Source organism: Leptolyngbya sp. PCC 6406, from assembly GCF_000332095.2.
Taxonomy (GTDB): domain Bacteria; phylum Cyanobacteriota; class Cyanobacteriia; order Phormidesmidales; family Phormidesmidaceae; genus PCC-6406.
In genome coordinates this window covers 2,208,752-2,266,422 of the sequence record NZ_KI913949.1, presented here as the reverse complement: position 1 = coordinate 2,266,422, position 57,671 = coordinate 2,208,752, and the positions used below count along the sequence as shown (strand labels likewise).

Annotated in this window: 49 protein-coding genes and 1 tRNA gene (1 of these 50 cut by a window edge); 28 read left to right on the top strand and 22 right to left on the bottom strand. The window is 57.2% G+C overall.

What is annotated here, in order from left to right; translation table 11 throughout:
• The 3 genes from LEP6406_RS30185 to LEP6406_RS0210175 form a co-directional block, all read left to right on the top strand.
• Window positions 1-5,901: the 3' portion of a type I polyketide synthase gene (locus tag LEP6406_RS30185; RefSeq protein ID WP_008319224.1), read on the top strand. Its footprint begins 972 nt before the window's first position; only the last 5,901 of its 6,873 coding nucleotides appear in the window; its start codon lies beyond the left edge, outside the window; the stop codon is at window positions 5,899-5,901.
• Window positions 5,902-6,009: 108 nt separating this feature from the next.
• Complete coding sequence (locus LEP6406_RS0210180; RefSeq protein ID WP_008319222.1) at window positions 6,010-6,357, top strand: DUF760 domain-containing protein; 348 nt, start codon at window positions 6,010-6,012, stop codon at window positions 6,355-6,357.
• Window positions 6,358-6,372: 15 nt separating this feature from the next.
• Complete coding sequence (locus tag LEP6406_RS0210175; protein ID WP_036030003.1) at window positions 6,373-7,866, top strand: phenylalanine--tRNA ligase subunit alpha; 1,494 nt, start codon at window positions 6,373-6,375, stop codon at window positions 7,864-7,866.
• 481 nt (window positions 7,867-8,347) lie between these two features.
• Here the strand turns inward: LEP6406_RS0210175 and LEP6406_RS0210170 are convergent, their stop codons facing one another.
• The 5 genes from LEP6406_RS0210170 to LEP6406_RS0210150 all read right to left on the bottom strand — a co-directional run bounded on the left by LEP6406_RS0210170 (window position 8,348) and on the right by LEP6406_RS0210150 (window position 15,939).
• Window positions 8,348-10,702, bottom strand: coding sequence for a WD40 repeat domain-containing protein (locus tag LEP6406_RS0210170; RefSeq protein WP_008319218.1), 2,355 nt, complete (start codon window positions 10,700-10,702; stop codon window positions 8,348-8,350).
• Entirely contained in the window at window positions 10,699-12,180 is a 1,482-nt protein-coding gene (locus tag LEP6406_RS0210165; RefSeq protein ID WP_027269021.1) for a hypothetical protein, read from the bottom strand. Before LEP6406_RS0210165 ends, LEP6406_RS0210170 begins: the two co-directional genes overlap by 4 nt.
• A gap of 8 nt (window positions 12,181-12,188) precedes the next feature.
• A complete protein-coding gene (locus LEP6406_RS27405; RefSeq protein ID WP_008319214.1) occupies window positions 12,189-13,223 on the bottom strand; it encodes a phage tail protein in 1,035 nt (344 codons plus the stop codon).
• Window positions 13,224-13,312: 89 nt separating this feature from the next.
• Entirely contained in the window at window positions 13,313-15,508 is a 2,196-nt protein-coding gene (locus LEP6406_RS0210155; protein WP_008319212.1) for a putative baseplate assembly protein, read from the bottom strand.
• A 2-nt stretch (window positions 15,509-15,510) separates the two neighbouring features.
• Complete coding sequence (locus tag LEP6406_RS0210150) at window positions 15,511-15,939, bottom strand: GPW/gp25 family protein (protein WP_008319210.1); 429 nt, start codon at window positions 15,937-15,939, stop codon at window positions 15,511-15,513.
• A gap of 148 nt (window positions 15,940-16,087) precedes the next feature.
• Here LEP6406_RS0210150 and LEP6406_RS0210145 point away from each other — a divergent pair, with 148 nt between their 5' ends.
• Window positions 16,088-16,402: a PAAR domain-containing protein gene (locus tag LEP6406_RS0210145; protein WP_263971161.1), complete on the top strand. Its 315-nt coding sequence runs from the start codon at window positions 16,088-16,090 to the stop codon at window positions 16,400-16,402.
• A 40-nt stretch (window positions 16,403-16,442) separates the two neighbouring features.
• Here the strand turns inward: LEP6406_RS0210145 and LEP6406_RS0210140 are convergent, their stop codons facing one another.
• The gene (locus LEP6406_RS0210140) at window positions 16,443-16,970 is read right to left on the bottom strand and encodes a LabA-like NYN domain-containing protein (RefSeq protein ID WP_027269020.1); all 528 of its coding nucleotides are present in this window, start codon (window positions 16,968-16,970) and stop codon (window positions 16,443-16,445) included.
• A gap of 998 nt (window positions 16,971-17,968) precedes the next feature.
• Between LEP6406_RS0210140 and LEP6406_RS0210135 the strand changes: the two genes are divergently transcribed.
• Window positions 17,969-19,003, top strand: a complete 1,035-nt coding sequence (locus tag LEP6406_RS0210135; protein ID WP_008319205.1) for a hypothetical protein — start codon at window positions 17,969-17,971, stop codon at window positions 19,001-19,003.
• 107 nt (window positions 19,004-19,110) lie between these two features.
• Here the strand turns inward: LEP6406_RS0210135 and LEP6406_RS0210130 are convergent, their stop codons facing one another.
• The gene (locus LEP6406_RS0210130) at window positions 19,111-20,040 is read right to left on the bottom strand and encodes an isoaspartyl peptidase/L-asparaginase family protein (RefSeq protein WP_008319203.1); all 930 of its coding nucleotides are present in this window, start codon (window positions 20,038-20,040) and stop codon (window positions 19,111-19,113) included.
• A 112-nt stretch (window positions 20,041-20,152) separates the two neighbouring features.
• On the opposite strand from LEP6406_RS0210130, the gene LEP6406_RS0210125 reads away from it, so the two are divergent.
• Entirely contained in the window at window positions 20,153-20,446 is a 294-nt protein-coding gene (locus LEP6406_RS0210125; RefSeq protein WP_008319200.1) for a helix-turn-helix domain-containing protein, read from the top strand.
• 75 nt (window positions 20,447-20,521) lie between these two features.
• On the opposite strand, the gene LEP6406_RS0210120 is transcribed toward LEP6406_RS0210125, so the two are convergent.
• Window positions 20,522-21,151 carry an Npun_F5749 family FMN-dependent PPOX-type flavoprotein gene (locus tag LEP6406_RS0210120; RefSeq protein ID WP_008319198.1) on the bottom strand — a complete coding sequence of 210 codons (630 nt, stop codon included), beginning with the start codon at window positions 21,149-21,151 and terminating at the stop codon, window positions 20,522-20,524.
• A 170-nt stretch (window positions 21,152-21,321) separates the two neighbouring features.
• Here LEP6406_RS0210120 and LEP6406_RS0210115 point away from each other — a divergent pair, with 170 nt between their 5' ends.
• Window positions 21,322-22,419, top strand: coding sequence for a calcium/sodium antiporter (locus LEP6406_RS0210115; protein ID WP_008319196.1), 1,098 nt, complete (start codon window positions 21,322-21,324; stop codon window positions 22,417-22,419).
• Here LEP6406_RS0210115 and LEP6406_RS0210110 read toward each other — a convergent pair.
• Window positions 22,406-23,884 (bottom strand): glycoside hydrolase family 13 protein, encoded by a 1,479-nt coding sequence (locus LEP6406_RS0210110; protein WP_008319194.1) that lies wholly within the window; start codon window positions 23,882-23,884, stop codon window positions 22,406-22,408. The genes LEP6406_RS0210115 and LEP6406_RS0210110 overlap by 14 nt on opposite strands.
• 114 nt (window positions 23,885-23,998) lie before the next feature.
• Window positions 23,999-26,455, bottom strand: coding sequence for an ammonium transporter (gene amt, locus LEP6406_RS34215; RefSeq protein WP_008319192.1), 2,457 nt, complete (start codon window positions 26,453-26,455; stop codon window positions 23,999-24,001).
• Window positions 26,456-26,749: 294 nt separating this feature from the next.
• Between amt and LEP6406_RS0210100 the strand changes: the two genes are divergently transcribed.
• The 10 genes from LEP6406_RS0210100 to LEP6406_RS0210055 all read left to right on the top strand — a co-directional run bounded on the left by LEP6406_RS0210100 (window position 26,750) and on the right by LEP6406_RS0210055 (window position 35,009).
• On the top strand, window positions 26,750-28,228 hold the full coding sequence (locus LEP6406_RS0210100) for a tetratricopeptide repeat protein (protein ID WP_008319191.1): 1,479 nt from the start codon (window positions 26,750-26,752) through the stop codon (window positions 28,226-28,228).
• Window positions 28,229-28,310: 82 nt separating this feature from the next.
• Window positions 28,311-29,099, top strand: coding sequence for a TIGR04255 family protein (locus LEP6406_RS0210095; protein ID WP_008319189.1), 789 nt, complete (start codon window positions 28,311-28,313; stop codon window positions 29,097-29,099).
• Window positions 29,096-29,560, top strand: a complete 465-nt coding sequence (locus LEP6406_RS0210090; RefSeq protein ID WP_008319186.1) for a hypothetical protein — start codon at window positions 29,096-29,098, stop codon at window positions 29,558-29,560. Before LEP6406_RS0210095 ends, LEP6406_RS0210090 begins: the two co-directional genes overlap by 4 nt.
• A 6-nt stretch (window positions 29,561-29,566) precedes the next feature.
• A complete protein-coding gene (locus LEP6406_RS0210085; protein ID WP_008319184.1) occupies window positions 29,567-29,860 on the top strand; it encodes a hypothetical protein in 294 nt (97 codons plus the stop codon).
• A gap of 391 nt (window positions 29,861-30,251) precedes the next feature.
• Window positions 30,252-31,223 carry a M48 family metallopeptidase gene (locus LEP6406_RS0210080; protein WP_008319183.1) on the top strand — a complete coding sequence of 324 codons (972 nt, stop codon included), beginning with the start codon at window positions 30,252-30,254 and terminating at the stop codon, window positions 31,221-31,223.
• A 138-nt stretch (window positions 31,224-31,361) separates the two neighbouring features.
• Entirely contained in the window at window positions 31,362-31,703 is a 342-nt protein-coding gene (locus tag LEP6406_RS0210075) for a nucleotidyltransferase domain-containing protein (protein WP_008319181.1), read from the top strand.
• Entirely contained in the window at window positions 31,687-32,016 is a 330-nt protein-coding gene (locus LEP6406_RS30180; protein ID WP_008319179.1) for a HEPN domain-containing protein, read from the top strand. The genes LEP6406_RS0210075 and LEP6406_RS30180 overlap by 17 nt, the downstream gene beginning before the upstream one ends.
• A gap of 328 nt (window positions 32,017-32,344) precedes the next feature.
• Window positions 32,345-33,220: a S1 RNA-binding domain-containing protein gene (locus LEP6406_RS0210065; protein WP_008319177.1), complete on the top strand. Its 876-nt coding sequence runs from the start codon at window positions 32,345-32,347 to the stop codon at window positions 33,218-33,220.
• Window positions 33,221-33,275: 55 nt separating this feature from the next.
• Complete coding sequence (locus LEP6406_RS0210060; RefSeq protein ID WP_008319174.1) at window positions 33,276-34,139, top strand: Tab2/Atab2 family RNA-binding protein; 864 nt, start codon at window positions 33,276-33,278, stop codon at window positions 34,137-34,139.
• A 3-nt stretch (window positions 34,140-34,142) separates the two neighbouring features.
• Window positions 34,143-35,009, top strand: a complete 867-nt coding sequence (locus tag LEP6406_RS0210055; RefSeq protein ID WP_008319172.1) for a carbohydrate ABC transporter permease — start codon at window positions 34,143-34,145, stop codon at window positions 35,007-35,009.
• Between the two features lie 3 nt (window positions 35,010-35,012).
• Here LEP6406_RS0210055 and LEP6406_RS0210050 read toward each other — a convergent pair whose 3' ends face one another.
• From LEP6406_RS0210050 to LEP6406_RS0210035, 4 genes are all read right to left on the bottom strand, one after another.
• Window positions 35,013-35,276, bottom strand: coding sequence for a MoaD/ThiS family protein (locus tag LEP6406_RS0210050; RefSeq protein ID WP_008319171.1), 264 nt, complete (start codon window positions 35,274-35,276; stop codon window positions 35,013-35,015).
• 40 nt (window positions 35,277-35,316) lie between these two features.
• Window positions 35,317-35,389 (bottom strand) — tRNA-Phe (locus LEP6406_RS0210045).
• Window positions 35,390-35,560: 171 nt separating this feature from the next.
• Complete coding sequence (locus tag LEP6406_RS0210040) at window positions 35,561-36,010, bottom strand: PPC domain-containing protein (RefSeq protein ID WP_008319170.1); 450 nt, start codon at window positions 36,008-36,010, stop codon at window positions 35,561-35,563.
• A 157-nt stretch (window positions 36,011-36,167) separates the two neighbouring features.
• Window positions 36,168-37,883, bottom strand: a complete 1,716-nt coding sequence (locus tag LEP6406_RS0210035) for an ABC transporter substrate-binding protein (RefSeq protein ID WP_081748150.1) — start codon at window positions 37,881-37,883, stop codon at window positions 36,168-36,170.
• Window positions 37,884-38,157: 274 nt separating this feature from the next.
• Here LEP6406_RS0210035 and LEP6406_RS0210030 point away from each other — a divergent pair, with 274 nt between their 5' ends.
• The 6 genes from LEP6406_RS0210030 (at window position 38,158) to LEP6406_RS0210005 (ending at window position 43,606) form a co-directional block, all read left to right on the top strand.
• Window positions 38,158-39,384: a DUF1995 family protein gene (locus LEP6406_RS0210030; protein WP_263971160.1), complete on the top strand. Its 1,227-nt coding sequence runs from the start codon at window positions 38,158-38,160 to the stop codon at window positions 39,382-39,384.
• Between the two features lie 44 nt (window positions 39,385-39,428).
• Window positions 39,429-40,709 (top strand): GNAT family N-acetyltransferase, encoded by a 1,281-nt coding sequence (locus tag LEP6406_RS27395; RefSeq protein ID WP_008319165.1) that lies wholly within the window; start codon window positions 39,429-39,431, stop codon window positions 40,707-40,709.
• Between the two features lie 93 nt (window positions 40,710-40,802).
• Window positions 40,803-41,273 carry a Holliday junction resolvase RuvX gene (ruvX, locus tag LEP6406_RS0210020; protein ID WP_008319164.1) on the top strand — a complete coding sequence of 157 codons (471 nt, stop codon included), beginning with the start codon at window positions 40,803-40,805 and terminating at the stop codon, window positions 41,271-41,273.
• Complete coding sequence (locus LEP6406_RS0210015; RefSeq protein WP_008319163.1) at window positions 41,270-41,845, top strand: DUF3727 domain-containing protein; 576 nt, start codon at window positions 41,270-41,272, stop codon at window positions 41,843-41,845. The genes ruvX and LEP6406_RS0210015 overlap by 4 nt, the downstream gene beginning before the upstream one ends.
• A 1-nt stretch (window position 41,846) precedes the next feature.
• Window positions 41,847-42,932, top strand: a complete 1,086-nt coding sequence (gene mltG, locus LEP6406_RS0210010) for an endolytic transglycosylase MltG (protein WP_263971159.1) — start codon at window positions 41,847-41,849, stop codon at window positions 42,930-42,932.
• Window positions 42,933-43,081: 149 nt separating this feature from the next.
• Window positions 43,082-43,606, top strand: a complete 525-nt coding sequence (locus LEP6406_RS0210005; protein WP_008319161.1) for a YqeG family HAD IIIA-type phosphatase — start codon at window positions 43,082-43,084, stop codon at window positions 43,604-43,606.
• A gap of 220 nt (window positions 43,607-43,826) precedes the next feature.
• Here LEP6406_RS0210005 and LEP6406_RS27390 read toward each other — a convergent pair whose 3' ends face one another.
• The 4 genes from LEP6406_RS27390 to LEP6406_RS0209985 all read right to left on the bottom strand — a co-directional run bounded on the left by LEP6406_RS27390 (window position 43,827) and on the right by LEP6406_RS0209985 (window position 47,154).
• Window positions 43,827-44,420, bottom strand: a complete 594-nt coding sequence (locus LEP6406_RS27390) for a Crp/Fnr family transcriptional regulator (protein WP_008319160.1) — start codon at window positions 44,418-44,420, stop codon at window positions 43,827-43,829.
• Between the two features lie 462 nt (window positions 44,421-44,882).
• Window positions 44,883-45,644 (bottom strand): alpha/beta fold hydrolase, encoded by a 762-nt coding sequence (locus LEP6406_RS27385; protein WP_008319159.1) that lies wholly within the window; start codon window positions 45,642-45,644, stop codon window positions 44,883-44,885.
• A gap of 154 nt (window positions 45,645-45,798) precedes the next feature.
• A complete protein-coding gene (fldA, locus tag LEP6406_RS0209990; protein ID WP_008319158.1) occupies window positions 45,799-46,311 on the bottom strand; it encodes a flavodoxin FldA in 513 nt (170 codons plus the stop codon).
• A 387-nt stretch (window positions 46,312-46,698) separates the two neighbouring features.
• Complete coding sequence (locus tag LEP6406_RS0209985) at window positions 46,699-47,154, bottom strand: Fur family transcriptional regulator (protein WP_008319157.1); 456 nt, start codon at window positions 47,152-47,154, stop codon at window positions 46,699-46,701.
• 183 nt (window positions 47,155-47,337) lie between these two features.
• Here LEP6406_RS0209985 and priA point away from each other — a divergent pair, with 183 nt between their 5' ends.
• Complete coding sequence (gene priA, locus LEP6406_RS0209980) at window positions 47,338-50,064, top strand: primosomal protein N' (protein WP_008319156.1); 2,727 nt, start codon at window positions 47,338-47,340, stop codon at window positions 50,062-50,064.
• Between the two features lie 32 nt (window positions 50,065-50,096).
• On the opposite strand, the gene LEP6406_RS0209975 is transcribed toward priA, so the two are convergent.
• Window positions 50,097-50,669 (bottom strand): thylakoid membrane photosystem I accumulation factor, encoded by a 573-nt coding sequence (locus LEP6406_RS0209975; RefSeq protein WP_051463657.1) that lies wholly within the window; start codon window positions 50,667-50,669, stop codon window positions 50,097-50,099.
• Between the two features lie 214 nt (window positions 50,670-50,883).
• Window positions 50,884-51,504: a hypothetical protein gene (locus tag LEP6406_RS0209970; RefSeq protein ID WP_008319151.1), complete on the bottom strand. Its 621-nt coding sequence runs from the start codon at window positions 51,502-51,504 to the stop codon at window positions 50,884-50,886.
• Between the two features lie 128 nt (window positions 51,505-51,632).
• Between LEP6406_RS0209970 and ychF the strand changes: the two genes are divergently transcribed.
• The 3 genes from ychF to LEP6406_RS27380 all read left to right on the top strand — a co-directional run bounded on the left by ychF (window position 51,633) and on the right by LEP6406_RS27380 (window position 55,457).
• Window positions 51,633-52,724 (top strand): redox-regulated ATPase YchF, encoded by a 1,092-nt coding sequence (gene ychF, locus LEP6406_RS0209965; protein ID WP_008319149.1) that lies wholly within the window; start codon window positions 51,633-51,635, stop codon window positions 52,722-52,724.
• A gap of 286 nt (window positions 52,725-53,010) precedes the next feature.
• On the top strand, window positions 53,011-54,072 hold the full coding sequence (psbA, locus tag LEP6406_RS0209960) for a photosystem II q(b) protein (protein ID WP_027269015.1): 1,062 nt from the start codon (window positions 53,011-53,013) through the stop codon (window positions 54,070-54,072).
• Between the two features lie 491 nt (window positions 54,073-54,563).
• Window positions 54,564-55,457: an XDD3 family exosortase-dependent surface protein gene (locus LEP6406_RS27380; protein ID WP_008315429.1), complete on the top strand. Its 894-nt coding sequence runs from the start codon at window positions 54,564-54,566 to the stop codon at window positions 55,455-55,457.
• Window positions 55,458-55,726: 269 nt separating this feature from the next.
• Here LEP6406_RS27380 and LEP6406_RS0209950 read toward each other — a convergent pair whose 3' ends face one another.
• Entirely contained in the window at window positions 55,727-55,924 is a 198-nt protein-coding gene (locus LEP6406_RS0209950; RefSeq protein WP_008315396.1) for a hypothetical protein, read from the bottom strand.
• Window positions 55,925-55,947: 23 nt separating this feature from the next.
• Window positions 55,948-56,532 carry a rhomboid family intramembrane serine protease gene (locus LEP6406_RS0209945; RefSeq protein ID WP_008315397.1) on the bottom strand — a complete coding sequence of 195 codons (585 nt, stop codon included), beginning with the start codon at window positions 56,530-56,532 and terminating at the stop codon, window positions 55,948-55,950.
• Window positions 56,533-56,644: 112 nt separating this feature from the next.
• Between LEP6406_RS0209945 and LEP6406_RS0209940 the strand changes: the two genes are divergently transcribed.
• The gene (locus LEP6406_RS0209940) at window positions 56,645-57,250 is read left to right on the top strand and encodes a DUF4126 domain-containing protein (RefSeq protein WP_008315398.1); all 606 of its coding nucleotides are present in this window, start codon (window positions 56,645-56,647) and stop codon (window positions 57,248-57,250) included.
• Window positions 57,251-57,671: the final 421 nt, after the last annotated feature.

The following is a 57,671-nucleotide window of genomic DNA, read 5'->3' as shown; positions in this document are numbered from 1 at the left end:
TTAGAGCCCCAGCAGGTGGACTACATCGAAGCCCACGGCACCGGCACCCTCCTGGGGGATCCCATTGAGGCCAAGGCTCTGGGGAATGTACTGCGCTCTCGCGACCCAGGGAACCCCATCCCCATGGGCTCGGTGAAAAGCAATATCGGCCATACAGAAGCGGCGGCGGGTATCGCCAGCCTAATTAAAACCGCCCTCTGTCTCCACCACCGCACCCTGGTGCCCAGCCTCCATTGCCAGCGGCCCAATCCCCATATCCCCTTTGACCAACTGCCCCTGCGGGTACAGCAGCGGTGCGAACCCTGGCCCGTGCCCTTGGATCATCGGCCCATTGCTGCCGTCAGCGCCTTTGCCTTTGGCGGCACCAATGCCCACGCCGTCCTCCAGGCGGCTCCCCTATTCCCCCCCCTAGAACGGACGGTGACCCGGCCCCGACACCTGCTCACCCTCAGCGCCAAAACCCCCGCTGCCCTTCAGGCCCAGGCCCGTCAGGTGGCGGCTTGGTTGGGGGCTCATGGTATCTCGGATTCGTCTGGGGATTTGTCTGGGGATGCGACTCTAGATTTGGGAACGATTTGCCACAGTTTCAACACTGGACGCAGCCATTTTCCCCAGCGCCTCGCCGTGGTGGGGGAGACCCCAGCGGCAATGGTGCGGGCGCTGGAGGTGGGGGCAGAGCACTTGGCGACCCACCCGCCGTCTGCTTCCGTGACCCCTACCGCGATCGCGGCGGGGACTGACCCTGAGGTTGCCTTCCTGTTCACCGGGCAAGGCTCCCAATACCCCGGTATGGGTCGCAGCCTCTACAAGACCGAGCCCGTGTTTCGCGACTGTCTGGATCGCTGCGCCGAGATCCTGGCTCCCTACCTGACCACGCCGTTACTGGAGCTGATCTTCGCCGTCGATGGGGACGATCGCCTGCACCAAACCGTCGCCACCCAGCCCGCCCTGTTTGCTTTGGAATATGCCCTGGCGGAGCTTTGGCAGTCCTGGGGAATTCGGCCAGGGGCGGTCATCGGCCACAGTGTGGGGGAATATGTGGCGGCCTGTGTGGCGGGGGTGATGGATCTGGAGGCCGGACTGCGGCTGGTGGCCCAGCGGGCCAAGTTGATGCAGTCTCTCCCCGAGGGGGGCGGCATGGTGGCGGTGTTTGCCGATGGCGCTACCGTGGCCCAAGTCTTGGCCAAAATGGGGGATGCCACCCTGGAGATTGCCACCCTCAACAGTCCTGAAAATACGGTCATTGCGGGGCCGGAGTCGGGATTGGTGAGTGCGATCGCAGTTTTTAGCGATCGCGATATTCGCACTCAGCCCTTGCAGGTCTCCCACGCCTTCCATACCGCCCTAATGGACCCGGTGCTGCCCGTCTTTGAGCACCTGGCCCGCCAAGTCACCTACCATCCCGCCCAGATTCCCCTAGCCCTAAACGTAACAGGCACCCTCCTGCCACCGGGGAAAACCCTAGATGGAGCCTATTGGCGTCGCCACGCCCGCCAGACGGTGCGTTTTGTCGATGGCCTCACCGCCCTATACCAAGCTGGATACCGCTGCTTTGCGGAAATGGGGCCACACCCCATCCTCTCCACCCTGGGTCGGCGGGTGCTGTCGGATCCAGACCTGCTGTGGCTGCCCAGCCTGCACCGCGATCAGCCCGACGACTCGGTCCTGCTCCACAGTCTGGCTCAGTTCTACCAGCGGGGGGGCACGGTGGATTGGGCCGCCTTTGATCGGCCCTACGGCTACCAGCGCCAATCCGGCCTACCCCCCTACCCCTTCCAGCGCCAGCGCTACTGGTTTGATCCACCCGCCACCCTCTCTGCGGCCTCCACTGCCCTGGGTCGGCCCTCGGGCCTAGAAATCCCCCAGGACTGCCTGTACCAGGTGGCGTGGGAGCCCGCGCCTCTGCCCCCACCGCCCGCCACCCTCGCGGGACAGTCCTGGCTGATCTTTATGGATCGTCGTGGGCTGGGAACGGCCCTGGCAGAGGCAATCCGTGATCTGGGGGGCAACGTGGTCACGGTTTCCCCCCAGATTGAGAGGGCAGCGGTCGGGGCACCAGAGGCTATGGATCCAGATCCAAACCCCATGCTGGACCGAGACCCGGTTTCGGGGGGGGGGCAAAAGCTGAATTTGAACCCGGACCGGAAGCGCACCGCCAATCCTCTGGATCCCGCCTCCATGCAAGCCGCAGTGACCCCAGATCAGCCTTCGGCCCTTGGACCCAGTTCGGGTCTCAACGTAAGTCGAGGGACGGCCCCATGGCATCAGGTGGTGTACCTGTGGGGACTGGATCAAGATCCCGATGACCTAGCGGGCATAGCAGCACCGACAGCGGGGCTTCTGCATCTCGTCCAAAGTCTGGCTCGAAACTGGGATGCGGTCCCCCCGCGCCTGTGGGCAGTGACCCAAAATACCCAGGCGGTCACGGATACCGATTCCGCCCCATCCCCCATGGCGGCACCCCTCTGGGGCTTGGGCAGTGCGATCGCACTGGAACACCCCGACCTCTGGGGTGGTTTGGTGGATGGGTCAGGGGCTTGGGCTGCGAATTTAGCGGGTTCAGATGAAAATCCAGCGAGAACCCTAGACGGGAATGGGGACGGAAATCCGGCGGGAAATCCAGGCCAAAATCTGGCCACCGACCTCATCGCCCACTTCACCGCCCAGGAAGGGGAAGATCGGGCCGCTTGGCGACAGGGCCAGCGCTGGGGGGCACGGCTCCAGCCCCTAGCCCTCCCCGCCGTTCCCGCCCCTGTCCAGACCCTACGACCGGAGGGCACCTATTTGATTACCGGGGGGCTGGGAGCCCTGGGCCTCCAGATGGCCCAGCATCTCGTGGCCCAGGGGGCCAAAACCCTGGTGCTCGTCAGCCGTCGCGGCGAGTCTCCGGCATCCCAAGCCGCACTAGCGACACTGCGGACCCAGGCCACGGTGCGGGTGGCGGCGGTGGATGTCGCCGATGGGGCAGCGGTCACCGCCCTTGTCACCGACCTGCGGGCCACCCTCCCCCCCCTGCGGGGGGTCATCCACGCCGCCGGAACCCTGGCGGATGGGGTGCTGTTGGGACAAACCTGGGGACAATTTCAGGCGGTCATGGCCCCCAAGGTCCAGGGGGCATGGCATTTACACCAGGCCACCCAGTCGGAGGATCTTGACTTCTTTGTGCTGTTTTCCTCTATGGCCTCCCTGGTGGGCTCACCGGGGCAGGGCAACTACGGCGCGGCCAATGCCTTTTTGGATACCCTGGCCCACCACCGCCGTCGCCAGGGACTCCCGGCCCAAACCCTGAACTGGGGACCATGGCAGGGCGCAGGGTTGGCGCGGCAACAGGCTGCCACGGTGCAGCGCTTGCAGACCCGAGGCATCCAAAGCTGGGTTCCCGCCGTTGGCCTGCGGGTGTGGGACCGGCTACGGGAGGCCGGGTCCACCCTGCCGCCCCAAGTGGGGGTGATGCAGGTGGATTGGGGGACGTTATTGCCCCAGATTCCCGGTCAGCCCCGTCCTGCCTTTTGGCACCGAATCGCCGCGATGGCCCAGTCCCAGACCCTCGCGGTAGGTACCATGTCCCCCCAGACGACTTCAGGGGCAGGGAAGGAAAGTTCTCCGGCAAATTCTCCGGCGAAGTCCCCGGCCCCATCCCCAGGCAATATCCGGGCGGACCTGCTGGCCCTACCGAGGGAAAGCCGGACGGCTCCCCTGGCCCAATACCTGCAAACCCAGGTGGCCTTGGCGATGGGGGGGACTCAAGTTGCGATCGCAGATAATCTCCTAGAGGTGGGCCTCGACTCCCTCATGGTGATGGACCTGCTGGGGGCATGCAAACGGGACCTGGGCCTGACCCTCTACCCCCGCGAAGTCTTTGAGCATCCCACCCTAGATGCCCTGAGCCGCTACCTCGCGGCGGAACTAGATCGAGGGACTGAACCAGCGGCGGCGGGGGCCGAACCTCTGGCGGAACTGGCTATTCCCCTCTGGGGCCGCAATCGCCCCTTCACGGCTCCTGAGGACAAAAATCCTCCCATGGTGTTTTTGCTCAGTAGCCCCCGCTCCGGTTCCACCCTGCTGCGGGTGATGTTGGCGGGGCATCCCGATCTGTTCTGCCCCCCGGAATTACACCTGCTGCCCTTCGATACCCTGGCGGAGCGTCAGGAGGCTCTGGCGGAGAGCTACCTGGGAGAAGGACTCCAGCGCGCCCTGATGGAACTCATGGGGCTGGATGCCGCCGCCAGTCAAGCCCTGCTGGCGGACTGGACCACCCAGGGCATGACCATGGCCGACGCCTACGGCAAGCTACAACAGTTGGCGGGGCAACGGACCCTGGTGGATAAATCCCCCACCTATGGCTTCAGTCGCAGCACCCTGGAACGGGCAACCCAGGTCTTTACCGCCGCCAAGTTCATCCATCTGGTGCGCCATCCCTACGCCGTGATAGACTCCTTTGTCCAAAACCGCATGGACAAGATCTTTGCCCTGCCCAACCAGGCTCCCTATGCCCTCGCGGAGCAGGTCTGGGCCGTGAGCAACCAAAACATGGTGCAGTTCCTCGCCGATGTGGATCCCGCCCAGCACCATTTTCTCCGCTATGAGGATCTGGTCACGGAGCCGGAAGCCGCCATGACCGCCCTCTGCACCTTCCTGGAAATTCCCTTCCACCCAGCGGTGGTAGATCCCTATGGTCAGAAGGAACAACGGATGACCGATGGGGTGCGATCGCAGTCTCGGGCCATTGATGACCCCAACTTCCATCGTCGTCGGGCCATTGACCCTACCCTGGCGGAAGCTTGGCGCAAGGTCACCCTACCCCAGCCCTTGACCCCCGCGAGTCAAGCCTTGGCCCAGCAATTCAGCTATTCCTTGGCCCAAGGAGCAGGGGCAGGGGAAAAAACGGGGACACTCTCTGGAGAGTTTTCTGGAGAATTTCCCAGGGAATTCGCGGCGACCGCTGTGCCCCCCGCCAGCAATCCGGTAGGAACCGCTGTCCCACTGCCCCAGAACAGCACCGGGGTCATCCCAGAGATGGAACCTGTGCCCCTGGCCACCATGGCGGAACAGACCATCACCGTGCGGGGGTTAGACCTGTGCCTCTGCACCTGGGGACCAGAGGACGGCACCCCCATTCTCTGTCTCCATGGGGTGCTGGACCAGGGGGCCGTCTGGGGACCCATCGCCCCGGCTCTGGCGGAGCAGGGCTATCGCGTCATTGCGCCGGATCTGCGGGGCCATGGCAAGTCCGCCCACATTGGCCCCGAGGGCAATTACCAGCTCCTAGACCACCTGGGGGATATGGATGCCCTGGTGCGCAGTTTGGGATTGGCCCAGTTTCACCTGATTGGCCACTCCATGGGAGCGGTGATTGCCGCCACCCTCAGCACCGCCCGCCCCGACTGGATGAAGTCCCTGACCCTACTGGAGGCGATTGTCCCCGGCAAGGAGACGGAAGGAGATACCAGCGACCAGCTCATGGCCCACCTGAATTATCTGGCCAAGCCCCCCATCCACACGGTCTATCCCCGACTGGCGGATGCGGTGACCCGGTTCCGTCAGTCTATCCCCGGTATTGCCCCCGATTGGGCCAAGGCGCTGGCGGCACGGGTGCTGGAAACGGTGGAAGGGGGGGTGCAGTGGCGCTGGGATCCTCGGCTCCAGGTGCGGACGCGGTTTGGCCTCAGCGGCGGTACCTTTACCCGCGATCGCTATGCCCAAATTCTGCGCCACATTCGCCGACCCATCACCCTCATCTTTGGAGCCCAGAGTACCTTCAACCGCCCGGAGGATCTGGCCTTTCAGCGGCAGCATCTGCCCCATGCCCAGGTGAAGACCGTAGCGGGGGGGCATCACCTGCCCTTGGAATCCTCGGCGGAGGTGGTGCGGGCGATTTTACAGGCTCTTCGTCAGCCCTAAACGGCCCCATTGGGTTCCATCTGTTACAGTAGAGTCAAAATTTCGAGCCGCAATTTGATGATTCCTACTGATGTAGTAGGGTAAGGACACAAGGTAACCAAAGTTTCTATGACGTTTAATCCTGAGCACGCAGATTTCGCGAGCCTCCATATTGATAGTGACGCTGCCAATCAGTTGCTTCAATATCTTCAACATCAGCCCCCTGAGGTGCTGAGTCGGGTCGCCCAGTCCGTCAGCTCAGAAATCAAGCAAATTATTTCCCACAACGTCCAGGGATTGATTGGGGCGCTGCCTTCCGAGGGTTTTACCGTCCAGGTCACCACCGATCGGGATAATCTTGCAGGACTACTGGCCTCCGCCATGATGACGGGCTATTTCCTGCGGCAGATGGAGCAGCGGATGGAAATGGAGGTGTCTCTCATGGGTTCCCTCCCCCTCAATCACGACGACGATTAGCCGATGAGATGTGCGGTGCTGGACCCTGCTCAATTCACCGGAAAACAGCGTCAGTTTGTCCAACAGCTCCAGCAGGTGCAGCGGGTGGACAGTTTGCGATCGCACTGCACCCAGCACGGCTTCGACTTCAATTTCATCAAGGGCTTTTTGCTCAGCGGTGCCCTAGCGGGGGCAGTGGAGTGGCAGGAGCAGACCCATGAAACCTGGGGCTTGACCGCCAAAGGACAGGGATTACAAGAGGGCATTCCAGGGGCGGCCCTAGCGGCGCAGTTGCTCCAGGGTGTGACCGATGTGTCCACTCTCCTAACTGTATTGGGGGAAGCCTTTAGCCTCCACTACGGGGCGCTGCGAAAGGGACATATTGTGGATCTGCGCCATGATCAAGGGCCGATCGGTGATCCAGGCAATACCATCAAAACCATCGCCCTGGTGCAACCGGACGCCCTGGTGCCCTATCCCCAGTACCAGGCCACCTACGAGGCACTGAAATCCGGGCAGGTTCCCGGCCCCGATGCCGCTGAAGCCCTGGACTGGCTCCAGCAACAGGGCTATGTGGCTCGCCAAGGGCAAAGCGACTATCGGCTGACCGTGTTGGAGCCCCTGCGAGACCTCAATCTCCAGCCCGTCGTGACCGCCCTCACCAGCGATCTGATTTTGTCTGGCCAGTGGCAGAATATTGTCCTCAAGGCATACGACATTCAGGCTCCCGTCCCCGATGTGCCCTACGGTCGCCCTACGCTCCTGACCCAGTGCATCGAGCGCATCCGCGATATTTTCCTGAATATGGGCTTCGATGAGATGGCCGGCTGCATCGTGGAGTCTGCCTTCTGGAACTTCGACGCTCTGTTTACCCCCCAAGATCACCCCGCTCGGGAGGTGCAAGACACCTTTTATCTAGCCAATCCCCAAACGGTGCCCCTGCCGGAGGACCGCGATCTAGTCGAACAGGTGCGCCAGGTTCACGAGGCCAACTACGGCGGTCAATGGACCGAGGCGGAGGCCAGCCGCGCCATCCTCCGTGCCCATACCACCACCTCCACTGCCCGTCGCCTGCACCAGATCCAGGGCCGGGACGGCAAGTATTTTTCCATCGATAAGGTCTTTCGCAATGAAACGGTGGATCGCACCCATCTGGCGGAGTTCCACCAGATTGAAGGGGTGGTGGTGGGGGAACTGCTGAGTGTCCGCACCTTAATGGGCTATCTGATTTATTTCTACGAACGGCTGGGGTTCAAAAACCTCAAGCTCAAACCTACCTACAACCCCTATACGGAGCCTTCCCTGGAAGTCTACGCCTACCATCCCCCCAGCCAGCAGTATTTGGAGGTAGGTAACTCGGGCCTCTTCCGTCAGGAAATGCTGACCCCCCTAGGCTGCGGCGACAAGTCCACCGTGGCCTGGGGCCTGGGCCTAGAGCGGATCGCCATGCTCCTTTACGATGTGGAAAAGTTGTCGGATCTGGTGGGGCCAGATATTCGGTTGCCCTCATCCCTGTCTCCATCTGCCTAAAGCGCGATCTGGAGCTGCCTAGTGGACCCAAGGGTATCAACCCAAGGGTGGTGTTAATGGGAATGGGGTTCTAGGGGAGGTTCGCCCCTGTTTGATAAACGAACAGCTTTAACCCGTGATTCTTAACGGGTGACAAGGGCGCTTCAATTTGGCTCAGGACAGGCAAGGGATTGCCCCTACGGGATCTATAGCGCTTCTCACTCGGGTTAAGTACAGGCAAGGGGCTTAAGCCCCTTGTTCCCCGAATTGCCATCAAGTTGAGCTATACCTCATCCCTTAGGGAACCGCTATATCTGTCACTCTCTGCATTGGGCGCGGAAACCGCGCCCCTACCCCACCACCCCAATATCGGTCACCCGGCAACAAGGACAACCACAAGGGATTGCCCCTACGGCAACACCCTGCATTGGGCGCGGAAACCGCGCCCCTACGGGATATTAAATTCAAAATTCAAAATTCAAAATTCCTACCACCCACCCCATCACCGGCCAACCGCACATTCCCCCGGAGGTAAAGTACTAGCGGGAATAGGACGGGCCTCTAAATTCACCGCGCCACTTTCGGTGCCATAGGCCACCAGCAAGCGACGGGCTTGTTGTTGGATATCCACAGAGGTGGCTGCCCCTCGCCCCCGGTGCCAGCGTACCCCCTCCTGAGCGCCGGGGCGGCGTCGCCCTTCGCTATTGAGGGGCCACATGACCACATGACCATCCTCACCCCCACTGACGAGATAACACCCATCGGCAGAAAGGGCGATACTCCGCACGGGTAGCCCTTCATGGCCGGTTCCCCAGTCGTCTAGGAGCCGACAGGGCTGATTTCCCCCACCGGGGAAATTCCCCGGCAAACAGGGGGCTAAATCCCAAAGACTAAGACGGCCCTGGCTGTCAGCCACCGCCAGTAGCGTCGGTTTCTCCGCCGCCGTAGCCACATCCCAGATGTACTGGTTCCCATCCCCCGGTGGATAGTCGAGAGGTTGAAAGGTTTCCGTTTCCAAATCCAGCAGCACCAAACGATTAAAGCGCCCCGCCGCCACCAGATGCTGCTCTGCCGCCCCCGCCATAGCTAGGGCTTGGACCGCAAACCCGGTCTCAAACCCTCGTTGGGGTTGGGTTTGACTCAGGGGAATTTGACCTGGCGTAATGTTCCATTCCAACACCAGACCACTGCCGTGGGCGCTGAAGAGCGTTTGCCCCGCAGCGGGTAACGCCAGATCAAACACGCGATCATCTTGGGCATAGTTGAGGGTATACACCCGCTTGGACAAAAGATCCCAGCCCTCGATCTGACCATTTTCAAAGCCGACCCAGATCTGGTTGTTGTTATTGGGGCGATAGGCCGCTACCCGCAGGGCCTTATCCCTTCTCCAAGTTCGGGAACGCCACTCAACCCTGCCGAAAATACCCCAGCGCAGTAGGGCTTGATCATCGCCAGCACTGATGAGTTCATGACCTTGGCCACTGAACTGTACCGCATTCACCACACCTCGATGGCCTCGGTGAAGAAAGGCCCACCATAGCCACAGGGTCAACAAAATCCCCATGCCCGCTGCCGCCAACTGGAGCCAAAAGGGAATCACCGGCAAGACTTGGATGTCGAGAAACTCCTGTTCTTGCCGGAGGTGGAGATCGCTGCCAGAGGTATATCCCTCCACCTTGAGCTGGCGGCGGCGAGGCCAGCCTAACCAGGGCAGGGGATGGACCACTTCAAGATCCAATGTGGCGGTCTCGCCCACCTCCACCAAGCGTTCCGGTGGTGTGATTTGCAGGTAGGGGCGGCGACGGGGGGAATGATCCCAATCCTCCACTGGGGCGTCTATTGCCACGTCTAGGGGAGGGGATGGCAGGGGTTGGAGATCTCGTCTAGTTTCTGGAGCCTGCTCTTCAAGTGCGATGGTCGAGGACTGGCCCAAAGGGGGCATCGCACCGTTGGATTCCGTTGCTACCGGATCGATCGCTGTACCGCCAAAGCGCCGCTGGAGTTGGGGCAGGGTGTAGTGGGCGCTGGCCTCTACCGACTGGGCCACATTGCCTTCATTGGTGAACTGCACCGCAAAGGTAGTCTGGGCCAAGGGTGAATTGTAAAACCACCCTCGCCGCTGGGGCAAACGCTGCTGCTGGGGCTCACACGCCATGATTAAATAGCCCTGGGGCAGTACCTCCAGACTCGCCTGTGCGATCACGGGTAGGGTATTGGCCTGGGTCGCGGTTACTGTGAGGGGATAGCGACGACTGGGGGCGGCGGTGGGGGCAGGCAATTGGCAGAAGAATCGCACATCTAGCGTCTGCCCCGACTGGAGGTGGAGGGGCTTTTCATCCCCCTCCGGTAGCCAGAGACGGGGCAAACCCGCTAGTGCTAGGTGAATATCCACCGCTTGACGATTGAGGTTGTGCACCTGGACCGGAATTTCCAGGTTTTTTTCCGGGTAGACCTGGAAACTGCTCACGGGCAGCACCAAGCGGGGGGGAATACGGCTATTCCCCTCCACCACAAGGCGTAGAATTTGGCGATCCTCGTCCCGTAGCTCCAGGGAAGACACCCGCACCGTCAGGTTCATGGTGCCGCTAAAGCCCACGGGCACTGGGGGCATGGCCAACAACTCGATCTGAAAGCGGGTGCGGGCTCCACTGGGGATTTTGGAAGACACCGCTGGGGCTACTCGGTACCAGGTATGAGCCGTTTGGGTATCGGCTCCAGCGGCGGAGAGGTCAAGCTGAAAACTGGCAAAACTTGCGCTGGTGTTGTGCACCAACACCTCAAACTGGGCCGGTGGCCCATCGGGATGAAAGGTTAGAACCTCTGTCGAAAGCTCAGTGGTGAGGGTTTCCGTAATCATGCCAGGGGGTCTCCGGGGCGGCGGGCACGCAGGCTATCAGTGGCACTGGGGCCGGAACGAACGGCGTTGGGGAGCCCTTGTAGGCGACTGAGGTAGCGCCGATACCAGCCGTAGTACAGCAGGTTTACCCCAAATTCCTGACTGCTGCGAAGCTGTTCTCGGGGGGTAGACAGGGCGACATTGGGACGCCAACTCTCGGCGAGGGCACCCACGACCACTATGAGCCCCCCCCAAGCCCGTACCTGGAGGGGATACCCTGCCGCGCTAGGCCACCCTGCAAATACAAAGGGGCGCTGCCGCAGCAAATGGTCTGGCCCAATCGCACCGCTGCCCTGGAGCGGGCAACCCACGGCAGCGGCGAAGGAGGCCAGGGTCTGTAATATGGTGTCCACTTGGCTGGCAATATTGCTTTGCACCGCTTGGAATTCCTGATGCAGATCCGCCCGTAGGTCAACGGTAGTGTCGTCCCGCTCAGCGGCTGCGATCGCAGTTTGGAATTCCGCCGCCAGAGGATAGAGGCTGGTCAATGCCGTACCGTCAATGGCAACGGGCACCACCAGTGCGCCACCCTGGGCGAGGTGACGCTGGAGCGTGGCTTGGGCAGAAACGGGGAGAGAGCGGGCCAGGGTGGCAGGTAGGTAAAGCCAGTCCCAAGGGGTAGGGTCCGCCGTGGCCAAGGCCGTAGCATCTAGCCTCAGGGGGGGTAAAGGGGCAAGGGCCGGATAGAGTCCTGGCACCGCTTGGGCTAAGGGGGCCACTTGTCCCTGGTCCCAGACCGCGATGCCCCCAGTTTCTTGCTCCAGGAGGTCTTTGCCCACCTCCTGGATTTCCACCAGTTGCACCGTACCCTGGGGGCGGGACTGCGCCCACTGGCGATAGCGGAGATCCAATTCTTGGGGGTTAGGGGCTAGAACATCTGCGGTGGAGACCAGTGCAGTACTCCCCCCCGTCAGTAGGAGACGACACAGTTCCACATCCGCTGCTTCAGGAGCTGTGGTTTCCACCAGGGAAAAGGTCTCTGGGCTGCTGCTCAAGGCACCGTTGGCAACACGATCGCGGGGGTCAGAATACCGCAGCACCAGAAAAATGGTATGCACCTCCCCTCGGGGGGGGGCAGATTGCAAGCGAAAGTCCACCACCTCCGACACCACGATGGGGTTGCCCAAGGCATCAATAGCAACACCGGGTTGCACCCGCACCCAGCGCTGATCACGATAGCGGGCTTCTACCGCCTCCGGGGCCGTTGATACCGCCACCCCTAAACCCCAGATAATCCCTGGTTGAAATAGCGCTTGGTAGTAAAAATTTTGGCGCTGGCGATGGTAGTCATGGGCCTGCTCCCACAGATCAGCCGTCATCAATAGACCATCGCTAATCTGGAGGCGATTGAAAGGGATGGGGGCGGGTCGGAAGGGGAAGTCGGTCATCGGGCGGGAAGTTGGGGAGTGGGGGAGTGGGGTGTTGATGGGGTCAACCACAGATGGTTTTATCCTGCGATCGCAGATACAGAAGATTGTTGAACAACTTGGGGCTCAACGGTCAGATCATAGGTGCAAAAGGCCGGTTTTTCTTGCTCAATAATGGTTCGAACTAGGGTTTCGTCAATGGCATGGCCCAGGAGAGGACGCAGCCGCACCCGAAAGTGAAAAGGCCGCCCACCTCCGAGTACCGCATCTTGGCCCAAAGCCGTCTCCCCGAGGATAAAGCCTCGGCTAAAGACCTCCTCAATTGCGATCGCCTGTTGCGCTGACGGCGTATCGGCGGAGGGTAGGGGCAAACCTGTGTACAGGTGCAGATAGAGACACAGACCCCGGCGAGTACCGCGAAAGCGATAGATTTCCATGGCCTGACGGATTAGTCGCCGTTGGTCCGCCAAGGGCCACTGGGGCAATGCTTGCCACCCCACCCAATGGGCCAAAAAGGGCAACAGGGTGGTAGGAGCAGTGAGGGGATCCAAGTGTGCCCACAGGGTGTCCATTGTTTGGACAGCGGGCTCAAAGGTCTGCTCAAAGATGGCTAGTAGGCGACCAATAAAGTCCACCTCACGATAAAGGGCGGGCAAAAATCGAGGATAAAGGCTGTGGGGCTGCACCACCAGGGTAAAGGGAGTAGTAGACTGCCACAGGGCATTTCCGCCCTCCTGGGGTCGTCCCTCCAAGACGACTTGGCCGCTGTAGGTCAACTTCAAGGTCTCCCCCGGCCCTAGGGGCTGCTGCTCCAAATAGTCGGCAGGAATGGCAAACTGCACCACCGCATCCATCTGGCGACCCGCAGGTAGGGAGTTCCCCTCCTGGCCCACCTGACACCACTGGTTCGGAAAGTCCCCACCCACCCGCAACTGCACCGCTAGGGGTTGATTCTCATCGTTGCGGACCTGGACCACCAGTTCGCTGGGTTCCCCCGGCGAGAGCCGCAGCCGACAGGCACTGGGGGTACTGTCCAAGGGGGTACCCAGAGCTGTACCCCCCGCTGTTTCCAGAGCGGGGGGCAACTGCATGGGGGTGAGGGTCACGGAGAGCATAGGCGGTCTCAGGGCAACATTAGTCGCAGGACAGAATTCAGTGCAGGACTCAGTGGGTATCCCAGCCCAGGGCGCGGGTCGGAGTTGAGTTAATTAATCACACTGATGGTATGACCCGACCGCAAAAAGCGATCACGCCAAGAGCACACCAACCCCACCGGACCCACCTCAATCGTGTCATTGGTAGCCAAGGTCCGTACCCAGGTCCGGTTCTGGAGTCGCAGCTCAAACAGGAGCATTGTGCCCAGATATCGGACCCCTACCGTCTGTTGAAATAGGGCAATCAGGTCGGACTTGTACAAAGGCACCCCAAAGGGCCAGCCCTGGCCATCCATACCCCCGGTCACAGGATTCAAAAAGCGGTAGAGCTGGGTTTGCAACGTCTCTACTAGGGTCTGCTGGGCCTGAGAATTGCGGTAAGCAGGCTCCACCCCCACCTCCGCCTGCACCGACACCCCCACATAGGTGGGTGCATGGAGTTGAACTTGAATGCCCAACAACCGCCGCTCGTCTAAAAAGGCCATGACCTGTTGGCGCAGGCCATCAGACAGCTCAAAGCTACGGGGATGGAGCCCCTCCCCACGGGTAATAGGTGTCGTATCTACCGCAGGCACCACCCGCAGGTGCACACTGCCCGCCTCTCCCTGATAGGTGGGGTCACGGGGGCAGTAGGCCCGAGCCACCCCCCGACTGGCCTGAAGCGTCAGGGTCTCAAAGTCTTCTGGAGTGACAGCGCGATCGCGGGTTCGCAGCAGACGCGGCACCCGAATCACCGCCTCCTCCAGGGACTCCCCATCAGCCCCCCCCAGTGCCCCCCCGTGATTCCGCACAGCAGTCACATAGGGCACCGCCGATTTAATAATCTCAATAGCGCCAGCCTGGACATTTCCCAACTGTCCGCCCCCGGTGCGATAGGCCGCCATGTGCAGCCGCGCCCCTCGGGCGGGTATCTTGCCATACTGACGCTGCTGAGATTCAGCCGCAGCCAGCTCCATCGCCGTGGGAGTCCGCCCCGCTACCTGCTGTTGTTGGCGCAACCGAGTCTGTTCACGCAGGTGAACAGACTCGCGAATTAACGGCCCAAACTGGATTTCCCCCGTCAGCGAATCCAGAGTGTAATGCAGATCCTCCGGCCCCGAGTCGGCAAAATCATGCACCTCCTGCCACACCTGGGGTAACTCCATCGGCGGCATCACCACCAGATGTTCCCCCTCTCGCCGGGGCAGGATATTTGTAGCCTGGAGTTGGAACTGCTGGCCAGGAGTGCCATCACTCTCCCCCAGTAGTTCATCGCGAATCACAGTACATTGGCTCACCATAGTCGTGCCGCCAATGGTGCGGGCCGCCAGCCCCGAGAGAAAGGGCGATCGCCGATAGGTAGCCTGCTCATCCTCCGGGCTGGTATAGACACAGCGCAGCCAGCGCCCCTGGTAGGACGCAAAATAATCCACAGGCCAGTCCAGAGGCAGATGCAACACTACATCCGCCTCTCGCTGCCCCACCCCTTCATCCACTTGGGTCGGGTCTTCAAAACTAAAACCCCGCGTCCCGTCATCTTGCTCTTGGCGCAGAATAGGCTGCCAAACCCGACCATCCCAGGCTTCCCAACGGCGAGGGGGATAGTCAGGATTGATCCCGGTAGAGCCCGCCGACTCCCCCTGGAGGGTGACAGCAATAACATTGCCATCTAGAGCGGCCTCCGGCTCAAAGACCAAGTAGAAACAATTATTAACCGCAGGTTGTTCCTGGAATAGGGGCTGCTCCCGCCCCGTCCAGGCTCCCCGAGCGTCCTGGGTCCATAGATTAGAAAAGCGATCGCGCAGCACCTGGGGCCGAGTCTCGGTAACATCAGCGGTCAAAAAGTGGCGAATCCTCGGCGTCCCCAGGGTAAGCAGGCGATCGGTACTGAATACCACCGCCTCGTCCGTCTCCGTGCGCTCCGTAGCCACCTCCGTCCCACCGGGAATGGTGTAGGGGTCCTCCAGGGCCGCCGAGAGATAGAAAGTAACCGCAGTCTGGGCCGGAACCGGAGGCCGCAGACGAATACCCAAGATTTCCAAAAAGGTAACGTAGTTACGCCGAGGCACTTGGTTGAAGCGCAGCAGCATCTGGTCCGTCAACCAGGCAAATAGCTCCACCAGGGTAATGCCGGGGTCGGAGGGATTGTAATTCGTCCATTCCGGGCAATAGCGAGGAATACGAAGAATACATTCCTCCACCAGTTCCTGAAAGGTGCGATCGTCAAGATCCGACTTGGGCAGATTCGGCAAAAAGGAAAAGTCCATAGCTAGGACACCTCCCCAGGGGGCAACAGATAAAAGGGATACACCAGACTACGGCTATCGTGACCGGACTTTGGGCGATAGAGAATCGAAATATCAACCCGGCCCCGCACCGGATCCGGCACCGTCCGCACCTCCTGAAGCTCAATCCGAGGTTCCCACTTCACCAGCGCCTCCTGAACATATAGACGAATCAGCAGCAGGGTTTGGGTATTTAAGGGGGCAAACACCAACTCCGACAGCCGACAGCCAAAGTCAGAGCGATAGATCCGCTCCCCGACGCTGGTGCCCAAAATGATGCGAATACTGTCCTCTAGATTCCGCTCTCGGGCACTGAGCTGAAGCCCCCCCTGAACACTCACCCGTAGAGGAAAGGCCAAGCCCTGCCCTAGAGGATTAGGGGTGCGATCGCCACCAGCTTGTACCACAGGCATCCCTCAGCATACCGCCCCAACCTTACGCAGCTCGTGGTCCCCTGTAAACTCCCCAAAAGTCGAGTTTTCTGACCCTCTCCGTCCCACCGATGCCTTGCCATCTTTGGCCATCCAGGGGGCTAATGCTACCGTTGAGGCATCCTCATTGATGGTCACTAGACCCACCACAACTATGGGTACCCCCGCCGCCAGACTGACTGACCTCACCGTCACCGCAGATCCGATCACCGGACCCGGCATTCCCAATGTGTTAATTGGGGGCTTGCCCGCCGCCGTCATCGGAGATTTGGTCAGTGGAGCCGTCTGTGTCGGAGCCATTACCGTCGGTTCTCCCACAGTGCTGATTTCGGGCCGCCCCGCCGCCCGTCTAGGCTCCACAGTAGAAGGCGTTAACGCCGTCACTGGCGTCAAACTAACCACCGCAGTGCTCTCCCCCTGTTGTCCTACTGTTCTGATTGCCTAGGAGTGATAATTGTTAGTGAGATGAATTGTTAGTGAGATGATTAGTGATAATTATCCACCTTCTCGATATGGCTACGGATATCATTAAGATCTAGGTAGCGGTCAGTGGCATTACGGAGTTCTCGGGCAATCATACCCTCCGTAGAGACGACGGTAATGTGGGTACTTTTGGACCGCAGCAGTTCGATCGCTCGCTCAAAGTCCCCATCACCGCTGAATAACACCACGCGATCGTATTGATCCACGGTATTAAACATGTCTACCACAATTTCAATATCTAGATTGGCCTTCTGGGAATATCGACCGGAATTATCGTCGTAATATTCCTTCAAGATTTTTGTGCGCACAGTGTAGCCCAGACTAATCAGGGCATCTCGAAATCCTCGCTGATCTTGGGGATCTTTGAGGCCGGTATACCAAAAGGCATTCACCAGAGACAGACCACCATCAAGAGCGAGAAAAAACTCTAGTACCCGTTTAGGGTCAAAAAACCAGCCGTTTTTTTGCTGGGCGTAAAACATATTGTTGCCATCCACGAAGATGGAAAGGCGGTTCATAGGTTGAGGCATAGGGATTCGTTAAACGCTAGAGATATACAGAGAACTTTCAGACACAGAACTTCAAACACAATCCAGCCAACATAGCGATTCTGCATGAACTTTGAGTAAGCCTCTTCGTGGGTTTTCTCCTGGCGGAGACACTGCGCAAACGCGGTTCGACCCGCACTACGAAGATCTTCAGAAATCAAAGTCGTATTATGACCTTCTTGATCTCTGCTTCCGTCTTAGGTTCGGTGCCCACCCATTTGATGCCTCCTCAAAGGTAACAAGGGAGGCATTGGGATAATTAGGATGCACCCAAATATAGTCTCCTGAATTTGGGAGAATCTTTTCCCAAAACAAATTCGCCAAGACAGTATAGACGAATATCAACCCTCAAAGGTTGCCAGATTTCCAGTACACATTCGGAGAGCGCAGAGGAGCCTATAAATAGGATCGTGAGCCTAAACTCTAGCGAAAAATTAGCGCTTCTGGAAAGCCTATAAGGTTGAATATCTATAGGAATCTGTAGAAGACAAACTAGGAAATTTGCTAAAGAGAATGATCTAGAAGTCCGATGAAAATCAATATGTAGTCACTACTCAAAACTGGAGAACTTATCATACACCCCAGCATTATACCGTTTTGCGATCCGGTCAAGATCTGCTCGGGCATATCTAGGGTTGGGGGAAGACGACCTAGCCAAGCCTGCGAAGCGGGAGGGCTGAGGTGTCTGAGATAGGTTTGGAGCCAGCAGGAGCAGTATGGGGTTCTGATTCCTGTCCTCGGATGGCCCGGATTGCTTCTACCCAGGGCAGTTGAGGACGACAGCGGTGATGGGAGTTGGAAAAAATGCTTAGGTAAGATTTTTAGACTTATTGCCGGATTTTTGCGGTTTTGGGAACTTATTCTGGAACTATCGGTCAGAAACACTCTGTCTGATCGATGTCTTTCTGGCCCAACCGAAGAACGCCCGTAACCCCTGGGGCGAAGAAGTTATCAAACGGAGAAGTGATTAAGTGGTAGCCATGCGTAAGTCTCTATTGGCCTTGACCAGTGCCCTGTTGTTGACTCCTGGTGCGATCGCACCAGCAATGGCCCAACGGGTAGTTAACGTCAGCCCTACAGTCAACGCCCAGAATATTTCCCCGGATGCCGCGATCTCAGGGCAATTTGACACCAGTAGCGGTACCGTACAAGCTGGGTCAGTCGTGATCTTGGTAAACGGCCAGAACGTTACCAGTACCAGCACCATTACCCCCAACCTCTTTACCTATCGTCCCAGTACCCCCTTCCCCACAGGGCCAGTCAATGTACAGGTGGAATACATTGGCGGCGACGGATTCAAGCGCACATCCTCCTGGCAGTTTCAGGTGCAAGCCCCCCGTCCGGCGGTAGAGATCGCCTCCATTACCCATAACGCTGCCTCTAGTCCGCTGGGGCCAAACACTACCTTTTTAGTCACGATTAACGGCACCCCCGGATCTCAGGGATCTGTACTGCTGGTGCGCGACGGTCAAACTGTCCAGACCCTCCCAGTTCAGGAGGTTTCTGCCGGGGTCTATGTCGCCACCTTGACCGTTACCCCCAATACTCGCCTAGCAGAGGGCGTGGTGGTGGGGCGTCTGCGCCGGGAAGGCCAGACCAGCTATGCGATCGCACCCCAGCCAGCAGTATTTACCGCCACCGCCACGGCGACAACTGGCCCCAGCACCGTGGTAGAACAGCCCGGTAAGCCCAATACCGCAGTGCCCCTAGCCCCCGTCTTCACTAGCCCCACCAATAACAGTACTGTAGGGGGTGGCAGCTTTACCCTGGTCGGGCAGACCCGGCCTGGGGCAACAGTGGATATTCAGGTAACGGGTAGCACCTCCATCTTTGGCCTCGCCAGTGTGGGACAAACCCTCTTAGAAAGCCAAGTCACCGCTGACGCCAATGGCGTGTTCCAAATTAATGTGTCTCTGGGGCTCTTGAGCGGACGCGGTACCCGTTACACGGTGTCAGCCACCGCTAGCCAAGACGGGGAGCGGGCTAGCAGCCAAATGAACCTCACCCACCAATAGGCAGGCAATTATCAATATCGGCAAGTCTAAGTATCGGGATGGAGCATAGGGCTGTCCCGATACTTACCTGTTTCTAAGGGCCTGTTTCTGAGAGCGAGTTTGCTTCCTCAGGACAGCTTGCAATAGGTATCGCCCCCATGCTCAATCCAGCCGTAGATCATGCCCGAGGTGGAGTGACCCACGGCGCACCGCCCCATTTGGTCGATCACAATCACCCCCCCGAGACCGTTTACCTTATCCACCAGGTATTGGATTCCTGCCTTCGCCGCCTCCGGTCCAGAAAGACCCTTGAAATAGATCAGATCGGAAATAGTCTTACTCAGCACCGTGCGCTGAAACTGCTCTCCGTAGCCTGTGGCGGATACGGCACAGGTTTCATTGTCGGCAAAGACGCCCGCCCCAATGATGGGACTGTCCCCCACCCGGCCCCAGCGCTTGTTGACAATGCCTCCAGTGGAGGTGGCGGCAGCTAGGTTACCTGCCTGATCACGGGCGACAGCGCCAATAGTGCCCAGCTTATATTGAGGTTCCGCATCTTCGTGGTCCAGCATCATCCGACCTGACTGCTGGGCTTCCCGCCACTGACGAATGCGAGACTCTACGACAAAGTAGTCATCCTCCATCCGCGTGATGCTGTGGAGCTTGGCAAACTCCATAGCTCCTTTACCGATCAGCATCACATGTTCACTTTTATCGAGCACGCAGCGGGCTAAGGCAATCGGGTTTTTGATGTAGGTGATCCCCGCAACGGACCCTGCATCCAAATCCCGACCATCCATAATGGCAGCGTCCATTTCCACTTCCCCGTACTCATTCAGGACAGAGCCCCGCCCCGCGTTGTAAAGGGGGTCATTTTCGAGACAGATGGCACAATGCTCAACGGCGTCAAGGGCACCCCCCCCCGCCGCTAAAATTTTTCGACCTGCCTCTAGGATGTCGTGGAGGCTGCGGGTAAAGTCTGCTTCGCTTCCTTCTCGTTTGATATGTTCTAGGGTTCCCGAGCCCCCATGGATCATGAGGGAAAAAGGCTTATCCATGTGTTCGGCGTTGCGTTAAGGAAAGATGCAAGAAGCAGATCATCGAAATATCACATCTTAAAATAGTTTTGCGTTCGATGCGGTTTATTTTGAGCAAAGGAAGAAATTCACCATGACTGTACTTGAGCCTCCGGCCCTAGATTGGGACCAAGATATCCTTGACCTAGCGATGGCTGAAGCCGCTAGTCTCAAAATCCGCACCGACCTGATGTTAGAACTCCAGCACTGTATTCAGAATCGTGGCTGGACGCCAGTGGAAGCCGCCATAGCCCTGAGACAGACTTCACCCCAGATGCAGAATTTAATGAATGGGGAACTAAGCCGCTTCACGACCGAGCAGCTCATTCAACTACTGTGTAAAGTTGGTTGCCAGGTTCGGGTTTCTGTCACAACCCCATCTCACTAGGATTGCCAGTACCGCAAGGCAGAAGGCAGCTTCCCACTCACCCCGTTGGGGTGAGTGGGAAGCTGCCTTTCTCTATTAGGGATTGACGACGATAGCTCGCCAAGAGGGCGCCGCGATAACCCCTTTGGGCTGGTCCCTGACCATCACATCCACCAAACTATTCTCCTGCCGCAGGTAAATCCAGCGATTTTGGGGCGAACCTCGCAGTTCTAGGTGATCCACTTGGTCTGGGTTCAGCAGTAGCAAGGCAAAACCGTCCAGAGGTGCGGTGGGGTCAGGATGGGGGGTGTCGAAGCCATCCGCAATATGGGGCTGGCCGGGATGGGGCCAGGTGAACTGCTGGCGGGCGTTGTCGGAGAGGGCTTGCCAAGCGTGATGGCGGGCAACTTGGAGCGTTTCCTCTACCGTTGCTGCCGTTACCAGGGTCAGGGTGCCCCCCAGGCGAAACTGTTCTCGGGTTTGGGTGAAATACCAGCAGGCTTCAGCGGCGGGGGCATCCCCAAGGGACACAACCTTGTTACTACGGGTATCGGTGACAAATATCAGGCGATCGCTCTCGGGTAGAAAGCCCCGAAATACCACGGTACGGTTAGCGGGGCGACCATCGGCCCGCAGGGTCGCCAGTTGCAAATAGCGGCTATAGGGACGGCTGCGATTGCGATGCAGGGCACGGGCTAAGGGCGATCGCCAGGGTGCTAGGGTCATAGATTAAGAACTCAGGGCAACGATGGGGAACCTCTCCCTATCCTAAGGAACTGGGGGAATCGATCCATCGCGTCTACCGTTACAGTGAAAGAATGTCAGCATGGATTGCCCAAGCTTAAACCTGCTCAGACAGCTTCCTGCGCTAGCCCCTTCTCCCTTGTCCAACCGCTATGAGCATTCTCACGATTCTGTCCTTGATAGGTGGCTTTCTGTTGTTAGTCATTGGGGCAGACCTGTTGGTACGGGGAGCCTCTAGCCTCGCCACCCTTGTCGGGCTTTCCCCCCTAGTGATTGGTCTCACCGTTGTCAGCTATGGCACCAGTGCGCCGGAGTTGGCGGTGAGCCTCCAGTCCTATGCCCATGGCCAGGTGGATATTGCCCTAGGCAATGTGATTGGTAGCAATATTTTCAATGTGTTGATGATCTTGGGTCTGTCTGCTGTAATTGTGCCGCTGACGGTGGCACAGCAGTTGATTCGTCTGGATGTGCCGATCATGATCGGGGTCTCGGCCTTGATGGTGGTGTTTGCTATGGATGGTCGAATTGAACAATGGGAGGGGATGTTGCTGCTGATGGGCAGCGTTCTCTACACCGTTTTTCTGGTGTACCAGGGGCGCAAGGAGTCGAAATTAATAGCCCAGAATGCCCTATGTCCCCCTGGCGATGCGTTAGTCAAACGCACCCCCGTACAAATTCTGGTGAGTGTGGGACTGGTGTTGATAGGACTGGGGCTATTGGTGGTCGGGGGACGTTTTCTGGTCTATGGGGCCGTTGAGATCGCAGAAGCTATGGGGGTCAGCCAGCTCATCATTGGGTTGACGATTGTGGCGGCGGGCACCTCTATGCCGGAACTGGCGACCTCGGTGGTGGCCAGCTACCGGGGGGAGCAAGACATTGCCGTGGGGAATGTAGTGGGGAGCAATATTTTCAACATTCTTACGGTTTTGGGAACTATCTCGATGCTAGGAGGCATTCCGGTATCAACGGCGGCACTGCGGTTAGATTTACCCGTACTGCTGGCGGTTGCGATCGCATGTTTTCCGATTTTTTACACCGGCAACCGTATTTCCCGCTGGGAGGGGCTGCTGTTTGTGGGCTATTACGTCGCCTACAGTGCCTATCTGATCATGAACACCGTAGAGCACAGCCAGTTAGGGGTCTACAACTACGTCATGCTGCTCTTCGTTATTCCCCTGACGGTGATCACCCTCCTGACCCTGGTGTGGCAGCATTTCCCCCACCCTCGACGTAAATCTACCCGAGAATGATCCCCGTTCGGGGGGGAAGAGTCAAAGTCCAACGGCCCTGTCCCGCCCCCGAATCTAGAGATCCCGCCCCATACAACACCTGGGGATCACCTAAACTAGGCGGAACCTGCTGGGGCGTGAGTTGGGCCACTTGGTCCCCGGTATTCACCGCAACTACGATGGTCGAGGACCGGTCCAAAGGGGCCATCGCGCTATCCGTCAGACAGCGGGCAAAACAATAGGCATGATCCACCGTAGCCAGAATCCGATAGTCCCCCAAGCGCAGAGCAGGCTGATCGTGCCTGAGGGCAATCAGGTCGCGGTGATGTTGCCACAGCTCCAAATTCCACTCAGACCGGGGGGGTAAAGCCCAGCGGCAGTCGGGATCCAGCCCCCCCCGTAACCCCACCTCATCCCCGTAGTAGATACTAGGCGCACCAGGAAAGGTCATCTGGAGCAGTACCGCCAGTTCAAGACTAGTCTGGTCGTCCCCCATCACCGACAAGGCACGGGCAATGTCATGGCTAGAGAGCAGATTGAGCTGGGCTAGTTGAATTTCCCAGGGATAGAGATCCAAAAGCGCCTTAATCTTTTGCCCATAGCCCGCAGCATCCAAAGCCGGATAGGGATAGTAATCCGGTTCTTCCGCATAATCCATGCGCACACGATCGCCCCCTGTAAAGGCCAGGGTTGGTCCCGTAAACAGGTAGTTCATTACCCCGTCAAACTGGCTACCGTCCAGCCATTCCTGGGCATTGCGCCACACCTCCCCCACGATGTAAGCCTCCGGGTTAATCGCCTTGATCCGCTGACGAAATTCTTGCCAAAAGCCCTCGGCCTTGACCTCGAAAGGCACATCCAATCGCCAGCCATCAATACCCTGACGTACCCAATGTTCCCCTACCCGCATCAGGTACTCTCTCGCCGCCGGGTTGGCATGGTTGAACTGGGGCAGGGCGCGGTTGTTGACCCAACTGCGATAGTTGGCGGGATAGTCGCCATCGTAGGCAGAGAGGGGCCAAGCTTCCACCTGAAACCAGTCCAGCCAAGGGGAAGCAGGGCCGTTTTCCAAAATGTCGTTGAAGTAAAAAAAGCCCCGACTGGCATGGTTAAACACCCCATCTAGTACCACCCGCATCTGACGCTGGTGGGCCGCCGTCAGGAGATCCTGAAAGGCATCATTACCTCCCAATAGGGGATCCACTTGGTAGTAGTCGTGGGTGTGGTAACGGTGGTTGCTAGCGGATTGGAAAATGGGGGTGAAGTAGAGGGCCGTCACCCCCAGATCCTGGAGATAGTCCAACTGCTCCGCCACCCCCCAGAGTTCTCCACCCTTGTAACCCTGAGGGGTGGGGCGGGCTGTCCAGGGTTCCAGCGGCACCGCCATCTCAGGCCGATGACGGGGGCTTTGGGTGCGGGCAAAGCGATCCGGGAAAATCTGGTAAAACACAGCATGTTTTACCCAGTCCGGGGTCTGAATCATCATGGCAAAAGGGTCCTGCTCTCCACGCATAGGCTAGCGGATCGCCCGGACCCATTCCAACTTCACCCATGAGGGTATTCATGCTCGGGTTTAGCAACACCGGAGCCGAAATAAAGGTCAGGGTTGCTTCAGGATCAGCAGGGTTAAATCATCGGCAACGGCTTCCCCGTCGATGTGGCGGCGCACATCCTCCACCACTGCTTGGTGAATCTCCTGGGCGGTTTTGTCGCGGGATTGGATTAAAACCTTGTAGAACTGCTCTAGGCCATACTGCTGCCGTTGAGCATTCATGGCTTCGGTGATGCCATCGGTGTAGAGTACGGCTACATCACCGGCATATAGCTGCACATTGGTTTCCGCTAGAAAAGGGGAAATGTCCTGCTCTAGGCCCAGGGGAAACCCGAGATCGATGGTGTCAATGGATTCAATCGTTCCTGCTTGGCGCACCACGATCAATTCCTCATGCTGACCACTGAGGCGTAACAGACCTGCTTCGTAGTCCAGCAGGGTAATGGTCATATTTTTTTGGGACTGCATCCGCCGTGTGTTCTCATACAGCGTGCGGTTGACTACGGTGAGCAACTTGACGGGGTCCGTTTCCCCATTAGCGATCAGGGTCCGCACGGCGGTTTGGGCCATGAGCATCACCATGCCGCTCTCTAGGCCGTGGCCAGTGACATCGCCGATGCCTATGCGAATGCGATCGCCTTGTTGCAGCACGTCATAGTAGTCGCCCCCCACCTCGGCAGCCGGTTCCATAAAACCCGCGATGTCTACCCCTGTAATTGCCTTCAGCTCCGTCTCCGTGGGCAGAATCATCTCTTGCAGTCGGCGGGTCACCGCTAACTCGGCCCCCATGCGCAGGTTTTCTGCTTGGAGTTGCTCGTTCAAACTAAGGATTTTGGCATTGGCCTGGGCTAGATCAGCAGTGCGTTCTACCACTCGCTCCTCCAGTTGGGCATTGGTCTGGGCCAGTTGGTTCCGGGCTTCCTGAAGGCTGCGCTCCCGAATTTTGACCCGTTCAAACATCTGCTGAAAGACCCGCGCCAGTCGCCCCAGTTCATCGGCGCGCTGGGCCACGGGATTGAGCTGAAGGGGTTGAAAGGTGTCATTTTCCACCGCTGTTGCCGCTGCTGTGACCAAGGTGACCTGTTGCAGGTAGGCTAGGGTTTCTTGGGTTTTGCGCTCTAGGGTGGCGATGACTTGGTTGTAGCGAGTGGCAATGTAACCTACCTCCGTGAAGGGGTTGGCGGGTACCCGCAGGCTGAGGTCCTGGGTTTTAGTTTGGGATTCCATCACCTCCAAGAGGTCATAGAGTTCGGTCTTGGCCCGGTGCTCCGACACATTTAGGCCAATTTCCTCCTCCGCTGCGGAGACTCGCAGCGGTAGCCAGCGATCGATCCCCTTCAGCACTAGCCAAGTCAGGCCAAAGGCCCAGAAAAAGCAGGTGAGTACCCCAATAAACTGGATAGCAATGAGGTGGCCTCGGCTGAGGTTGGTCCCCAGTACATCGAGCTGGCCAAAGATTCCCACCGCCATCGTGCCCCAGAGACCCGCCCCGCCGTGAACCGCGACGGCATCTACCGCATCATCGATGCGCCAGTGTTCCAGAGCCTGAATCACCAGGATCATGATGCCACTGCCCACTGCCCCAATCACAAAGGCCATAGGGGTGGTGACGGCATGGCAACTGGCGGTGATGGCCACTAGACCTGCCAAGGAACCGTTTAACAGCAGTTCTACTTCGAGGTGGCGGTAGCGCAGCAGGCTCAAGAGACCTGCGGTGATCATGCCTGCGGCTCCGGCAATCAAGGTATTGAGGATGATACCTGCCACTTGATTGGTAAAGATTAGGGTGCTGCCGCCGTTAAAGCCAATCCAGCCAAACCACAGCAGCATTACCCCCAACATGGCCATGGGCAGGTTCGATCCTTGGATTTTTTGGGGCGGACCTTGGGCCGGGAATCGGCCTAAACGGGGGCCAATGTGTAGCAGGATGGCCAGACTGATCCAAGCCCCGGTGCTGTGGACAACGCTGGCCCCGGCAAAGTCGATGAATCCGAGCTTCCCCAGCCAGCCGGAAGCCTGTCCTAGTTCCAGGCCGTTCCAGGCCCAACTGCCAAAGAGGGGGTAGATCAGCCCGGAGGCCCAAACCGCGATCGCAAGATAGGCCCCAAACCGCAGACGCTCTGCCACCGCCCCCGACAGAATGGTGGTGGCGGTGCTGCAAAACATGGCTTGAAAGACAAGGAAGGCAATCAGATCAGGGTAATGACCGCCATCAATGGCAAAGTTGCCCCAGCCGAACCAGCCCCCCACCGTTGGCCCAAACATCAGCCCATAGCCCCAAAGCCAGAATAGGAGTAGGGAGAGACCAAAATCCGCCAGGTTTTTGACGGCTACGTTAATGCTGTTTTTAGAGCGGGTGAGCCCCGACTCTAGACACATAAAACCGGGCTGCATCAAAAATACAAGCCCAGCACAGACCACAATCCACAGTGTATCGGTCACATTGGTCGAGAGCGGGTCTGCGGACTTCAGGAGAACCGACGATTTCAGGATCAGCGCAACCATAATGATGATTTCAGGCCCACCAGGAAGGGATAAGTACAAATACGGTGATTACAAATACGGTGATTTTTACTGTATCCCGGATGGGGGTGATGGGGTGTATGGCCGAACGGCATTCCAGAAAGGGCTGCGGCTATACACCCCATCACTTCCACACCCCTGCACGCAAACCACCCTCTCCAGGGCACCCTAGCCCCACTACTGCCCGTCATAATTAGGCGGCGCATCTGACAAAAGCTGACCTATCATTGCGCCATGGCTTCGGTTGGCCACTGGGAAGGGAGGGATTTAAGGACTATGACCACGCTAACAACATTGAAAACCGCGATCGCGCTGTGGAGCTGCCTAACAGTCTGTGGGGCTGTTGCGACCCCGACATTGGCGCATACCACCGGGGAACCAACCCGAGTGTCCCAAGTTTCAGGGGATGCGGATCCCACCGCCGTGCCCTCAGACCTGCCTGCGGAAACGACCCCAGAGGAGGTGCCCCCCAGCCCGGTGGAGCTGTACAACCGGGGGGTGGATTACTTCAACCGGGGAGAATATGTAAATGCGATCGCGGATTTTGACGCCGCCATCGTTCAGCAGCCCGACTATGCCGCAGCCTTTATGTATCGGGGTGCGGCCTTGAGCCAGTTAGGCAGGGCTGATGAGGCTATTGGCAGCTTGAGCCAAGCCATTCGCCTAGACCCGACCCTGGCCCGTGCCTACCTACTGCGGGGCACCGCTTACTACGAGTTGGGAAATATTACCCAAGCCCTAGTAGATGTGCAGGAAGCGTTGATCCATGACCCGGAACTGGTCAGCGCCTACCTCTACCAGGGGCTGGTAGATACTCAGATTGGGAACATTGAATCGGCCATCGCCAACCTGAGCGAGGCGATTCGCATCAATCCCCAGAACCTCAACGCCTACATTCTGCGGGGCTTTGCCTACGACCGGGCCGGTGACTATCGATCCGCGATCGCAGATTTCACCTACGTCATTGAAAATACCCGTGCCAGCGGCATCGCCCACGTTGGGCGCGGCGTAGCCCATTATCACCTAGGCAACCTCACCGACGCCGAGCGCGACCTCAACACCGCTGTTCGCTACACCCCCGGCGCAGTCGAACCCTACTACAACCGCAGCTTTGTCTACGCCGCCCAGGGTCGTCCCCAGAGAGCCATTCGAGACTTAGACGAAGCCATCAACCGGGATACCAGCTTCTTTGCCGGCTATCTGAACCGGGGCATCCTCCACAGCAGTATGGGGAATCATGGATCTGCGATCGCGGACCTCAGTCGTGCCCTGGAATTGAATGGTGATTCCGCCCTAGCCTATCGCTATCGAGGCGATGCCCAGTTGGCCCGAGGCAATGAGCGAGAAGCCCTACTGGACTATAGTCAAGCCTTAGCGCTAGACCCCAACAACCCCGAGCTTTACACTCTGCGCGGCAAAGTTCGCTTTGCCCGAGGTGACATACCCGGAGCACTGGCAGACTACAACCAGGCCATCTTCCTGAGGCCAGACTACACAGCGGCCTATAGCGCTCGGGGCATGGTCTACGCCCAAGTGGGCGACAGCCAACGGGCCTATGATGATCTATCCCTGGTGATTGCGGTAGAAGAAGGAGCAGTGAGCCCAGATGTGTTCTACCAGCGGGGCATGTCACGGCTGCGCCTAGGGGACCGCTTTGGAGCACGGCAGGATCTAGAACAAGCCGCCAATCGCTACCTAGAGACAGGACAGGCTGAACCCTATCGCCGTACCCTGCAACAACTCCGCCAGATTTAGAATGAGAAACCAAGGGTTTCAGCGCCTGTTCCAGTAGTTGGAACCCTCATTCTGTCGATACTCAGAACCCTAGCCCACTGCCATGAGCCCGCTGCCCAAGTTCAGTATCGATTTCAGCGAGGAGTTTCCCAGCCTGCAAGCCCCCCCCAGCATAGAGGCGGTGATTCATTGGCAGACCCATGCTGGCAAAAAGCTAGAACCCGAAGCCCTCAAAGCAGAGTTAATCCAGCGGCTACCCGACTATCCCAACCTCCAGACTCAGCATGACGTTCAAATTGGTGCTACTGGGGCACCTGATGGGTCTTCCGAAATCTTCCATCGGGCACAGTGGAGCGGTTTTCGCCTTCAGGATGAGCAAAATCGCCACGTGGCCCAGTTCACCCTCAACGGCGTTACCTTCAGCCGGTTGGAACCCTACGAAGAGTGGGCCACCTTTCAAACCGAGGCTCTGCGGTTTTGGAATATTTTCTTAGAGTTGGCCGCGCCGACCATCATTCAGCGTCTGGGTGTACGCTATATCAACCGCATTCCCCTGGCTGTTGGTGAGCAACCCTCCAAGTATCTCAGCACCGTCCCCACCCCACCACCGGGCTTAGACCTCGCCACCGAGTCATTCTTCCACCAAGACACCTACCCAGTCCCCGGCTACCCCTACTCCATCAACTGGGTCAGAACCATCCAACCTACTGGTGCAGACCCCGCCGATGGTCGAGCCTTAATTGTGGATATCGACGTTTTCACCCATGAGTTGCTTCAATTAGACCAAGACACCCTAGCCCAAAGACTCCAGGAAATGCGCTGGCTTAAAAATAAAGTTTTCTTTAACTGCATGACCCCCCATGCCCTCGAACGCTTTGGAGCCACACCATGACCGCAGCCATTTTGCCCCGAGGTGTTAGCTCTACCGCTACCTACATCGACCAGGTCAGCCGCGACAATCAGCAGTACTTCGCCCACACTGCCGCTTTGAGCAAGCAGCCCGCCATCGACGAGCTAGTCACCACCTGGGCCGGGTGTAAACTCCCCAACTGGGATGGCTATGATGCGTTCCCGGCAAAAGAAGAAACGCTGAACTATGCCTATGCTGTGATTCAAGCACTGCCTTTGGGCTTTCCCTTGCCCTCTGTAGGGGCAGAACCCGATGGTCATTTAACGCTTGAGTGGTATCGAGATCCCCACTGGACAATTTCAGTTAGCATCAGCCCTGAAGGGATTCTCTATTACGCGGCTCTTTTGGGTAATAGCGATCCACGGGGCTCAGAGCCGTTTCTAGGGGAAGTTCCAAAACGGCTGCTCAACCTGATTCAAGAAGTTGCTCTAGTTAAGAATTAAGGGTTCATGCTTGAGCCAGAAAATATCCCTCCGGTTGAAGAAACGGAGTTACTCGCCCGCTACGCTATGCAGAGCAGTCATTTTCGAGGCGATCATTCCGTAAAGCCCAACCTGTTTATCCCCCATCCTTACCAAGAGTTGTCGGTCACCCGCCATCGAGGTGCGACGGAAGCGGAAATTTGGCAGGCTGGGGTTAATGTAGCGACTCAACAGCAGCGTACCTTCTACGGTCGGTCAGACATTCTAACCAGGGATTGTCTGGTAGAGTTCCCTGCGAGTCACGGCCCAACCTTTTCCTGATAACCCGAACCACGCCGATATTGAAGGATGGCCGACCACCAAAGAAGACCAGAAGGCGATCGCCCTGAAGCTGGCTGCATCTGCCACCAAACTCATCCCTCCCCCATCGACACCCTCCTGATCTGGAGAGTAAAACTGGGCAACATAGCTTAACTGGAGAGTAGTACAGTTGAAGCATTCCTCATTTTACTGGCTTGATTGTCCACACGCCCTAGTCCATCGAAACGGTGGGTACACAGTTTTGATGGCTTTGTAGGGTCTTTACCCATGCCTTGGGGATGACGGTACCAATTCCCGCTTTCTACACTAGAGGCGGGAATTGGTTTTGGGTGGGATCCTCTCCCGTCCCTAGAACCCTAGCCCCGTTCCTTGCCGCCCCCGAGTATTGACTATGCCCGACTACCCCGGAATTTCCCGCGACGCCTTTCGTCATCCCCTGGACCAACAGGCCGAAGAAGCCCTCCGCAGCGTCCCAGGCTTTGACATCGTCACCCGCAAATTTGTGGAGTTTATCTACGAGCGACCCCAGTTTGTCTCCCTGATGGGGAATGCCATCCAGGTAGGCCCGCAGCAGTATGCCACGCTGTACCACCTGTTTCGAGATGCGGTCCAAGCCCTAGATGTGCATCCAGAACCCACCCTATTTGTGGCCCAAAATCCCACCGTCAACAGCTACTCCCTGGGGGAAGACCATCCCTGTGTGGTGGTGAATACGGGGCTACTGGACCTCCTCAGCGACGAAGAAATCCATACGGTGCTAGCCCACGAACTGGGTCACATCAAATGTGGCCACACCACCCTGACCCAAATGGCCCTGTGGGCCATGAGCACGGCCACAGTGGTAGGTGAACTCACCTTCGGTCTGGGCAATATGATTGGCAGCGGCCTCATCTATGCCTTCTATGAATGGCGACGGATGGCAGAATTGTCCTGCGATCGCGCCGCTCTATTGGTGACGGACAATTGTCGCCTTGTCAGTCAAACCATGATGCGAGGGGCAGGGGGCAGCCATCGGTTTGCCCATGAAGTCAGCCTCGAAGCCTTTGAGCGACAGGCCGATACCTATCAAAATCTAGACGAAGACGGCCTGAGCCAAGTCTACAAATTCCTGCTATACAACGGGGGCCAAGGTCCAATGATGACCCACCCCTTCCCGGTGGATCGCCTCCATTACCTCAAGACCTGGGCCGCCTCTGAGGAATACGCTCAGATTCGCTCAGGCAACTATCGCCGCCGTGGCCCTAGGGAGAGCGCGGTGAATGTGGACGCCGCCAATGCTGCTGCCGCTAATGGCACTGTAGACCAACTGCGACAGGAACTCGCCGACCTCCAGGCCGAACTCGATCGCCTGCGACAGCGCTAAGGAAGGTACGCAAAAGCAAAGTCCCATCTGTAGGGGCAATCCCTCCCATTTGATTTCTGAAGACCGTCGTAGCGTGGGTTACGCTTCGCTTCACCCACGAAGAGGTTTACTCAAAGCTCATGCAAGATCGCTATACCTATGGCCGAACTAGATTATCCTTCTGTCGATCAAGCCTTGCTAAGAGAAGTGGTAGACCACATTCGGTCAGTGGGAGAGCCTCTCAAAGTGGTGCTGTTTGGCTCTCAAGCCAGGGGAGATACTCACTCTGAGAGCGACTTAGACCTGTTGGTTGTGGAAGAGTCGGACGTACCCCGCTATAAGCGCTCTCCTCGCTACTACAAAGCCCTGGCAGGAGTTTTTCCAGCCAAGGATATTACTGTCTGGACACCGGCTGAAATTCAAGACTGGTCAGCGGTACCAAATGCGTTCGTAACTACCGCACTACGAGAGGGGAAAGTCTTGTATGAAAAACCAGCGTGATTTAGCCACAGGCTGGTTTCGCAAGGCCAACAGTGACCTGACTACAGCTCAACTTATGTTGGCATCAGATGGGCCGTATGACACAGCTTGCTACCATGCCCAACAAGCTGCCGAGACATACTTGAAAGGATTTCTTGCATTCAAGGGTATTGCGATTCCCCGTATCCATGACCTGCTGGAACTCAACCAGCTCTGTGAAGGTATAGCTGATAGTTGGCAAGTGAATGTCGATAGTCTGGCTAAATTAATGCCTTACGCGGTGGAATCTCGTTACGACCTGGAGTTTTTTCCGGATTCAGGAAACTGCATCTGAAGCTCTTGACTTAGCCCAACAGGTCAAGATAGCCGTATTGTCTGCAATGCCACCAGAGGAGGGCTCACAATGATGAAGAATGAATCGGAAGTCTCGAACAGGTTGCAAAAGAAATCGTAGCTCAGGGCATGGCAAAAGCAAACCCTGGCTGCAATTCGAGGATTTGATTGCCTCCTGATAGAGTAATTGGGGTTAGTTGCACATCACGTTACCATGGATAATACATCCCAACTATATGGTGAGGTTTTCCTACTGATCCACCGATGCCAACTCGGTGCCGTATAGTTAGAAGACACAGTAGCTACAGTAAACAGGGAGAGACCCGGTTTTGACCTTTTCGACAGACGACTTTGCCCGTGCCCTCGCCGCCCACGATTACAACTTTCAGGCGGGTAGCGTTGTTAAAGGGACAGTCATTGGCCACGGTAGTGAGGGGGCCTATGTGGAGATTGGCGGCAAATCTGATGCCTTTGTGCCCCTTAAGGAAGCCTCCCTCGGTAAGGCTGAAGCCTTAGAGGAACTTCTACCGCTCCAGAGTGAGTGGGAGTTCATGATTATTCGAGAGCAGGATAACGAGGGGCGGGTGCTGCTGTCTATCCGGCGGCTGTTGGTGCAGCAACTTTGGGAGAAGCTGACTCAGCAGCAGAGTGACGGTATTCTCATCTCCACGCGGGTGACGGGGATCAATAAGGGGGGCGTGATTGTGGATGTGGAGGGGCTGCGGGGCTTTGTGCCGCGATCGCACCTTAGCCATCCCGAAGATCTAGAGGCCCTAGTGGGCACCACCCTGACCGTGGGTTTTCTAGAAGTGGACCCAGAGCGCAACAAACTGGTGCTGTCGGCCAAAATTGCCGCCCGCTCCCAGGCCATGGGACAGCTAGAGGTGGGGCAACTGGTGACAGGTACGGTTGTCAGTCTCAAGCCCTACGGAGCCTTTGTGGAATTTGAGGGCGTCACCGGACTGCTGCACGTCAATCAAATCAGCAAAAACTATGTGGACTCTTTGCCCAATGTCCTGAAACTCGATCAACCCTTGAAGGCTATCGTCGTGGCTCTGGATGCTGAGCGTAACCGCATCTCCCTCTCCACCAAGGTGCTAGAAAAGTACCCCGGTGAGATGATAAAAGAGCCCGACGTTCTGTTTGCCGAGGCGGAAGACCGCAGCCAGAATGTTGAGAAGATGCTTTCAGAGAGTGATGCGTAACTTAAAGCGCCATCTATTCTCAGTTTCACTGACCCCACCACACCAAGATTGACCCATGGGCACCATTTGGGAATTGGACTTTTACTCGCGCCCAATCTTGGATGAGCGCAATAAGCGCCGCTGGGAGGTCTTAATTAGCGAAGGACTGCAAAGGGTCGATGCCGATCCGGAGAACCTGTTTCGCTTCAGTCAGTTTTTGGCCAATACCGATGTCAATTCCCTGAAACTTAAGGAAGTGATTGAAACTGCGATCGCGCAGGCCCCCGAGCCCCCCAGTCGGGTACGGTTCTTTCGCTTTTCGATGCAAACCATGATCACCCGCGCCTGCGAAGATCTGGGACTGGCCGCCACCCCCAGCCGCCGGACCCTGGCCCTTCAGGACTGGATTGACTATCGCCAGCGGGAAGTGTACCCCCAGGATCCGGGCTACACCGACAAACCGGCCCCCACCGTCGGGGCTCCACCACCCTCTCCCCGTCGCCTGCCCGATGCCCTCGTGGGGCAGCGCTGGGCCTTTGTCACCCTGCCCGCCCGCGACTTTGCCGACATGCCCGACTGGCCTATGGACTTTGGCGAAGGCTTTCCCCTGTCACTGGCAGGCATCGGAGACGATACCCCCATCCCCGGCATTATCATCTTTTCCCCCCGTGCCGTTGCCATGGCTGGGTGGATGTCGGGGCTAGAACTCAGTGAGTTGCGGGTAGAGACCAGCAAGTCCCCCCGACTGATTTTAGAGACGGGGGCCGCCGATAGCTGGATTCTCTCTCCCCTGGGGGACAGCACCTTGCAAACCGAAGCGAAAAATTTTGAGGCCGCTAAGGTGGCGGCTAACCAAGTCCATTTCCTGGCCCTTCAGGAAAATCCTGCAACAGAAGCCTTCGCGGGCTTCTGGCTGATGCAGGGACGCCAGTTAGGGTGAGATATGACCCTGGAGCGCCGTGATAATACCCCCCTGCCCCCCTGGAAACGTCTCCCCTGGGGCAGTCTGGGAACCTATGGAATCTTAAGTGCGATCGCAGCTACCATGCTGCTGCCCCTGCTGTGGTTGGTCAGCACCGCCTTCAAGTCTGGCAACGAAAATATCTTTGAATTTCCCCCTCGGTTTCTGCCCGCCGAACCCACCCTCAATAACTTCATCACCGTCTGGCAGCAAAACCCCTTCGGCCAATACTTTTTCAACAGCATCCTAGTCGCGGTGCTCACGGTGGCCCTTAACCTACTGTTTTGCTCCCTCGCAGCCTACCCCTTGGCCCGACTGCGGTTTGTGGGCCGAGAGGCCCTGTTTGCCCTGATTGTGGCGACAATCCTGATTCCCTTTCAGATCGTGATGATCCCCCTCTATGTCCTCGCGGTGCAGTTGGGGCTAAGGAATTCTTACCTGGGCATTATTTTTCCCTTTATCGCCTCCGCCTTTGGCATTTTTCTGATGCGCCAAGCCTTTCTCGGGGTACCGAAGGAACTGGAAGAAGCCGCCCGCATGGATGGCTGCTCGGAACTCGGGATCTGGTGGCACGTGATGATAGCCTCCACCCGTCCCGCCCTGGTCACCCTGGCGATTTTTGTCTTTATTGGCTCCTGGAGTGATTTTCTCTGGCCGTTGATTTTGCTCGATCGGCCTGAATACTACACCCTACCCTTGGGGGTGGCAAAACTGGCGGGGAGTTTTTCCCTGGACTGGCGGCTGATAGCGGCAGGTTCCGTAATTTCCATCCTGCCGGTGCTGGTGTTCTTCGTGGTGATGCAGCGCTACATTGTCCCCACTGAGTCCGGCAGTGGCCTCAAGGGCTAACCCTCACCCGCCGCTCACCGGGGGAATCAACACCACCTCATCCCCCGATTGCAGCACGGTGTCGGGGGGCACGAATTGGAGATTGACGCCGAATCGGGTCAGGGCTTGCCAACGGGCGAGTTCGGGACGATCACCGATGAGCCGATCGCCCACCGCCGCCACTGGGGTACCGGGGGGTAACTCCAGTGTCAACTCCGGTACTCCAAAGGCATCCTGGTAGGCGGCAAACAGTTTGACGGTAACGGTGACGTTTAACACCTGTTGCATCAAGGACAATCCTCCAGCGAGGGTATTTCACCTGAAAAGATGCCAGGAGGCGGGCTTGAACCGCCGACACGAGGATTTTCAGTCCTCTGCTCTACCAACTGAGCTATCCCGGCCTGGGAGCACATCTAAGTGCCCAGCTACGATAACAGAATCCGCGATCGCACTGCAACCACAACCCTCTCCCCCTCGTTCCCAGTCTCCGGCTGGGAACTCTTCCCGAGGCTCCGCCTCGAATTTGCGGCAGAGCCTGGGTGCGAGAGATGGATTCCCACTGTGGGAATCAGCTAGTTCACCGGGCGTAGACGGGCCACCTTCAGAAAGAACTGACCCGAACCCCTGCCACCAAAGGCCCGCACCCGCACGATGTAATTACCCGTCTCAGTAATGCGTGCAAACAGGAGCGAATTGGTGGTGCCATCGGGACCATCATCATTCTCACCAATGGTATTCCCCTCCTCATCAATCAACGAGACGATGGTATCGAACTCATCGGAGATCACATCGATAGCGACCTGATCTCCAGCCTCTAGATAGACGCGGTAGTCGCGGGCGTGGCCCCCTAAGCCCGTGGGAATATCCTCCGGGGAGAGGCGATCCGTGATTTCGCCATTCAGGGGCAGAGGAATGGGGGTATATAAATCCTGGGCCGCAACTCTCATGGGCGACAGAGCCACCGTCCCCGCCAAGGCAAGGGGCATCAACAGAGCGGTACGGACGGAGTGCAAACGCTTCATAACACCTGTAAACCTTGTTGCGTGTGGGCAGTTCTGGATTTTGACCCTAGGCCAGGATTCATTCCCCAACTTACTCCCGGAAACCCTCAATGTGCCAGCTTTCTCCCCTACTTGTGTAGAAGACGATGGCAGGGATACTTATTGCCGCCAAACAGAACTAGCTGCCTTTACTGATTTGCCAGAACAGAAACTGCTGAGTGGGCTGGATCGCCACCCCCGCCACCCCCGCTTGAGAGAAGACATAGTCCTTGTTTTGCCAGAGGGGGATATAGGGTACATCCGCCGCTAGCAGATCTTGAATCTGTCGAAACAGGTCTTCCCGCACCGCCGGATCCTGCTCCGCTCGTTGGGCTGCAATCAGGTCATTGGCCTTCTGGCTGTAGTAGAACGAGCCATTGCTCTGGCTAGCCCCGGAGTCACAAAGGGTAGCTTCAGAGCCCTGATCGCAGCTCAAGAAGGGCTGCACAAAGGTATCCACGTCGTAGTAATCGGGGTACCAGTTGGCTAGCACCGAGGGGTAGATACCCTTATCGATATTGCCCCAAAGGGTCGCCCCTTCCGCCGTTTGTACCTCCACCTGCACTAGTCCCGGCAAACCCGCCTCAAAGGATTCCTTCAGCGTATTGGCCACGATGGCACGAGGGGTAGAGGCAGAGGGATACCAAATTTCAAAGGTGAAAGGGTTGGTCTCGGAAAAGCCCGCCTCCGTCAGCAGTTCCCGCGCTTGATCAAAGTTGCCATCGCCATAGGCTTCCTTCATTACCGGCTCATAGACCTCAAAGCTGGTGGGTATCAAGCTATAGAGGGGCTCTGCCTGTCCCTTGAAAACGCGCTCATTGACCAAGTTGCGGTCAATCATGGCCGCGATCGCCTGTCGGACCCGCACATCATTGAGGGGTTCGATCTTCTGGTTCAAGCTCATGTAGTTAACGACGGTGGTTCCCGCCTCGATTACCTGCCATCCACCCTGATCTGCCCCCTCTTCTAGACTGACAATCTGGTCAGGGTCAAGGGTCTGGTAGGCCACATCAAGGCCCCCAGTGGTGAAGGTGTTGTAAAGGTTGGCTGGGCTGGTAAAGATTTGAATATCGATGCCCTCATTGGCGGGTTTTTCACCCCAGTAGTCTTCGTTGACATCCAGCTTGATAGCGTCACTACCAAAGGAGGCTAGCTTGTAGGGGCCAGTGCCAATAAAACTATCGGGAATGAACTGGCCTTCGCCAATGGTGTATTGATCTGGGGGGATGGGGGTGACGCCCCAAAAGGTCAGTAGAGCGGTGAAGGCGGCAAAGGGAGACTTGAGGATAATCGTCAATTCGTAGTCTTCGGTGGCCTCGACGGTGTCAATTTTTTCCGCCAGTAGAAAGGCAGGGCGGCCCCCATTTTCCATGAACCGCTGGATCGAAAAGGCCATCACCTCGGCATTAAAAGCGGAGCCGTCATGGAAAGTGACATCCTCCCGCAGGGGAATGGTGTAGATGAGGCCATCGTTGCTGATGGTGGGCAAGTCTGTCGCCAGTTGGGGGGCTAGGTCTGTAGTCCCCGGTACGTAGGTGTAGAGTTGATCTCCCAGGTTGTGGAGCAAAATGCCGGGGAAAATTTCGTAGGCGTCGGCGGGGTCCAGGGTCCGGGCCGAGAGGGTGGTGCCTATGGCGATGCGTCCTCCCTCTGTGCCGCCTGCTTCTCCTGCCGCTGGATCCGAAGCGGAATCGGGACCGCCGCCACAGGCCACCACTAGGGCTAGACAGAGGCTAAACAGAACGGCAAAGCTTAGGGGCGATCGCGCTGGCCTTAACGGGCCAATCTTTGACCATCTCAGTCCTAAACCCCAGAACCACCTCCAACCTTGACGTAACCTGTTGAACCCAACCATAGCCACCTCTTTATTCTGGATGTCGAAGACCATCGCGCCTAAGTGCAGTAGTTGTATCACCCACTCCCGGTTCCCTGTCAATAAACTGGAAGGAGAATAGCAGGGGAATGCCAGACCAATGGCAATAGTTTGAGCCCAAAATTTTATAAACTGCTGGTTACAGAACCCTGAGATTCCCCATCTAAGGTCTACACCCCGAGAGGGCATGGCCAACTCGGGGTGCCCACGACGCGGAATCTCAGGAGGCAGTGCCGTTATTGTGTGGACGCATCCGGTGGGAGTCACTCCGTTAATTTTTCTACTGGCAGGAATTCTGGTCCTCGGGGCCGCGATCGCATTTTGGATTGAGCGCCAATATCGCCGTCGCCCCGGCAACCGCCTCGCCTTTGCTGCCGGGAACTGGAACCTAGAGACCTACGAACCCAATCACTACCGGATTGTGGGGGAGCCGGAACTGATCAACCAGACCCAATCCCTGGAAATCATGGTGCCGGAACTCACAACGGAAACCACCCTGTTGTCGAAGGCATCCCTAGCAGGGATCCAAGTGACCACCACCCTTACCCCCCAACACCCAGACGCCGAAGCCCGCAGCGATGGCTACTGGTTCGCCTACATTGTCAAGCTGCGAAAGCGTACCAGCCTGAAAATTCAAGTCGATATTACCGGACCAGATCTGCGATCGCTCAAAGTCCTTTGGGTCCGGGTTCACTACATCACCTACGGACCTGGAGGTCGCGTCCCCAAAACCGGGCACGTAGTCGTGCCCCTGCAATTTCCCAATCCCGAGGACGAGCGGCCCTGGCGAGAAACCCCTGGCGCTAAGGTGCTACCAGTGCCCACCCACCTGCTCACCCACCTGGATACCCCGGTAGAAGTGGTCCAACGGTACGTGGTGCCTCATGCCCAACCCGGAGATATCATCACCCTGGGGGAAACCCCAGTGGCCATCATGCAGGGGCGCTGGCGGCACCCCGCCGATGTCCAGCCCGGTTGGTTGGCGCGTCGCCTCTGCTACTACTTCCTGCCCACCTCCAGCCTCGCCACCGCCGGGGGTCTACAAACCCTGGTGGACGTGGTTGGCCCCATGCGGGTGCTGCTGGCCTTTCTTGGCGGTGCTCTGATGAAGGTATTTCTGCGCCGGGGCGGCGGCTTTTACCAATTGGCGGGAGAACAGGCCCGCCTGATTGATGATGTCACCGGCACCCTGCCCCCCTACGACCAGTTCATCGTCCTCGGCCCTCGGGATAGCCAAGGAGTGGTAGAGGAGATCAAACGGGCCACCGGCATAGAAGCCGCCATCGTCGATGTCAACGACTTGAGAGCGGTTAAGATATTATCAGCTACCTCCGGTGTCAATCCCCAAGTGCTAACCCAGGCGCTAATTGATAACCCTGCGGGCAATGCCGATGAGCAAACTCCCCTCGTGCTTGTGCGTCCGGGTTCCCCCGGAAACAGCCCTGAAAACACCCCTGGGAATACCGCCGGACAAGAGCCTTAACGTCATTCCCCGCAATTTCCTGCCACCCGATCTCCGCAACTCCTATGGCCCGCCCGGACACCTCCGACGCCCAAGACCCCAACCTACGGATTCGCCCACTTTACCCTCGGGATTTAGAGCGGCCCACAGCCTGGGGAGATGCCAGTCTCAGCATTGAGGATCCCCTGGAATCCACCCATTCCCAATTGGCCCCTTCTCTGCGCCCTTGGCTGGCTTGGTGGAATCATTTGGGCCAAATCGCCCTACCCCATCATCAGAACTGGTCCGGCTTTGTGGCGGAAATGGGCGAAACCCCCTGTGGCCTGATCGAGGTCTCCCCCTTTAACCGCACCCGTAGCACTTGGCGCGTGGATCGGGTGGTGGTGAATCCCCTAGTGGTGCCCACCAGCGGCGAAGGCCCCCTAGATCGCATTGGCTCCCAACTCCTGCGCCATTGCTTTGAGAATATCTGGCAGGCCCGTATGTGGCTGGCGGAAGTGACCGTCAACCACACCTCGGCCCTAGCGCTATACCGCCAAAACGGCTTTCAACCCCTAGCCCAGGTCACCTACTGGGAAATTTCTTCAGAAATTCTGCTGGAGCAGGCCCAGCGGGAACCGGACTTGCCCAATTTAATGCCCGTGAGCAATGCCGATGCCCAACTTCTGTACCAACTCGACACCGCCGCCATGCCTCCTTTGGTACGGCAAGTGTTTGATCAGCAGATCCAAGACTTCAAGGTCGAGCCCCTAGCGGGGATGACGACCAATTTGGTGCAGCGAATGCAGCGCATCGATTGCCTCCGGGGCTATGTGTTTGAGCCCCAGCGCAAAGCGGCCATTGGGCGTTTTGAACTGACGGTGAGCTGCGATGGTCGCCGCCCCCACACAGCGGAGCTAACGGTTCATCCTGCCTATACCTGGCTTTATCCAGAACTGATTAGCCACATGGCCCGTGTCCTTCAGAGCTATCCCACGGTTTCTCTACGCATTACCTCCCACGACTATCAGCCAGAGCGGGAAGATTACCTCACCCAAATCCAGGCGGATCCGGTAGAACGCACATTGATGATGGCCCGCTCGGTGTGGCACAAGGTCCGGGAAACTAAACCCGCTGCCCTAGAGGGATTGCAATTGTCCGATGTGCTGCCCGGTTTGCAACCCCTGGGTAAGCCCATGCCGGGGCGGATGTCCTGGCATTCTGAATCCTGGTCTGATGCTTGGCCCGGATCCTGGCAGGGGCGATCGCGGTGGTCAAAATGGGGCTTGGGTGGACCCTCTTCCCGTTCGGGGCCACCCTCTGGTCCTGTGGATGCGCCCCCTGATTCCCCTCCGGGAGATCGCTAGATTGGGCATGGCTGGCCGTTGCTGATATTGTGTTGCTGATATTGTCTTGATGGACTGTAGCCTTTCCCTGGAATTCTTGAATCAAACGGCCCGATGGAAGAAACCATTTCAGCCCTGGGTTTAGATCTTGGCCGTAAACGGATTGGCGTGGCGGGGTGCGATCGCTTAGGACTCCTAGCGACGGGGTTGACCACCCTAGAAGGACTGGCCTTCCCCGAACTGGTGGTCAAGTTGCGGGAATTAATCCGCGATCGCGAAGTCCAAATTTTAGTGGTGGGCATGCCCTACACCCTAGATGGACAGGTGGGCAATCAGGCCCGTAAGGTGCAATCTTTTGCTCAGCGTCTTTCCCGTGCCCTAGACCTACCTGTAGAGTATGTTGATGAGCGTCTAACCTCGTTTCATGCCGAGCAAATGATGGTGGCTGAGGGCAAATCCCCAGCCCGCCATAAGGCTCTAATCGATCGCAAGGCGGCGGCTCTGATTTTACAGCAGTGGCTTGACCACCGGGCTGCTGCCCCTGCCCGAACCCCACTGCCCCCATCCGTAGGAGATTCTGCATGACCCCACCGAGCGAATTTGCCCAAGAAGGCTCCACCGTTACCCTGCGCGACGAAGCAGGGCGGTCGCTGCCCTGTCAAGTCGAACAAACCTTTGATTTGGGTGGCAAGCCCTATGCCCTGCTGTTTCCCATTGATACCCCCGTTGAGATCTTTGCCTGGGCAACAGATGAAGACGGAGAGGAAGAGGTGATGGTGGACGTGGAAGATGAAGACATCGATAGTCTCTTCGCCACAGCTAAGGCAGTGCTAGCTGAGCAAAATCTTCATCTTCAGCGCAGCGCCATTACCCTGACGGTGGCAGGGGATTTGCCCGACGCCGAGGAAGAAAACTGCTTCACACTAGATGTGGGGGAGGATTTGGAGGATGAAGAGGATGAAGACGCCAGTGAAGACTTTCAAATCCTGGCAACCTTTTTTCAACAGGATGTGGAATATACCATCTGCACCCCTGTAGATCCCCTACTAATCTTTGCCTACATGACCCCCACTGGGGATGCCGAGGTAGTTCCCCCCGAGGAATTTGAGCGCCTCCAACCAGAGTTGGAAGCCACCTTGTTTGATCTCTTAGAGTAGTGTGGCTACTGCCGACGCTGTACCCATGACCTCCCGGATTCCCAAAACCATATTCTTTCTGGCGGTGGTGCCCATCACCCTGGGTCTTGCTGGATGGCAGGGCTGGGTTTGGTGGAGCTGGGCGACAGCCCCCGTTCTGGGACGAGCCGCCGCCGATGAGGCCGTGGCTCCAGTCCAAATCCAGATTCCCACAGGGACAGCGGGGCAACAGATCGGACGAGACTTGGAGGTGGCGGGGCTGATCCGCTCTCGCCTTGCCTGGAATATCTGGAGTCGTTGGCGAGCCTTTCGAGAACCGGAGGGTGGGTACCAAGCGGGTACCTATATCCTCGTTCCCAACCAATCCTTGGTGGAGATTGCTCACCAGATTTGGAGTGGGGAGGTGGTAACCAATAGCTTTACGGTGCCGGAGGGCTGGACAAGAGCAGAAATGGCGGCGGCTTTTGAGGAACGCGGGTTCTTCTCTGCCGATGATTTTTTGCAAGCCACCCAACAAATTCCCACTGACCGCTATCCTTGGCTACCGGGGAACTTGCCCCATCTAGAGGGGTTTCTCTATCCCGACACCTACCAGCTTCCAGCGGAGGCCATTACCCCGGAAGCGGTGGTGGATCTGATGCTGGAGCGCTTTGAGACCGTGGCTTTGCCCGCCTATGAAGCGGCGAATTCCACGTTTTCCCTGGTGGAGTGGGTGACCCTATCCAGCATTGTGGAGCGGGAGGCGGTAGTGGCGGAGGAGCGATCGCAGATTGCTGCCGTGTTTAACCGCCGTCTAAAAGAGGGGATTCCGTTGGGGGCCGATCCCACGGTGGAATATGGCCTCGGGATTACCCAGACCCCTGAGCAACCGCTGACCTTTGCCCAGGTAGAAACCCCCTCTCCCTACAACACCTATATCAATGTGGGTCTACCCCCGACTCCCATTGCTAGCCCCGGTATTGCCAGCCTAGAGGCCAGTCTTGATCCCCCCGAGACGGAATATCTCTTTTTCGTAGCCCGCTATGACGGCACCCACGTCTTTAGCCGCACCCTGGCAGAGCATGAGGCCGCCCAAGCCCAAATTCGTGATGCCATCGATGGAGAATAGGGGAGGCCCAGGGTAAGAGCTATAGCGCTCCTCCGCGAGTTGTAAAAACTCGTAGTGCAGGCGTTTCGCCTGCATGGGCAAGATACCTCTCCTACCTCAAGAATCAATTTGGATTGCTATATGGCGACAGTAATAATGGATAACCACCAATGAACTGGGTGAAGCTGCTCCAGCCAGACTTGATCTTAGGCGAGCCCATACTGGGCCTCACCCCTGAACTCATCGCCCAGCACCAGCTCCAAGGGTTGGTGCTGGATGTGGATGAGACCCTAGTACCCCTACGGGAAGGACAAACCTCCCCAGAGGTTCATGCTTGGTGTGCCCAACTCAAGCCCCTCGTTTCCCTGTGGCTGGTGAGCAACAATCTGAATGAGGCCCGCATTCGCCGCATTGCCGAAGGGTTAGATTTACCCTACATAACCGGGGCCGGCAAGCCCTCTCGGCGCAAGCTGCGTCGTGCCGCTGAAGCCATGAACTTGCCCTTGGAGCGGATCGCTATGGTGGGGGATCGGCTGTTCACTGATGTGTTAGCGGGGAACCGCCTAGGGATGTTTACGATTTTAGTGGAGCCTATGGCCGGTTCCGTAAGCGGTTTACCTGGGAAACCCCTCGTGCGATCGCTGGAGGTGTGGATTTCTCACCGTTTGGGGGTCTCCCTCAAGTCTCTACCATAGAACGGCAAAACTTGATAACTCCTCATATTTCGTGACAATGGCGAAACATAAAGACATTATTATGTGCACGCCTTTACAGTTAAAACCCAGGCAATAATAGGGGGAAATCATAAGGGATCGCGCTTTTTTATAGATCCCAATTGTCAAACCCCCTATAAATAACGAAGCGCTGGCTTTCACCGATAGAAAGCGCAGCGCTTTGTTTTTGCCCAGGGATTCTTTAAAAATTCCCAGCCTCAATCGCCAGTGTGTGACTAGGAATAAACTGATGGCGGCGTGACCATTGGATCTGGTCACTTTGCTCCAATTGATTAATCAGCCGGGTAACGGTAACCCGTGTCGTCCCCAGGGTTTCTGCGATCTCTTGGTGGGTCAAAGGTAATTGCATCTGGATACCGTGGCTCCGACGCTGGCCAAACCGTTGTGCCAGCCAGATCAACAATTTGAGCAACCGAGTTTCCATGCGGTGGCAGTGCAAGATACCCAGCATGATATTGGTCTGCTGCTGGTGGTCTAACAGGTTGCGGCTAGGAATGACTTGATGGGTGGTGACAGTGGTGGCGGTAATGGTGGTCAGAGGCTGAATTTCATAGGGGCTAACCTGATCAATGGCCCAGCCAACCCAACTCCCCGGTCCCCAAAAACCCAGGGTAATGATGCTCCCTTCGTCATTCCAAGTAACGGTACGGACGAGACCCTGGTGAATTTTCCAGAGCGTAGTTTTTCGAGAAGACAGGGGTTGATGGCGTTGGAACCTATACAATGCCGGGGAGATTGTGGGGGTTTCTAGGCTGGGGTGGAGGATAGGGGTCATGGTGGGTGGGGTGATGGGGTATTGGGGTGATGGGGTGATGGGGTATTGGGGTGATGGGGTGATGGGGTAAATCCCGTAGGGGCGGGTTTAGCTCGTGTCTACGGGGAAATCCCAAATGGGAGGCTCAAAACCCGCCCTGTTGTAGCGGGTAATTCAGGATGGGAGGCTCAAAACCCGCCCTGTTGTTGCCGGGTGATAGGTTTTGGGGTGATGGGGTGGCAGGAATTTTGAGTTTTGAATTTTGAATTAAATTTTCCGTAGGGGCAATCCCTTGCTTGCCCTGTTCGCGTAGCGGCTCCGGAGGAGCAACTAGCCGTAGGGTGGTTGCTCTTGTTGCCGAGTGACCCGTGATGGGATGTGAGGGTGCGGTAGGGGCGCGGTTTCCGCGCCCAATGCAGAATGCCGCCGTAGGGTGGTTGCCTGGTGGACGGGTGCTGATATTGGGAAATTCGGGATGGGGGTTCAAAATTCCCTTGGCCTTGAGGTAGCTGAAATAACCGTGGGCCGGATGGGACTGGATAGTGGTGGGGACTCTAGGCTCCGCCAGTAGGCGTGGATCGTTTCTGCCACCTGCTGAGGATATTCGTAGTGAAAGAAATGTCTACCTTCGAGGCAAGTCCAATGGTGATCGCGGGGCTTCAGTAGATATTGCCATTGCAGTTGGGCATTGGGGTCTAGGACCGTATCCCGGCCTCCATGGCAGATCAGCAGAGGGGGGACAATGGCTTCGACTGTCAGTAAGGTATGGCTGACCAGAGAATGAGGAGTGAGGCTATAGTCCAAATCCTGTTGAAGCAAGGCTACCAGTGCCGTGGTCATGGCGTTACCTTGGGGGCCAAAGAGAGTCTGGATCATCTGGGCCAAGATCATGTCTCGGGAGCAGGGCAGCAGATTTCTTAGGGCGTAGTAGTGGGTGTGCCAACTGATGGCGGGGTTGGCCCCTACAGAAAGGAGGGTGAGCGATCGCACTCTTTCGGGGTGTTTTTGGGCGTAGAGCAGTCCTACTACGCCGCTAATGCCATGCCCGAGGAGATGGACTGGGCGATGATGCTGTTTCAGAAAATCATGGAGGAGCACTATCGCTGTTTCCAGGCAGCAAGGTTCGTCTGGGGTTTGATGGTATTCCCAATGGTGCAGACTACCTTGACGGGTGAGATGACGAATCAGGCGTTGGTCAAAGCGATCCAAGCTGGGGCTCACGGAGAGCCAAAGGGCATTGAGCATGGGGTTTGGGGTGAATGGAGGGAATGGTAGAGAGAAGAGAGCGATATAAATTTTGAATTGAGTTTGTGGATGGAAGAGGAAAGCCCGCGATTCATAGACACACTGCATCATTTGGTTTCCCGTTCGCGGGCCGGAAAATCTGTTGTGGTAGACCCTAAAGCCCGAGGGCAGGTTTGACTTGGGCTACCCAGGTCTGTATACGTTCTGAGGTCTTCTCAGGCTCGTTGTCTTCATCAAGGGCAAGGCCGCAGAACTTGCCATCTCGGACTGCGCGAGACTCATTAAAGTCGTAGCCTGTTAGGGGCCAGTAGCCTATGGTTTTAGCTCCGAGGCTGGAGATTTTCTCTTCTAGGAGACCAATGGCGTCCATAAAGTTGTCGGCATAACCAACCTGATCGCCTGTGCCAAAGTAGGCCACGGTTTTACCCTCAAAGCCCACCTCATCTAGATCATCAAAAACGCCTTCCCAGTCACTCTGGAGATCACCAATGTTCCAGGTAGGGCAGCCGATAAGCAGGTAGTCGTACTCGGCGAGCTGCTGGACCTCTACGTCGGCAATATCGTAGAGGTCCACAACAGCTTCACCACCCAGGGCTGATTGAATTTGCTCGGCTACATCTGCGGTCTTGCTAGATGTGGAGCCGTAAAATAAGCCGATTTTAGCCATAACGTTTCCTTGAAATTGAGAGGTACAGGGCTGGGGTTAACCAGCGTTCAGGGGACGGAGGGTTACCCAGTCGGCAATACCCCCCTTGCTAATTGAGAAGAAGATTCAACAAGCCTTGGGTTCAGTATATCCGGCCTTGAGCTTAATGCAATAAATTCCCATTAAGAATCAGGGAATAAAATCTCATATTTTTGGAATAGGCTTGCAACTAAAGGGTTACAGCACTTTCTGGGCGTATTCCGTTTGCGGGCACCACGTCCCCATGCACCACAAATTGGAGGTCTATGACCGAGGTTTGGGATCAGATCTGAAAGCAGGATGGATCTGGTGCGCTCTGGGTAAGTTCGCTGGATGGCACATCACATCGAGCGCTGGGTGCGATGTCCTCTAAAGGACTGGTTTTTGAACATCGCAGTTGGGGCAGATGCCATAAAGGGTGAGTTGGCAGTCCAGGATGTAGTACCCGACAGACTTGGCCTGCTTCTCCCCTACCTGATCCACTTGGTCTTCCGAAAATTCTAGGGTCTGGTTGCAGTAGACACAGACCAGATGGTGGTGATGGTCGCGCAGGGGGCGATTGAGTTCGTAGTGCTTGTGCCCTTCCGCCAGTTCCAACTCCCTCAACATGCCCATGTACACCATGAGGTGAATGGTGCGGTAGACGGTGGAGAGGCCAATGCGCTCCCCGGTTTGGGTTAGGGCTGAATGGAGATCCTCTGCACTCAGGTGGCGACCCTGGGGCAAAGTGCAAAAAATATCTAGAATCTTTTGGCGCTGCGGCGTGAGGCGATAGCCATGGGCGTTGAGTTCGGCCCTCAAGTCAGCATTGGGATACGAGGCCATGGGAAATTTTTTCTTAGTTGGGATACATTTTCATTTAGCTGGGGCCATAAGTCAACTAGCAAGCCTAAGGTTATCGTCATTTAGGGCTCAAGAATTAAAGAGAACTATTACTGATAGGACTGGTCCAGGGTCAGGAAGTGGGTGGGGAGTGGGTGGGCTCGTTAAACTAAGGGGCGGTTTTGTGTGTACGGGGGAAGGAAAATCACGACTGCGGAGACCACCATCACGACGGAGACGGCCCCTCGCTGGATTGAAGTCCTAGTGGACTGTCCTGGGGTGCAGGGGCTCTATACCTATGGCGTTCCACCGGATCTGTCCATTGCGGCGGGGGATATTCTCAGTGTGCCCTTTGGACATCAGCAGGTGGGCGCGATCGCAATTCGGACAGTAGCGGAGGTGTCTGCCGATCTAGCCCACCGTGAGGTAAAGGCGGTGGGGGCGGTGATCAGCCCCGGCGTATTTTCTCCCACCTATTGGCAGTTACTGGAAACTGTTGCGGACTATTATCAAACACCCCTGATGCAGGTGATTCGCACGGCACTGCCACCGGGACTGCTAGCGCGATCGCAGCGGCGTGTCCGCTTGACCGGCACTGTTTCCGTTGCCGATCTAGAGAATCCCCTGGCTGAGGCTAGGGAGAACCTGCCCCCAGCAGCCCTAGCGGTGCTGACGCAGCTCCAGCGATCCCCCAGTGGCGATTACACCTGGCAATACCTGTGTCAGCAGATCCCCGGTGCCGCCCGAGGCATTCACCACCTGACCCAGCGGGGTTGGGTGGAGAGTTATCTAGCCCTACCCCAACCGCCCCGGCCTAAACGGCGTCAGGCCGTGACCGTGGTGGCGGGAATGTCGGGGATTGAAGACCTAACTCCGCGCCAGCAAGAAGTGCTGCGATTGCTCCAGCGGCGGGGTGGGGATTTTTGGTTGCAAGAGGCACTGCAATATTGCCGTACCACCAGTGCTACATTGCGATCGCTGGCGGCCAAGGGCTACCTGAATTTAGAAGAACGGGAGGTACTGCGCCAGCCCCAGCAACCGGACTTAGCTAGTGATCGGCCCAAAGCTCTCACGAAGCATCAGCAAACGGCCCTGGCAGGACTCAGCCAGTTGGGGGGCGGTGAGGTGGCCCTGCTCCATGGGGTGACAGGCTCAGGGAAAACTGAGGTGTATTTGCAAGCGATCGCACCTCGATTGGTAGCGGGGCAATCCGCCTTGGTGCTAGTGCCGGAGATTGGCCTGACGCCGCAACTCACCGATCGCTTTCGTCAACGGTTTGGGGAACGGGTGTGTGTGTACCATAGCGGCCTGTCGGAGGGGGAGCGCTATGACGCTTGGCGACAGATGCTTAGTGGCGATCCCCAGGTGGTGATTGGGACGCGATCGGCGGTGTTTGCCCCCCTGCCCTGCCTAGGCATGGTGATTTTGGATGAAGAGCACGATTCCAGCTTTAAGCAGGATCAGCCTGCCCCCTGTTATCACGCCCGCACCGTGGCCTACTGGCGGGCAAAATTGGACGCCTGTCCCCTGGTTTTGGGCTCCGCTACCCCTTCTTTGGAAAGTTGGGTGGCGGTTCAGCCATCGGAGATGGGGATGCCGAGGGGGGAGAATAAGGGCAGGGAGGACGATGTTCACCGTGGGACTGCACCAGAATGGGTGGGCAGTGCCCACCCTACGATTCCTGCTATGGGTGGGGAGAAGGGCACGGTGGGCGGTGCCCACCCTACGGGTGGGGAAAAGGGCATGGAAATGGTGGGCACGGCCCACCCTACGGATCTCCACTATCTCTGTTTGCCTGAACGGATCCACGCTCGCCCTATGCCCCCGATTACGGTGGTGGATATGCGTCAGGAACTCCAGGCGGGAAATCGGTCTATCTTTAGTCGCACCCTGCGCAGGGCTCTGGAAACCCTAGAAGGCTCGGGAGAGCAGGGCATTCTGTTCATTCATCGGCGGGGCCACAGTAGCTTTGTCTCTTGTCGGGCCTGTGGCCATGTGATGATGTGTCCTCACTGCGATGTATCCCTGTCTCACCATTTGCCCTATGCGGACGGCACCTCTACCCTGCGCTGCCACTACTGCGGCTATGGGCAGAGCCAGCCGCCCCTATGCCCTGCCTGTGGTTCCCCCTATCTGAAGCATTTTGGCAGCGGTACCCAGCGGGTGGAGCAGGCGTTGCAGGCAGAGTTTCCGGGGCTGCGGCCTCTGCGGTTTGACAGCGACACGACGCGGACGAAGGGATCTCACCGGGCGCTGCTGACCCGCTTTGCCCAGGGGGAGGCAGATCTGCTAGTGGGGACGCAAATGCTCACCAAGGGTATTGACCTGCCCCAGGTAACGTTGGTGGGTATTGTCGCCGCTGATGGGTTGCTTTACATGGCAGACTATCGGGCCAGTGAGCGGGCCTTCCAAGTCTTGACCCAGGTGGCGGGGCGGGCGGGGCGGGGGGAGCAACCGGGGCAGGTGATTTTGCAGACCTATACTCCAGAGCATCCGGTAATTGGGGCGGTGCAGCGTCAGTCGGTGACGGCGTTCATTGAAACGGAGTTGGCCCAGCGGCGGGCGCTCTCCTATCCTCCCCTGGGACGGTTGGTGCTATTGCGGATCACGAGTCCCGATCCGGTCCTGGTGGAAAAAACTGCGGATCAGTTGGCGGCGCTGCTTCGACCCCAACTGTCACCAGAATGGTCCCTTTTGGGTCCGGCCCCGGCTCCGATTTTACGGGTGGCGCGGCGCTACCGCTGGCACCTATTGCTCAAAGGTGCAATGGCCCCAAAGGGCCGGTCTAGCCCCTTGGGGGCGGCTACGTCAATGACCATCGCAGCTCCCCTACCAGACTTGACGGGTTTGGGCCAGCATTGTCCCACCAGCGTCAGTCTCACGATAGATATCGATCCCCTCAACTTGGGGTAGGGGTAGCCCTGACCGGGAGGCAATCCGCAGAATCAGCGCATTTCCACCAGTTCGCTATTGACTTCGTTGATGGGGCGGCGGCGGAGTTCTTCCGACTGCGATCGCGGTAACAGATCAAAGATCTCCCGCATGACATCGTCAATCGCCTCATAGCTGACCTGACCCGCCTCATTCAAGCGCACAGTACCGTCCCCGTCTAGCACCACCGTTTGGGGTACAACACCCTGGAAGTAATAGCCCGCCTCCGTGGGCTCATAGTCTTTCTGCACCGGAATCGCATCCGCCATCAGGGGAATAAAGTTCACAACCCGGCCATAGGGAGCCTGGAGCTGGGAAATCACCGAGGAAAATCGCTTGCAGTCGGCGCTATCGTCCACATAAAACACCAGCAGCGTTGGCCTCCCCTCCCGTATGGATTGGGACAGGGCAATCCGGGGCGGTACCAGGGAGCCATTGCCCGCATAGAGGGCGAAAATGTTGCCATCGTAGTGATCGTCCTCCAGCCCTGCTAGGGCTGGACTGCCGAGGCCCAGCCAGCCGATGCAAAGGATCAGGGCGATCGCGGCCCATCCCAACCAATGCCGCCAACGCAGTTGTTTCATCATCTCCAAGGATTGCAGGGGGTTTCTACTCTATTAGGCCACATTACGTCACACCTGTACCCCGACGATGCTCTTGGCGGTTAACGAGGGAACGAAAAAAGCAGTGTTGCCAATGAAAGCTTAAGCGTAGGGTGGGCATCGCCCACCGTTGATCAAGATCCCGCCCAAAAATTCATCCACGATCAAGATCCCGCCCAAAAATTCATCCACCTGGCGATTAACTGCCTGAGGTTTCCCGAAAACTTTCGGTAATGGTTTGCAGTTCCGTCCTGGAAAAACTGTACTGGTCCGGCGTAGACCAGGCCACAATCTGGTAATAGCGATTCTCCGTCAGCACCGTCGTGTGAAGATAGACGACCTGCGTCCCCGCCTGAACCTGGCCCCGGATCTCATGCTGGGTGGCGAAATTGTCCCCCACAAAGGCCACATCAGTGGCATCTCCCCCCTCAAAGGCTTGCAGGTTACGGATCAGAATATTGCGGTAGGTTTCGGCATTCTCCCTCAGGCCAAAGCGCTGAAGCGCACGCTCATCTTCTGCCAACACAATGATATAGAGGTTGTTAGTTGGGTCTGAAGCCTGAAGCTCTGCCGAATTGTGCAGACGCTCATCTTCTTGCCAAGAGGCAGGAAGGGTGATCTGAATCCCCGCCGTCTCATTCACCAAAATGTTGCCGTCATCGGTGGTATTGAGGGACTGGGTGCCGATGCGCTCGCTATTTTCTGCCTGGGAATTGCCAGGGCGCAGTCCGAGGGCTTGAAGCAAGCCATTACAACCCGACAGGCCCACCGTCACTGCCATCAATAGCCCAATTGTGCCGACCTTGCCCATCCTATTCATGCCCCATCCTTGAGAACTGACACCAAAGGATAGCACCGGACTCCGACTACCGTTTACTCCACAGCTCTCCTATGCTGGAAAAGGTCTAGGCCAGGTTTATCCTCAAATTTTTTACCCGTGCGATCGCTATGCTCAGAGCCGGAATTGTTGGGCTACCTAACGTCGGAAAATCCACCCTCTTCAACGCCGTGGTGGCCAATGCCAAAGCCCAGGCAGCAAATTTTCCCTTCTGTACCATTGAGCCCAACGTGGGGATAGTGGCGGTTCCTGATCCGCGCCTAGGGGTCTTGGCCCAGATTTCCGACTCCAGTGAGATCGTCCCGGCCCGCGTCGAGTTTGTAGACATTGCTGGACTGGTGCAGGGTGCCAGTCAGGGAGAAGGATTGGGCAACCAGTTCCTCGCTAATATTCGGGAAGTGGACGCCATTGTCCATGTGGTGCGCTGCTTCGAGAATGAAGACATTATCCATGTGGCAGGTTCTATCGACCCGGCGCGGGATGCGGAAATCATCAATCTAGAACTGGCCCTGTCGGATCTGGCTCAGTTGGAAAAGCGCCTCGATCGTGCCCGCAAGCAAGCCAAGAAGGATAAGGAGATCCAGGCAGAGGTGGAGGCGATTGAAAAACTACTACCCGCTTTGAACGAAGGCCAATCCGCCCGCCAAATTTCCCTCACCCTAGAGGAGGAACTGCTGATCAAACCCCTGGGGCTCCTCACCCGCAAGCCTGTCATCTACGCCGCCAACGTCAGCGAAGATGACCTCGCCACAGGCAACGCTTGGGTGGAAAAGGTGCGTGCGATCGCAGCCACTGAACAGGCCCAAGTCGTCATTGTCTCCGCCCAAGTCGAGGCCGAATTGGTGGACCTCTCCCAGGAGGAGCGTACTGACTTCCTAGAGTCCCTGGGCGTCGAAGAAGGGGGCCTCCAGTCCCTCATCCGCGCCACCTATGAGCTCCTGGGACTACGCACCTACTTCACCACCGGCCCCAAGGAAACCCGCGCCTGGACCATCACGGCTGGCATGGTCGCCCCCCAAGCTGCCGGAGTCATCCACACCGACTTCGAGCGCGGCTTCATCCGCGCCGAAACCATCGCCTACTCAGATCTCGTCACCTTCGGCTCCATGGGGGCTGCCAAGGAAAAGGGGCTGGTACGCAGTGAGGGCAAGGAGTACGTTGTCCAAGAAGGGGATGTGATGCTCTTCCGTTTCAACGTGTAGACCCAAGAGGACGGTCGCCATGAGCGGCGGTATTCCATTCCGACGCAGGGTAGCAGCAGTGCGATCGATTAAGACTGGGGTATAGCGGGGGATTCGCCCGAATCTGACTGCGCAGAGATGATGTGTATAAGCGGCAGGCCAGAGCGGGGGGAAGGATCAGGAAAATGTGAACAATGCTTTACAATCCGCAACAGTTTAGTTAATATTTAGACATACATAACCCATCCGCCCAGCCCCTTGGGGTCAGGCAACCGTTAGTTCAAGTAACCGCACTACTTTTTTAATCATGACCACAACCCTGCAACAACAACAGAGCGCTTCCCTGTGGGAGCAGTTCTGTCAGTGGGTGACCAGCACCGAAAACCGCCTATACATTGGCTGGTTCGGCGTGTTGATGATCCCCACCCTGCTCGCTGCCACCACCTGCTTCGTCATCGCCTTCATCGCGGCTCCCCCCGTAGACATCGATGGCATCCGTGAGCCCGTCGCCGGGTCCCTGATGTATGGCAACAACATCATCTCCGGAGCTGTTGTTCCCTCCTCCAACGCCATTGGCCTGCACTTCTACCCCATCTGGGAAGCTGCCTCCCTAGATGAGTGGCTGTACAACGGTGGCCCCTACCAGTTCGTCATCTTCCACTTCCTCATCGGCGTCTTCTGCTACATGGGTCGTGAATGGGAACTGAGCTACCGCCTAGGAATGCGCCCCTGGATCTGCGTCGCCTACTCTGCTCCCGTAGCAGCGGCTTCCGCAGTGTTCCTGATCTATCCCTTGGGTCAAGGCTCCTTCTCCGACGGTATGCCCCTGGGTATCTCCGGCACCTTCAACTTCATGTTGGTGTTCCAAGCAGAGCACAACATTCTGATGCACCCCTTCCACATGTTGGGTGTAGCGGGTGTATTCGGTGGTTCCCTATTCTCCGCCATGCACGGTTCCTTGGTGACCTCCAGCCTAGTGCGTGAGACCACCGAAACCGAATCTCAGAACTACGGCTACAAGTTTGGCCAAGAAGAAGAGACCTACAACATCGTTGCCGCCCATGGCTACTTCGGTCGTTTGATCTTCCAATACGCCAGCTTCAACAACAGCCGTTCCTTGCACTTCTTCTTAGGTGCATGGCCCGTCATCGGCATCTGGTTCACCTCCTTGGGTATCAGCACCATGGCGTTCAACCTGAACGGGTTCAACTTCAACCAGTCTGTCCTCGACTCTCAGGGTCGTGTGATTGGCACCTGGGCTGACGTAATCAACCGCGCCAACCTGGGGATGGAAGTGATGCACGAGCGCAATGCTCACAACTTCCCTCTGGACCTAGCTGCGGCTCAGGCTCCTGAACTCATCGGCTAGGGGTTGTGGACAATCGAAGCCAGATTCCTGGTTATGGGCCGGTTAGAGCCCCTAGTTTGATTCAGTAGGGCGGGCGTGGTCATGTCTAAGCTGCAAAGATTTCCTCCTTAATTTTCCACACGCCCTAGTCTCTGACTCAGTCCATGACTTAAAAAGCGCCCCCTCGGGGGCGCTTTTTTTTCGTTGAGAGAGTTTTCTGGACCCCAACACCTTCACAATACCCCGGTGATGTGTAAGGGTTTGATGAAATCTGAGGTATTGAAATTTACATGGATGGGAACGATTGATAACGTAGGTTCAGGTGCAACTCCTTTGGTACTGCAAGCATTGAGACGCGAAAAAAGTACGTAGCCCCACGTAAGTATACGCAGTCATTCCCATGATGCCGGTGTCCTTACGAGGCACCATAGTCCCGCAGTTCAAAGTCAACCCATACGTTTCTTGTGGTTCTCAGTAACTACCTTTCGCCTCAATTCATAGGAGCAACATCCATGCGATTTCTGACCCAGACTGCCCTACTCGCTACGGGCTTGACCCTTACAGCCCTCAGCCTAGGTGTCGCCCCTGGTCACGCCCAAACCGCCGAAGGTTGGGACTATGCCATTGACTCCTTCACTGATGGTCATGACAGCAATGGCAAAGTGGGGGCACAAAGCCGCTTCGAATTTTATGCTATGGCCATTCAGGCTACGGCAGATAGCGTGTTTGTCGCGATCAACTCCAACCTCAACCCCATCTCAGGGGCTACGGACAGTCGAGCCAGCAATGGCGTGATTAAGTATGGAGATTTTTTCTTCAACTTCACGGGGGATAACCTCACCGCTGCCAATGGGGATCTCTTTGCCGTCAAGTTTGTCGAAAACAGCGACTCTGGCGTAACCCAGTTGGGGCTCTATGGCAACGTGACGGGTAAGAACGTGGCTGGGCAAAATGCTGGCTTCGACCACTTGAACCACCATCAAAACGCGGTCATAAAGGCAGGTGGGAGTGCTAATATGGCTGACCTCGGTCAAACCGACGCTTACTTTGGCGATGGGGTTAATAAAAAGCATACGTTGGTGAACTCTATTGCCTCAGGCGACTTCCTGGGGGGAATCAATCTACTGGATGCGGCGGCGCTATCTACCCTGAACTTTGGTAGTTTTGGTGCTGTCGGTACCCATACCTTTGGCTTCAGCTTCGACCGTAACCTCCTACCTGATGGCGACTTCATCGCCCATATCTTGGCTGAATGCATCAACGATGGCATGGCCTTTGTCGGCAAGCTTCCTCCCCGTGTGGAAATTCCTGAGGATCCCGAGAGCGTACCTGAGCCTGCATCGGCGCTGGGGCTGCTGGCGCTGGGAGGATTAGCGATCGCAACCCGCCGTCAACGCATCGCCTAATTGTTTCAGATGGATTCTTGAGAGAATCACTGACAACCAGCTTCCTGAAAGTCTCAGGAAGCTGGTTTTTTCTTGCCTATCTTGCCTAGCCTAATCCAGTGGATGACGTGGACTCCGCCACGAAAGCCCGTTGGGAGGCTCTGCCCTGGTCTATTCACCAGAGATAAGGCTGTGCTCTACAGGGGTATCAACGTAAGCCGAGACAATATTGGTTCCGAGGAATTCAGGAGTCAGGAGTCAGAATCCAGTAATCTCCTAGATTCTGGCTCCTAACTCCTAACTCCTCCCCAAGAGATTTGTCCCGCTTTGAGTTGATGCTCCTCTACAGCGGCGAGGGCTAGGTTTAGGGCAATGGCAATCTGCTCTGGGGTGAGACCCATTTGGTGCAGAGGTGCGATCGCATCCAAGCGCGCTTGTCGTTCCTCTTCTGTCTGGGCCTGGGCTACCTGCCCTTGAATCCGTAGCACAGGTAATTGGGCAGGAGGTTCTGTTAGGGAGTGATGGAGCGCTTAGCGATTAGTCGAGCCGCTAGAACACCGCCCACAAAGCCAAAGAGGTGTCCTTCCCAGGAGACGCCAGGTTGGTTGGGGAAGATGCCCCATACCAAGCTGCCATAGAACATCAGGACGACCAAGGAAAGTGCGATCGCGCTAATGCTGCGCTCAAACCAGCCCCGCATTAGCAAGAAACCCAGGTAGCCAAATATCACCCCACTAGCCCCCACATGGACCGAGCCCGGAGCGCCAATCAGCCAGGTGCCAAGGCCACTCACCCCCATGGCCACCAGGGATACGATCAAGAAATCCCCAACTTCTTGCAGCAGGATCAACCATCCCAGAGTAACGAGGGGAATGGTATTGGCCATTAGATGGCCAAAATTGCCATGGAGAAAAGGGGCAAACACAATCCCCCGCAGCCCGATTCCCGCACGGGGCATGATGCCATAGCGAGCCAAGCCGCCATTAAAAATCAAGTCATTGACAATCTGAATGCCCCACAGCAGGGCTACCAGGGTGCCTAAAATCCAAGCGTGGGATTTGAGTTCTTGCTGCCAGGAAGATTTGGGTGAAGACATCGCCTAAGGTGGAATTATGAAGTAGGGCATCTCAGCAGCAAAGGGAATTTTTCCCCTCTACAATCAGAATCAACTGCTCTCTTCATAACAACACAGTCCGCCTGATTTGATCGTGATTATCACAGAGCTGCTGGCGATTTTGTCTATCTCGGCGGCTAGTGGGTTTCGTTTAGCCCTACCGCTGCTGTTAATTGGGCTTTTGTCTGGAGATCGACTCTGGTCCAACGTCCCTCTTCTATCTCACATATCGCCCCGAGTAGTACTGGGGGTATTAGTGGGCTGGACAGTGATGGAGTTGATGTTATCGAAGGAGCGTCCTCTGCGGCGGCTCTTCCCCACGGTACAACTGCTCTTTAGTCCCTTTGTCGGGGCGATTACCGGCATTGCCCTGGCCCGCACTATGGACCTAGAGGGGGGGCTGATCGTCTGGGTTGTGGGAATCTTGGGGGGACTGCTGGCCTTGGTCATGCAGCTTGTGCAGCTCGGTTGGTTCTATCGTGTGCGGACCCCGCCCTTATGGATCATTTTTCTGCAAGACTTTCTCTGTATTTGTCTCGTCCTATTTGCCTTTGATGCCCCCCGACAGGGGGGGGTGATTGCCCTGTTACTGTTGTGGCTGGCCCTACGCACTTCCAGCATGTGGCGGCGCTGGTATCTAGAGCAAGTGCCGCCCGCCCAGCGGCGATCGCCCCGACGCTTCAAGCAGGATCCCGATTAGGGCGTGTGGACAATGTGCTCACCCCAGCGGGGTTAGGGACGTGCGTCTATGCGTCTAAATAAAGTACCGGAACCGTTGAGCACTGGTAGGGTGCATAGCGCTAAGGCGCGGCTTCGCCCACGCGAAGCAATGCACCAATAGGCAAGGTGGCAATTGGTACCTTATTTTCTTGCGAGTCCCTTAGTGGGAAGCTGCCTTGCAATACTAGGGTGGCTTTACAGGAGAATTCACACCTCCTGAGCAACCTGCTGAATAAAGGTGACAATGCGGGCAGCGCCAGCCCCGTCACATTTTTGCCACTATTCAGGTGCATATAGTTAGGGCTAGTAGCATTTCCTCCAAACCCATGCAACAAGGATCTTTTTGCCCATTTGGGCTCGGCACCAGTGTGAGCCTGGGCCTATGGCTCACACTGGCCTGC

What these genes read in the sequence shown, in the direction of transcription:
- LEP6406_RS27405 (WP_008319214.1), bottom strand. Translation starts at nt 13,223, where the DNA reads ATGCTCTCCGTGACCCTCACCCCCATGCAGTTGCCCCCCGCTCTGGAA.
- LEP6406_RS27390 (WP_008319160.1), bottom strand. Translation starts at nt 44,420, where the DNA reads ATGACCCCTATCCTCCACCCCAGCCTAGAAACCCCCACAATCTCCCCG.
- LEP6406_RS0210035 (WP_081748150.1), bottom strand. Translation starts at nt 37,883, where the DNA reads ATGGTTGGGTTCAACAGGTTACGTCAAGGTTGGAGGTGGTTCTGGGGT.
- LEP6406_RS27380 (WP_008315429.1), top strand. Translation starts at nt 54,564, where the DNA reads ATGCGATTTCTGACCCAGACTGCCCTACTCGCTACGGGCTTGACCCTT.
- LEP6406_RS0210170 (WP_008319218.1), bottom strand. Translation starts at nt 10,702, where the DNA reads ATGATTACGGAAACCCTCACCACTGAGCTTTCGACAGAGGTTCTAACC.
- LEP6406_RS0209975 (WP_051463657.1), bottom strand. Translation starts at nt 50,669, where the DNA reads ATGATGAAACAACTGCGTTGGCGGCATTGGTTGGGATGGGCCGCGATC.
- LEP6406_RS30180 (WP_008319179.1), top strand. Translation starts at nt 31,687, where the DNA reads ATGAAAAACCAGCGTGATTTAGCCACAGGCTGGTTTCGCAAGGCCAAC.
- LEP6406_RS0210155 (WP_008319212.1), bottom strand. Translation starts at nt 15,508, where the DNA reads ATGGACTTTTCCTTTTTGCCGAATCTGCCCAAGTCGGATCTTGACGAT.
- LEP6406_RS0210135 (WP_008319205.1), top strand. Translation starts at nt 17,969, where the DNA reads ATGCGTAAGTCTCTATTGGCCTTGACCAGTGCCCTGTTGTTGACTCCT.
- LEP6406_RS0210150 (WP_008319210.1), bottom strand. Translation starts at nt 15,939, where the DNA reads ATGCCTGTGGTACAAGCTGGTGGCGATCGCACCCCTAATCCTCTAGGG.
- LEP6406_RS0210125 (WP_008319200.1), top strand. Translation starts at nt 20,153, where the DNA reads ATGACTGTACTTGAGCCTCCGGCCCTAGATTGGGACCAAGATATCCTT.
- LEP6406_RS0210130 (WP_008319203.1), bottom strand. Translation starts at nt 20,040, where the DNA reads ATGGATAAGCCTTTTTCCCTCATGATCCATGGGGGCTCGGGAACCCTA.
- LEP6406_RS0210140 (WP_027269020.1), bottom strand. Translation starts at nt 16,970, where the DNA reads ATGCCTCAACCTATGAACCGCCTTTCCATCTTCGTGGATGGCAACAAT.
- LEP6406_RS27385 (WP_008319159.1), bottom strand. Translation starts at nt 45,644, where the DNA reads ATGCTCAATGCCCTTTGGCTCTCCGTGAGCCCCAGCTTGGATCGCTTT.
- amt (WP_008319192.1), bottom strand. Translation starts at nt 26,455, where the DNA reads ATGGTTGCGCTGATCCTGAAATCGTCGGTTCTCCTGAAGTCCGCAGAC.
- LEP6406_RS0210085 (WP_008319184.1), top strand. Translation starts at nt 29,567, where the DNA reads ATGCTTGAGCCAGAAAATATCCCTCCGGTTGAAGAAACGGAGTTACTC.
- LEP6406_RS0210075 (WP_008319181.1), top strand. Translation starts at nt 31,362, where the DNA reads ATGGCCGAACTAGATTATCCTTCTGTCGATCAAGCCTTGCTAAGAGAA.
- LEP6406_RS0210060 (WP_008319174.1), top strand. Translation starts at nt 33,276, where the DNA reads ATGGGCACCATTTGGGAATTGGACTTTTACTCGCGCCCAATCTTGGAT.
- ychF (WP_008319149.1), top strand. Translation starts at nt 51,633, where the DNA reads ATGCTCAGAGCCGGAATTGTTGGGCTACCTAACGTCGGAAAATCCACC.
- LEP6406_RS0209970 (WP_008319151.1), bottom strand. Translation starts at nt 51,504, where the DNA reads ATGAATAGGATGGGCAAGGTCGGCACAATTGGGCTATTGATGGCAGTG.
- LEP6406_RS0210050 (WP_008319171.1), bottom strand. Translation starts at nt 35,276, where the DNA reads ATGCAACAGGTGTTAAACGTCACCGTTACCGTCAAACTGTTTGCCGCC.
- psbA (WP_027269015.1), top strand. Translation starts at nt 53,011, where the DNA reads ATGACCACAACCCTGCAACAACAACAGAGCGCTTCCCTGTGGGAGCAG.
- LEP6406_RS0210100 (WP_008319191.1), top strand. Translation starts at nt 26,750, where the DNA reads ATGACCACGCTAACAACATTGAAAACCGCGATCGCGCTGTGGAGCTGC.
- LEP6406_RS0210095 (WP_008319189.1), top strand. Translation starts at nt 28,311, where the DNA reads ATGAGCCCGCTGCCCAAGTTCAGTATCGATTTCAGCGAGGAGTTTCCC.
- LEP6406_RS0210040 (WP_008319170.1), bottom strand. Translation starts at nt 36,010, where the DNA reads ATGAAGCGTTTGCACTCCGTCCGTACCGCTCTGTTGATGCCCCTTGCC.
- LEP6406_RS0210115 (WP_008319196.1), top strand. Translation starts at nt 21,322, where the DNA reads ATGAGCATTCTCACGATTCTGTCCTTGATAGGTGGCTTTCTGTTGTTA.
- LEP6406_RS0210055 (WP_008319172.1), top strand. Translation starts at nt 34,143, where the DNA reads ATGACCCTGGAGCGCCGTGATAATACCCCCCTGCCCCCCTGGAAACGT.
- LEP6406_RS0210145 (WP_263971161.1), top strand. Translation starts at nt 16,088, where the DNA reads ATGGTCACTAGACCCACCACAACTATGGGTACCCCCGCCGCCAGACTG.
- LEP6406_RS0210120 (WP_008319198.1), bottom strand. Translation starts at nt 21,151, where the DNA reads ATGACCCTAGCACCCTGGCGATCGCCCTTAGCCCGTGCCCTGCATCGC.
- LEP6406_RS0210110 (WP_008319194.1), bottom strand. Translation starts at nt 23,884, where the DNA reads ATGATGATTCAGACCCCGGACTGGGTAAAACATGCTGTGTTTTACCAG.
- LEP6406_RS0210005 (WP_008319161.1), top strand. Translation starts at nt 43,082, where the DNA reads ATGAACTGGGTGAAGCTGCTCCAGCCAGACTTGATCTTAGGCGAGCCC.
- ruvX (WP_008319164.1), top strand. Translation starts at nt 40,803, where the DNA reads ATGGAAGAAACCATTTCAGCCCTGGGTTTAGATCTTGGCCGTAAACGG.
- LEP6406_RS0210090 (WP_008319186.1), top strand. Translation starts at nt 29,096, where the DNA reads ATGACCGCAGCCATTTTGCCCCGAGGTGTTAGCTCTACCGCTACCTAC.
- LEP6406_RS27395 (WP_008319165.1), top strand. Translation starts at nt 39,429, where the DNA reads ATGGCCCGCCCGGACACCTCCGACGCCCAAGACCCCAACCTACGGATT.
- LEP6406_RS0209985 (WP_008319157.1), bottom strand. Translation starts at nt 47,154, where the DNA reads ATGGCCTCGTATCCCAATGCTGACTTGAGGGCCGAACTCAACGCCCAT.
- LEP6406_RS0210080 (WP_008319183.1), top strand. Translation starts at nt 30,252, where the DNA reads ATGCCCGACTACCCCGGAATTTCCCGCGACGCCTTTCGTCATCCCCTG.
- LEP6406_RS0209945 (WP_008315397.1), bottom strand. Translation starts at nt 56,532, where the DNA reads ATGTCTTCACCCAAATCTTCCTGGCAGCAAGAACTCAAATCCCACGCT.
- LEP6406_RS0210015 (WP_008319163.1), top strand. Translation starts at nt 41,270, where the DNA reads ATGACCCCACCGAGCGAATTTGCCCAAGAAGGCTCCACCGTTACCCTG.
- LEP6406_RS0210180 (WP_008319222.1), top strand. Translation starts at nt 6,010, where the DNA reads ATGACGTTTAATCCTGAGCACGCAGATTTCGCGAGCCTCCATATTGAT.
- fldA (WP_008319158.1), bottom strand. Translation starts at nt 46,311, where the DNA reads ATGGCTAAAATCGGCTTATTTTACGGCTCCACATCTAGCAAGACCGCA.